This is a genomic window from Sorangium sp. So ce117, assembly GCF_051524395.1.
In the GTDB taxonomy this organism is placed as follows: Bacteria; Myxococcota_A; Polyangia; order Polyangiales; family Polyangiaceae; genus Sorangium; species Sorangium cellulosum_B.
In genome coordinates, this window is record NZ_CP150309.1 from 5,269,630 (window position 1) to 5,327,300 (window position 57,671).

Here is a 57,671-nt window from a genome sequence, read left to right on the forward strand (position 1 = left end):
AAGCGCCAATTTCGCCGGGCCCGGCCTCGCGCGCGGCGGCTCAGTCCGCCGTCATGAAATGAGATTCGTCGGAGGCATCTGGCGATCTGCCCCGGTCTGCTCTAGTGTAGGTTCAACTACAACCGTAGGTGCCCCGTCAGAGGCGACGCGCCGTGATGTGCGACCGCCCGGGGCCGACGAGTGGAGGGACGATGCTGGAGCTGTTCCGGTCGCCGCGCCGGGCGATGGTGTGGTTTGTCGAGGCCAGCCTGCTCTCGCTCCTGGTGTGCTGCGCGCCGGGCGTGCTCGTGGGCTGGGAGCACATGCTCGATGGGGAGCGCTTCGGACGGACAGCGAGCATCTCGTTGGTTGCGCTGGTGTCGCTCTACTATCACGGCCTCTACGGGCCCGAGCCGCCCAGGGCACGGGCGCTGGTCCTGACGACGTTCCGGGCGCTCGGCCTGGCGGCGGCTGTGCTGTGGCTCGCGTTCTGGCTCGTGCCGGACGCGGAGATCAGCGACCGGGTGATCCTGACGTCGCTCGGGGCGGCGGCGCTCGTGCTCCCCGCGTGGCGCGCGGCGTGTGATCGGGTGATGAGGAGCGAGAGCTTCTCCAAGCGCGCGGTCGTGCTGGGTTCAGGCGAGCTCGCCCGCTCGTGCGCGGCCCTCATCCGGAAGGATGGACAGGTCCTCGGGCTGCGCCTCGCCGGCCGGCTCGTCCGAGACGAGGAGCCGATCGACGAGGCCGAGATCGCGGGGAGGTACCGTGACCTCCGCCGCCTCGTCGAGCAGCGCGGCGTCGCGGCGGTGATCGTGGCGACGTCCGATCGCCGCGCCGCCTTCCCGCTGGAAGAGCTGCTCGATCTGAAGCTCCGCGGCGTCGAGATCGAGGAGGGCATGGATTTCTACGAGCGCGTGACCGGCAAGATCTGCGTGCGCGAGCTGAAGCCGAGCCAGATCATCTTCTCTCACGGGTTCAGCGTGCGGCGGCGGACGCGGATCGCGAAGCGGATCTTCGACGTCGCGTGCGCGACCGCCGGGCTCGTCCTCGCGCTTCCGCTGATGGCGCTCACGGCCGCCCTCGTGAAGCTCGACTCCAGGGGGCCAGCGCTCTATTCGCAGATCCGGACAGGCGCTCTCGGGAAGCCGTTCAGGATCCACAAGTTCCGCTCGATGAGGACCGACGCCGAGAAGGACGGGGCGGCGTGGGCGACGGAGAACGATCCGCGCGTGACCCGCGTGGGGCGGTTCATCCGGAAGACGCGGCTCGACGAGCTGCCGCAGCTCTGGAATGTGCTCGTCGGCGAGATGAGCATGGTGGGTCCGCGGCCCGAGCGCCCCGAGTTCATCGACGCTCTGGAGAAGCAAATCCCCTTCTTCCGGCAGCGGCTCTTCGTGAAGCCGGGAGTGACGGGGCACGCACAGGTGCGCTGCCGTTACGGCGCGTCCGCCGAGGACGCGCTGGAGAAGCTCCAGTATGATCTCTATTATATGAAGAGCTTCTCGCTCTGGTTCGATATCTCCATCCTCATCGACACCGTGAAGGTCGTGCTCTGGCGCATCGGCGCACGGTGAATCGTCCGGCCGCCGCTCCGTGCAATGGCTGCGCTCTTTACCGCCGGGCTCGGTGGCGCGCCCTCTGCAGAGCACGCGCCAGAGATCGGCGGGCGTCGGTCTCCGGGGGGTTCGGCGATGAAGACGTGGATGAGGGCGAGCGTCGTGAGCTCGGTGCTTCTGGTCCAGGGCTGCGCGGAGCTCGACCCGGCGCCGGGAGAGAGCGTCGCCGTCGCGGCGAGCAGCCTGAACGTCTCGGCCTTCCGCTTCATGGAAGGCGGAGAGCTGCCGTATGTGCTCGGCTTCTCGCCCGAGACCGGCCAGATCCTCGGCGGCGCGCACCAGCTCCTCATCCCTCGAACCGGCGGCCGCGAGGCGCTCGACGGCGCCAACCTGCCCTCGCACCTGCACCCCGAGCTCCGGGGCTCCCTGCTCCAGCTCAACTCGACGCTCCGGGAAGGCGAGGCGCAGTCGACCGCGTTCGCCTCGAACTGGTGGCCGCAGCGGCAGAACGGCATCGCCGATCGCTGGAACTCGGCCAACAAGAACTACTCCGACCGGATCTCCGACCCGGACAACATCTCTCCCGTCGAGAAATACGATGTCCTGTTCCACTCGGGGCAGATGGAGACGCTCGGGGCCATCGCCTCGTGGAGCATGGATGACCTCAGGAGGCCCCCCTACCTGCGCAATCCTCCGTATATCCAGCCGACGGTGGTCGTGGCCGGCCCGGCCACGCGCTGGGAGCTACAGCATCACGGGCTCTACCAGGGTGTCTACCCGGAGTACTGGTGGGGGCACTGCAACGGGTGGTCGGCCTACGTCGCCGCCGAGGGGGCCGGGCCGCGCCGCGACGTCCGGGTGAAGCTCTCCGGCGCGAAGGTGACCGAGTGCGCCGCGGCGGAGACCGGCTGCGTCCTGTTCCGCATGGCGGACATCGAGGCGCTGATGAGCGAGCTCTACTTCAGCGACTCGGTGACCTTCTCGGGGCGCCGCTGCGAGACGCGGGCGGATCGGACGATGCGCGACGTCTACGGCAGGCCCGTCGACCCCGCCTGCCGCGACCTGAACCCGGCCACGATGCACGTCGCCATGACCGGGCTGCTCGGGGTCGGAGCAAAGCCGCTCCACGGCGACTCGACCCAGCGACAGAAGCTCATGTTCATCGTCGACCACACCTGGGACGTCGAGGTGTGGAGCTTCCCCGTGAAGCAGTTCTCGATCGATGTCATCGAGGAGGTGGACGTCCGGCAGGCCGCGCGGCTCCTGTGCGGCGGCGCGTATGCGGGCGCCGACTGCTACAATTACAGGTTCAACCCGGGCGCGACGCGCTTCGTCCGCGTCGCCGCGCGCTTCTGGATGATCTCCGACTCGGTCACCGGCGAGACGCTGCTCACGCCGCCCGAGCAGCGCACCGTGCCGCTCTCCGTGTCGGAGCTGCACTACGTGCTCGAGCTCGACGAGAACCTCACCATCCTGGGCGGCGAGTGGATCAAGAACCCCTCGATCGTGAACGGGGTCAACGGCAAGGAGCTCCACCCGGATTATCTCTGGATCCCGGTGCGGGCCCAGGGCACGGGCGAAGACGCCGACGATCTCGGGGGCGCCGAGGACAACCCCTACATCTCGTACGCCAAGGTCAAGGCGCTGCTCACGCTCTCGCAGCGCAGCGACTGAGGCGCGATGCCGTGCGCGCCGCGCCTGAAGCGCCCGGCCTGTCAGAAGTGCGACGGCGGCGCGGCGGCGCGGCGGCAATTCAAGAAGCGTTGGCGGGGTGGACGGGACTCGAACCCGCGGCCTCCGGCGTGACAGGCCGGCGTTATAACCAACTTAACTACCACCCCAGACATCAGGGATACGACCGCTCAGCGAGCGCCGAGCCAGCTCGGCTTTGCTTCCCATGAGCAAGCTCGCCATGAGCCAACCTCCTCGCCTGGCGTGCACCGAGCGATGCAAGCCAACCAAGGGAGGCTCAGGCGAGCATCGACTCAGATGACAGGGAAGAAAGCTGGCGGGGTGGACGGGACTCGAACCCGCGGCCTCCGGCGTGACAGGCCGGCGTTATAACCAACTTAACTACCACCCCAGACTGACATCACTACAGATCACCCAGGCCCCTGAACCCAGGAAGTGGGCGGGACAGGGGTCGAACCTGCGACCATCGGCTTGTAAGGCCGACGCTCTGCCGCTGAGCTACCCGCCCCGTCGGAGAGGTGCGCGACTGTACTCGCCGAACGGAGTCCGTCAAGATTTATTTCTCGCGGCCTCCGTCCCTGGCAGATCGAGCCCGCGCCTGCCCCTGGATCTCCGTGGCTTTCGCCACGCGCCGCCCGCCGTCACGCGGGCCCGCCCCCGGCCTCCGCCCTCGCGATCCGTGCCGCGCCGCGCCCGCGCCTCGCGTCGCTCGTTTGCTGTGATGGCAAGCGCTGTCACGAACGCGCTGGGCAGACGTGCGAACAGAGCTGTTGGACCGTGTGACAACCTGACTCATCGACACACTTCCAGCGTAAAATTCCCATGTGTCCGCGCTACGCTGTGCGTCAGCGGCGCCAGCGGCGTGTACGCGTAGTGGAGGAGCAAGCAACGTATGGCGGAGAAGATCGGCATCCTCGTCGGCTGGGAACAGTCGTTCCCTCAGGCCTTCCTCGAGAGGTGCAACAAGGTGCCGGGCGTCCGGGCGGAGATCGCGAAGCTCGGCGGGACGCCCGAGCGGTTCGAGAGCCCGTACCGGGTGCTCATCGACCGGATCAGCCAGGAGGTGAAGCACTACCGCTTCTACCTGAAGGCCGCCGCGCTCGGCGGGGCGTTCGTGATCAACGACCCGTTCTGGTGGAGCGCCGACGACAAGTTCTTCGGCTACTCGCTGGCGTCGCAGATCGGCATCGCGACGCCGCGCACCGTCATGCTGCCCCAGCGCGACTACATCCCGGCGATCGTCAAGGAGCGCAGCCTCCGCAACCTCGAGTATCCGCTCAACTGGGAGGCGATCATCGACTACGTGCGCTTCCCGGCCATCCTCAAGCCCGCGGACGGCGGCGGGTGGAAGGACGTGTCGGTGGTGCGGAGCCAGGAGGAGCTGCTCGCCGCCTACAACGCCTCGGGGCAGAACGTCATGACCCTGCAGGAGTTCATCGACTTCGACGACTACGTCCGCTGCATCTGCGTCGGGAAGGATCGCGTCCTCCCGATCCAGTACGACCCCAGGGCGATCGGCCCCACGGGGCTCCGCGGCTGCTACGTGCAGCACGACAGCGAGCGGTGGCTCCCGAAGGCGCTGCACGACCGCGTCATCGAGGACGCGATCAAGATCAACAAGGCGCTCGGCTACGACATGAACTCGATCGAGTTCGCGATCCGCGACGGCGTCCCGTACGCGATCGATTTCACGAACCCGGCGCCGGACATGCACATCGAGCACCTGCGGGAGCGGTACTTCAACATCGCCGTCGACTGGATGGTCTCGTTCGCCGTGGAGTGCTCGAGGGGCGACCGGCGGACGAGGGACGGCTACGCGTGGTCGAGGCTCGTCCGGCCCTCCGTGGGCAAGGTCCGGCTCGGGGCCTCGTCATGACCGACGTCGAGGGGCTCCTCGACGGCCAGTTCACGCTGGGCATCGAGGAGGAGTTCCAGATCGTCGACGCGGAGACGCGCGAGCTGCGGTCGTACGTGAGCCAGCTGCTCGAGGGGGGGCAGGGCCACGAGCTGCTGCGCGGCCGGGCCCGCCCGGAGATGCACCAGTCGGTCGTGGAGACGGGCACCGGGATCTGCCGGGACATCCGGCAGGCGAGGGGAGAGCTCGTCGAGCTGCGCGGCAGCCTGAACGCGCTCGCGCGGCGAGGGGGGATGCGGATCGTCGCGGCCGGGACGCACCCGTTCAGCGACTGGAAGAAGCAGGACATCACCGACGGCGAGCGCTACCGGTGCATCGTGGAGGACCTGCAGGACGTCGCCCGCGCCAACCTCATCTTCGGGCTGCACGTCCACGTCGGCGTCAAGGACCGCGAGGTGGCGATGGCCCTCGCGAACCAGGTCCGCTACTTCCTGCCGCACATCCTCGCGCTCTCCACGAGCTCGCCGTTCTGGCTCGGCCGCCCCTCGGGGCTGAAGAGCACGCGCAGCGAGATCTTCAAGCGCTTCCCGCGCACCGGGATCCCGGGGCTCTTCGAGTCGTACGGCCACTTCCAGCGCTTCGTCGATCTGCTCGTGAAGACGGGCTGCATCGACAACGCGAAGAAGATCTGGTGGGACGTCCGCCCGCACCCGTTCTTCGACACGGTCGAGGTGAGGATCTGCGACATGACCACGCGCCTCGACGACACCGTGGCGCTGGCCGCGCTCGTCCAGGCCGTCATGGGCAAGCTCTACCTCCTCTACCGGCGCAACCTCGGGTTCCGCGAGTACCGGCAGGAGCTCATCGAGGAGAACAAGTGGCGCGCCGTGCGCTACGGTCTCGACGGGCAGCTCATCGACTTCGGGAAGCAGGAGCAGGTCCCCGTCCGCCACCTCGTCGGCGAGCTCCTCGAGTTCGTGCAGGAGTCGGCGGAGATCTTCGGATCGCAGGGCGAGCTCGAGCGGGTCCGGAGGATCCTCCACGAAGGGACGAGCGCGGATCGCCAGCTCGCGGTCTTCGCCCGGACGAAGAGCTTCCACGCCGTGGTCGACGACCTGATCGAGCAGTCGAGCCTCGGCCTGTAAGGGCTGCCCGGCGGCGGAGGACGCCGTGGGCGCCGTGGGGAGGCCGCGCGCCGGGAGGAGCCCTCCTCCCGGCCGCGGGCGGCTCCCGCGGAGGCGCTCGGCGGGGCAGGGGCGGCGGGGAGGGCAGGATGCATCGAGCGGCGGCCGCCGGCCGAGGCGCGCCTCCGTGCGAGAATTTCTGCTCGCGCTCCGGCTCTGCTACCGTGCGGCCGTGGGAAACGCTCCGCATCGCTGCGTCGCAGCTCTCTCGGTGGGCTGGCTGCTCGCGCTGTCCGTCACCGCGGGCGCCGCGGGTTGCGCGTCGACCGAGTACGTCAACGAAGGTCCTGGGCAGCCGACGCCGCGGGCATCCGGCTCGCTGCCTCCCGGATCGGTGGGCGTCTGCAAGCAGCCGTTCACCAAGCGGCCGCCCATCGTGAGCGAGGAGCTCTGGGCGCACGCGAAGCCGTGCACGTCGCGCACGCCGCCCTCGACCATCCGGCTCGGCTACGCGAAGGACGGCTCCGCGGGCGCCGATCCGGAGACGGAGCAGCTGGTCGAGAAGGTGCTGGCGGCGCTCGCCGAAGGGACGAAGCCCGACGGCGGAAACAACCAGGTCACGGGCGCGATCCGCGCGGTCCGATCCTACGCGGCGAGGAAGGACGATCTGCGCGCCCGGATCGCGCGGGACTCGGCCTCGGATCAGGCGTGCGACGTGACCTACCTGCTCAACACGATGTCCGCCGCGCGGGGCAAGCTGTCCGGAGGCGACGCCTGCACCGCGGAGGTGTTCGACCCGGAGACGCGCGCCGACGCGTGCCTCTTCGACACGAAGCGGCCCGAGGGGCTCTGGCTGTCGAGCGGCTGGTCCTGCATGACGTTCACCGGGGCGCTCGGGAACGAGGCGTCCTGCCATCAGCTCTGCGGTTACGATGACTACTGCGCGCGGCAAGTGTACTGCGCCGCAGGCGACGTCAACCTGCTGCTCTGCGCGCTCGGCGTCTGCCTGCCGGAGCCGTCCGCCGGCATCAAGTGACGGCCGCGCGGAGCTAGTCCGCGCTAGTCCGCGAGGAGCGCGCTCAGCCGCTCGAGGACGCCGCGGAGCAGCTCGCGCGCGCCGCGAAGGAGCGCACGCACGTCGCGAAGCGCGTCGTGGACCTCGCCGGGCACGGGCAGGAGGCCCGCGCGGGCGGCGAGCGCCGCCCCCGAGACGAGCAGCAGGACCACGACCAGGGCCAGGAAGATGCGGCGGGGCCACCGCCGCCGTCGGCGGGGCGCCGGCGTCATCAGGGCCGGAGGCGCGGACTTGACCGGCAGCTTGCGGCTGGAGGGCGGCGGCGGGAAGGAGGACTTGGGCGGCGGCTCGTCGAGAGAGACGGGGAGGATGCCGGCGAACGTGGCCGGCAGCGGCGTGTTCCCGGCGGGCGGCCGCTTGCTGCTGCGCGGCTCGCCTCGCCGCCCGGACGTGGCGCGGAGCTCCCCCCGCGCCGACAAGCGGCTGTCCGCGAGCTGGATCGCCGTCGCGAGCTTCTTGCGGCGCTCGGCGACGGCGTCCCCGAGCGTCTCGCGGACGAAGCGGCCGACGTCGCCCTCCGTGACCGGGGTGCCGAGAGAGATCGCGATCTGGTCGAGCGTTCGCTGGAACGACGCGCAGTCGCTCCAGCGGTCCGCTGGATCCTTGGCCAGCGCGCGCTCGATCGCCAGCGCGAGATCGAAGGGGATGTCCGGCACGAGCTCGCGGATGGGGACGGGGGCGAAGCGAATGATGTTCTCCATCGTCTTCGCGTCCGTCTTGCCGCGGAACGGGTGGTAGCCGCTGAGGGTCGTGTAGAGGAGGACCCCGAGCGAGAAGATGTCGGCGCGCCGATCGACCTTGCCTGACGTGAGCTGCTCCGGCGAGAGGTACGGGATCTTGCCCTTGAGCTGGCCGGCGACGTTCGTCTCGTGCAGGCGGCCCGTGGCCTTGGCGACGCCGAAGTCGACGATCTTCACGATGCCGTCGAACGACACCATCACGTTCTGCGGGGAGATGTCGCGGTGCACGAGGTCGACGAGCCTGCCCTCGTCGTCGCGCAGCTCGTGCGCGGCGTGCAGGCCGGCGCAGATGCTCGAGGCGATGCGCAGGAGGATCGGCAGGGGGACGCCGCCGGTCGTTTTCACCTGCTTGTTCAGCGAGGCGATCGTGTCGCCGTCGACCCACTCCATGACGATGTAGAGCACGCCGTTCTCGTCGCCGAGCTCGACGATCTCGACCGCGTGGGGGTGCCGGATGCGGGACGCGAGCCGCGCCTCGTCGAGGAACATCGCCTCGAAGGCCGGGTCGTCGCCGAACTCCGGCAGCATGGTCTTGATGGCGACGATCTTCTGGAAGCCGCGGGATCCCACGAGGCGCGCCGCCCAGACGGCCGCCATCCCTCCACGGGCGACCGGCATGAGGAGCTCGTAGCGGCCCAGCGTGTCTCCAGGCTTGAGGTCCGACAGGATCTGCACGCGGTGGTCCTACTAGATGGGGAGGCGGAGTTTGGAGGGGTAGGGCTCGAGTGCCACCGTTACGTTCGTGGAGGCCCGTAGCCTCGACGTCTGCCGGAGCGACGCAGCGCCATCGCGCCTGCACGTCACGAAGGAGGTCCCGCAAAGCCAGGGTGCCACGAAGCGTATACTGACCTCAAGCTCGGGGGCGAAGGCGCCTCGGAGGGACGCATCGCAGCGAAGGGTAGGCGAGCGCGGCCCGAAGAGAGGACGCGGCGAGCGCGGCCGGGGCGATCGATGCGGCGCGCGAGGAGATCGGAACGGATGGGAACCGATCGGAACCGATGGGAACCGAGTGCGGCGAAAGGGAATGATTCGTTGCGTGTAAAGACGCGTGTAAAAGTGCGCGCAAAGGTGCGAAAAGTGCGCCAGCTCGCGTTGAAGACGCGGTCGCTGGAGTCGTGATACACGGTGAGCGACCTGCTCGACGAGGCCTCATGGAAGCCAATTTGCGCCCGATCCCGCCGCCTCACGACGAAGACAACGAAGACGTGCACTGGGCGCTGTCGACAGCGACCGCGCTGTGGGGGCGCGGGGAGCGCGACGAGGCCCTGAAATGGCTGCGCCGCGCCGCGGAGCAGGCCTCGGATGCCAACGCCGACCTGCGCGCCCTCGAGCTCTTCAAGGCCGCCGCGGAGGTGGCGCAGAAGATCGCGGCGCCCGAGGCGGATACGGCCACGGCCTCGCAGCCCACGACCGCGAGCGCGCCGCCGAATGCGGCCGCGAGCGCGCCTCCCCAGGCGTCCGGCGCGCCTCCCGCGACGGCGAGCGCGGCGCCGCCTAGGCCGAGCGCGCCGGGGGCATTGGCGCGACCGTCGCACCCGCCGGGCGTGGAGGCAGGACGAGCCGAGCGCGGCGGCGCGGGTACGAGCGCGCCGCCCGCCGCGATGCGGGCGCCTTCGGTCCGCGCGCCCGCCGGCGATGCGCCGACAGCGCCGAGCCCGATCTCGTCCGCGGCGGCGATGTTCCGCGACGGCGCCGTGCCCAGGCCCGCGGCGGGGCCGGGCCGGCCGGCGTCGGTGGTGCCGGGGCGCGCCCCTGCGCCGGTGAGCGCAGCGGCCCTGCGCGACGTGACCCCGACCCAGCTGTCGCCCGCAGCGCGCACGCCAAGCCACGCGCCAGGGCTCCCGGCGCGCCCTGCCGCGGCGACGAAGACCGGCGCCCCGCCGGGTGCGGCCGCCTCGACGGCCGGATCGCCTGGCCGCGCTGTCACGGCGAACGCGCGTGCGATCACCGGCTTCGCGGCGTCGCCCCACGGGAGGGTGTCGTCGACCACCGCGGTGACCGAGGAGGTCCCGGCGGTCAAGCTCCCGGCCGCGGGGGCGCTCGCTGGCCAGGAGCCGGGGCAGGGCGCGTCGGACGCCGCGCGCGAGAGTGCCAGCGGGGAGCAGCTGCCGGCCGACGCGGATCCTCCGGCCGATCAGCGCGCGACGGTGCCGACGCCGACGGCCATGGCCGCGGCGTTGGCGCGGCGGCCGGCGGTCCCGCTCGGCGCGGGCTCATCGCAGGAGGCGACCGAGCGGCGCCCGGGGCTCTGGCCGAGCTCGGACGATGAGGGCACCGCGCGCCGCCCCCTGACCCCGCAGGAGCAGCGGGTGCTGATGGAGCTCCGGATCGAGGATCTGGACGAGGAGACGCCGATGCTCGCCCTGGAGCAGCTGGCGGGCGACGGCAAGCCGCCCGCGGCCGCACCGGAGGCGGGCCACGCGTCCGACGACCGCGCCGACTGGACCGAGGCTGAGCCGGATGAAGCCGACGCCGGCATCGCCTCTGCGGATCATCAGGGCGACCCGACCTTGGCGGGGGAGCCCTCGGACGCGGTGCAGGGGCAGCGCGCGGAGGATGCGGCGTCCTGGTCGCAGGGAGACGCCACGGACGATCGTGGGGGCTCGTCGGAGGACTCGTCGTGGAACGATCCGCCGTACGAAGGGGAATGGCAGGCGCCGCCGCCGCGGCTGCCCGCGTCGCAGATCGAGCCGCTGCCGGCGCTGCGGATCGCGGTGATCGGCATCTCGAGCGCCGGGGAGCTCCGGCTCGTCCCGATGGATGGAAGGAACGCTCCGCCCCGGGGCGCGGCGCTCGGGATCCTCGTCCCGCTGAGCCCCGGGGACGGCGAGACGATCGCGCGGCTGCTCCAGCTGCGCAGCTGAGCTGCCGCGGCGCCGCGGGGACACGTTCGGCAAGAAGTGGGGCATCCCGCGCATCGACGGTAGCCTCGGGGGATGCATGACGAACGGACAGCTCCGAAGCGGATCCGCGTGACAGGACTGCAGGAGGCCCAGCTGCCGGCGCTCGTAGCGCTGGAGCAGGCCTGTACGGCGACGCACCGCGAGGCTGGCCCTGGGGTGGCGGAGATCGAGGCGCGGACGCTCGCCGAACTCGCCGCGCTGACGCGGCGACACGACGTGCGCGTGGCGGAGGCGGACGACGAGGTAGCCGGCTACCTGGCGTGGCGCGACGAGGCGCCCGGGGTCGCGGTCCTGGAGGAGCTCTCGGTGCACCCGGACCACCAGCGAGGCGGCATCGGGACGCGGCTGCTCGCGGACCTCCAGGATCGAGCGCGCGAGCTCGGCATGGAGCAGGTCGTGGTGCGCTCCAGGGAGAAGGCGAGCTGGGCTCAGGCTTTCTACGAGAAGAAGGGCTTCGAGCCGCTCGGCGAGGGCGCGCCCGCGAAGGTCCGCGCGTGGTGGAGCGAGCAGGAGGCCTCCGGGAGCCCGCCGGCCCGAGCCGGCGAGGTCATCCTGTGGGCGGCCATCCCGCCGCAACGCCCTGAAGCGCTGGACGAGGGCGACGGGGGCGACGAGCGCAGCGAGGGCTGAGCCCGGCCGGGCGGACCGTTCGCTCGGGGCCGTCGTGAGCCGGCGGGCGCCCGGGCGAAGGGGCGCGGTTACAGAAGCGCGCGACGGCCCGGCCGGGGTTCGCCTGGCTGCGCCCGCGCCAGCCGTGGGGCCCGGAAAACCGACCGGCTGCGCGAGTTGACATAATGTTTCTTATGCGATCCAAGGCCGGTGCGGCCGGCAGGGGAGCTCGGCTCGATTTCACGAGCAAATCCATGCACCTGAGGGCCGATCGGGCCGCATCCCGCGGCGGTCGCGGTCGCCGCCGTCGCCGCAACCTGGGTCGGCCGCACCGGTCGCCGCCGTCGCCGCAACCTGGGTGGTCGGCCTGCAACCTGGGTCGGTCGGCCTCGCCCACGGACGGTCCGCCGCCACCCCCTGGCTCTGCCCGCCACGAGACCTGGCCGGAGGCACCACTCCGGAGCCCCGCAACGCGCATCAAGGCGTCGTCCGCAACGCCCCGCGTGCCCTTCGGCCCGCCAGCATCGAGCCGCCGCGCCTCAATCTGTGCGTGTGTTCAGCCCTTCGGAACCGGGGGCGTCTCGACGTCGAGGCTCAGCAGCGAGCCGCCGTTCGTCAGGACGAACGCGCGCCGGCCGTACGCCGCCGGCGTCATCGCGATGCCGCCGCCGGTCTCGATGCCGTCGATCACGGCCCCGTCCAGCGGAGAGAACAGGAAGATCCCGTAGCGCGTGGTCGTCACCAGCAGCGCCCCCGAGAACGGCACGGGGGCCGAGATGCCGCCGTCAGGCAGGTCCCGGCGCCAGATCGTACGGCCATCCTCCGGATCGAGCGCCCACAGGCCGGTCATGCCGGAGGACGCAAGCAGCACCTTCCGCGCGGGCACGATCGGACCGCCTCCGCTCCGAGGCTGGTGCGCAGGCTGCTCCCACAGGAGGAGCTCGGTCACGCCGACCGCCGCCTCGTTCATCCAGGCCCGGGTCCCGTTCTCTGCGTCGAGCGCGAAGACCCCGCCCGCGTAACCCGCCACGAAGACCACATCGCCCGAGGCGATCTTCCCGAGGACCGGCGTGGTGTCCGTGTCGAGGTACTTCGGCGTCTGGCCGCCCGCGCTCTGCTCGGCCTCGGCAGCCAGGTCGACGAGCGCCCACTGCTCGGACCCGTCCTTGAGGTCGTAGGCCATCACGACCCCGTCCGAGAACGCGGTGTAGACCTTGTCCCGGCCGAGCGCCGGCCCCGCGTGCCCGGAGATCTCCATCCCGCCCGCCGGCGTCCTGTGCTGGTGCCAGCGCATCGCCCCCGTCGCCGCGTCGAGCGCGATCAGCGTGTCGTTCGAGTTCGTCACGTAGAGCACGCCGTCGCGCAACACCGGCCGCCGCGCGACCCTCGCGTTGGTCATGAAGCGGTAGAGCAGCGCGCCGTCGGACGCGCGCACCTTGTAGAGCGCGCCATCGTCCGAGCCGAAATAGACCGTGTCCGACGCGGCGTCGTAGAGCGGCTCGCACTGCACCGGCCCGAGCGTCTCGAAGCGCCAGAGGACGTCGCTCGTGTCCGCGCGCAGCGCGTACAGCCCGTGATCGCTCGATCCGACGAAGACGCGCCGGTGCGCCACGTCGATCTCGGGGCGGCCGCGCTCGTAGGCCTCGCCGACCTTGCGCGTCTCGGCGGTGAGCTCGCGGCGCATGGTGATGCCGAGGGCGCCGCCCGGGTGGTGCAGCCAGAGCGGCGCGTCGGGCGCCGCAGCGACGCCCAGGTTGCCGCAGCCGCTCAGCGGCGCGAGCCCCAGCCAGACGAGCGCGACGCCCGCTGCGCGGCTATTGCGGCGCATCGCCCGCCTTCTTCTCCGCGTTCTCACGCGCCCGGCGGAGCAGCTGCTCGATCTCCTCCGGCGTCATCGACTGGCCCTTCGGACCGCCGAACGCGGCGCGGGGCGGCACGGCGGCCGGATCGATCTTGCGCAGCATCTCCTCGACGACCGCCTCGAGGAACTGGAACGGGCGGCCCTCCGTCGACGGCGCCTGGAGCTTCTCGTGCGCGCTCTTCAGCAGCTCCTTCGCCTTGTCGGTGTCGCCCTTGGCCAGGTGGAGCCGCGCCTGGTGGTACAGCGCGAGCTCCTTGTAGCCCTTCATGTCGATCGCCTCGAGCTCCTTGAACGACGCGAGCGCGCCGTCGAGATCACCCTTGCCCTCCCGGGCGAAGGCGATGCCCTCGATGGCGCGCCCCTTCACGTCGGGATCGGCCCCGGCCAGCGGCGACGAGACCACGACGCTGTACGCGTCCAGCGCGTGCGCGTAGTCCTTCTTGTCGAGCAGCACCCCGGCCTGCCCGAGCTTCGCCAGCGTCGCCGCCCCGGTGCCGGCGTGCTCGTCGATGACCTTGTTGTACTCGGCGAGCGCGGTGGCCGATCGCTCGTCCGCGGTCTTGAAGGTCCTCGTGACGTCGAGCTCCTTCTCCTCCTCGGTGCGCGTGTCCTCCGCGAGCACCCTGCCCCGGTCCGCGGCGACGGCCGAGACGAGCGCCGACGAAGAGACGGCGTCCTTCTTCTCGGCCCGCGACAGGTAGAACAGCACGCCGCCGGTCGCGACGATCGCCGCCAGCGCGCCCCACTGGAGGATGTGGAAGTTCGCCTTGATCCACCGGCCAGCGCCGCTGCTCATCCGGCTGAGCGCGTCCTCGACCATCTCGCCCGGCAGCAGCTGGACCGGGCGGCGCCCCTCGGCCTGCTCCCTGCGGCGAGCGAGCAGCTCCTTCGCGCGGGCGTTCTTGTCCTTGGGCAGCTCCTCGCCGGTCGCCTTCTTCTTGCGACGGCGCGTGGTGGCCTCGTCGCGGCGGCGGGCCGCGCGGTTCGGCGCCGCCTCGGCCGCCTCTTCGCCCGCCGCCTCCGGCGCGGGAGCCTCCTCCGCCTCGCTGACGCCGAGCGCCTCGGCCACGCGCTGCGCGGCCTCGCCGTCGCCGTCGCCGCCATCGCCGCCGGCGTCCTTCACCGGAGCGCCGCGCGGCGGCCTCGCCGGGGCCGCCTCCGCGGCCCCGTCCTCGTCGCCATCGCTCCGCGTGGCGACATCGCCGTCGCTCCGCGCGGATTTCTCTTCGGCCTGCTCTCGGTCCTTGTCCGACACGCGGCGGACTCTAGTCTCGCGGCCTGCGGCGTCAATCTGGCCGGTGAGCGGCGGGCGCTTCGTCGTCCGAGCGCGGCGGCGCCCCGGCCTCCCCGGGCGACCAGGGCGCAGGCGGCGGGGGCGGGATCTCGTCGCTGAGCGGGACGACCGCGCACGCGGACACCTCGACGTTCTGGGTCGCGTACACCACGAAATCGCCGTAATTGCCGGCCTGAGCGCCCGCCGCGGGCGGCAGCGTCGCGAACGCCTCGGTCGGCTCGCTCCCCGGCGGAATCGCGAGCGTGACAGCGCGCTCCGGATCCAGCTCCGGCGCGCTGGCCGGGACGAGCGACGCGCCGTCCCGCTTCGGCGGGCGCCAGCCACGCGTGGGCCTGCCGAACCGCACCTCGCCGGGGCGGCCGTCGTCGGTCCGCGCGCGGCAGAGGACGCGCACGCCCTTGCCGTTGCCGGCCTTCGGGATCACGACGCCGAGGCCCACCCCGCTCTTCGCGAAGCGGCGCAGGCGGCCGAGATCGCGCTCGCGCGGCCCGCCGAGCAGGTCGAGGATGTCGGCCCGGAGCGCGAACCCGAGCCCCCCCGGCAGCGGATCGGGCGTGCCGAGCATGCGCAGGAGCGGCGCCCGGAGCTCGGGGCCGGCGCCGAGCTTCACGAGGGCCTCCGCGATCGCGATCCGCGCGGTCTGGTACGGCTCCTGGCTCAGCCGCTCCGCGAGCGCCGGCCGCGCGGCGTCCTCGCCGATCGCCGCGAGCGCGGCCGCGGCGTACGGGCGGAGCCGCACGTCGCCGAGCGCCGCGATGAGCGGCGGCAGCGCCGCCTTCACCCGGATCTTGGCGAGCGCGTCCACGATCTCGCGCGCCCGCTCGAACGAGGTCACCTCGCCCGCGTCGGCGCCGCCGTCCTGCTCGGGGCCGCGGACCACCTGCCGCAGCCACGCCACGAGCACGTCGTCGCCGCGGCGATCGCCCGACTCCGCCAGCGCGAGCGCCGCGAGGCGCCGCCACTTGCGATCGCGATCGACGACGAGATCGCGGGTGAGCGGCGCGCCCTCGCCGAGCCGCGTGAGCGAGAGCGCCGCCCAGCGCCGCACCTCGTCGTCCTCATCGCGCACGAGCGCGAGGCGCAGCGAGGGCGCCGCCTCGGAGCGGCGCAGATCGAACAGCACCTCGCCCGCCTTGCGCCGGATGGCCACGTCCGCGTCGTCGAGCAGCGCCGCGACCTCGACGACCGCGTCGGCGTCGCCCGCGATGCCGCGGCGGAGCGCGTCGGGCCAGCCCTTGCCCTCCTGCCGGAGGCCGCGGACCTCGTAACGCCCGTGCGACGCCTCGATCGCGCGCAGCTCCGACCGCATCGCGCCGAGCTCCGCCGGGCGCAGCGCGGAGATGTCTTCCTGCTGGCGCGGATCGGTCGCCACGTCGTAGAGCGCGCACGCGCCGATCTTGCGCGCGCAGACGAGCCGCAGCGTGCCCTTGGCGAGCAGCGTCTGCGTGTCCGTCTCGGCGAACGCGAAGCCCGGGAGCGAGGGCGGCCCGCCCGGCGGGGCCGCCTTGCCCTGCTCCGCCGCCTCGTCGCCGGAGGCGAGCAGCGGCCCGAGGTCGGCGCCGCGCACGCGCGCCGGCCTCGGGATGCCGAGCCCCGCGAGCACCGTCGGCAGGAGATCGACGAGCTGCACCGGCGCCCGGACCACGCGCGGCGAGAGCAGGCCGGGGGCGCTCACGACGAGCGGCACGCGCGCCTGCTCCTCGTACACGGTCGTGCCGTGGTAGCGACCGCCGTGCTCGCCGAACTCCTCGCCGTGATCGGCCGTGACGATCACGACGGCGTCCGGGCGCCCCTTGCGGACCTCGTCCACGATCGCGCCCACCCCCGCGTCCGCCACGGCGATCTCCGCGTCGTAGCGGTCGATGTCGCGGTCGCCGAGCGGGTGCTCCGGGTGCGCCTCGTACGGCTCGTGCGGCTCGAAGAGGTGCACCCACATGAACGCGCGCTGCTCCGGCCCGAGCCCGGCGAGGTAGCTCCGCACCTGCTCCAGCCGGAGCTGGGCGCTCGCGAACTCGACCTTCCGGTACTCGAAATCGAGCGCCCGGTCGCGCAGCGCGCCGAAGCGCTCGCCGTCGATGAAGAACACCGCCGGCGGATAGAAGCCCGCCGTTTTGTAGCCGTAGCGGCGGAGGTGCTGCGCGAAGGTCTCGGAGTCGTCCCCGAGCCCTTGCAGCACAAGCGGGCGGATGTACTTGCCCGTCATGAGCGACGACACCGCGTACGACGTGTGCGGCGTCGGCGTGTACGCCGCGTCGAAGCGCACGCCCTCGGCCGCGAGGCGATCGAGGTTCGGGGTGATCTTCCTGTCGTAGCCGTACGCCCCCACGTGGTCGGCGCGCAGGGCGTCGACGCTGATCAGCACGACGTCGCGCCCCCGCAGATCGATGGCGTGCCCGCTCGCGCGCTCGTCGAGCGGCGCGGCGTCGAGCGGCTCGGGCGGCGACAGCACGGCGGCGAGCTCGACCACGTGGCCGAGCAGCGGGCTGTGCGTCGCGTAGATCAGCCGGATGTTGTCCGCCAGCGCGAGCCTGTCCGCGGCGCCGGGCGCGAGCGCCGCGCCGAACGCGAAGAGGACGAGCGCGAGCGCCGCGCGCACCAGCCTGGGCGAGCGCCGCCCGTGCAGGTCCTCCAGGCGCGCCGCGCGCGCAGGCAGCGCCGGCGTCGCGAAGGTCGCCGCCGCGAGGGTGAGCGCCCCGAGCCCCAGGTGGAAGGCGGCGTAGAGGCGCGGCAAGACGCGCACATTCGCGACCTCGAGCAGGACGATCGCGCAGATCGCCGCGAGGAGGAGCCACCTGCCGGAGGCCGCGGCGCGCGCTCGCTTCAGGGCGCGCGCGGCGCGCGGCGCCGCAGCGAACGTCGCCGCGGCGGCGACGAGGGCGAGCGCCGCGATGAAGGGCGCGCGCCGGCCGCCCTCGAGCATGCGCCCCGTCGAGACCCCGAAGGCCACCGCGCCGCCGAACGCGCCCGCGATCAGCGCGGCCGCGGCGCGGAACGCCTTGCGCTCGGCGCGCATGACGATCTCGAGCACCGCGCCGAGGACGGCGGCGCACGGCGCCGCGGCCGAGAGCGCGAGCGGCAGGAGGTCGCGCAGGGCGCGGCCGAGCTCGTAGGGCCCGAGGAGCTCTCGCCACCGCCACACGCCGACGACCAGGAGCTCGGCGAGCGCGAGCGCCGCGATCGCGAGGTAGGCGTCCGCCATGCGCCACCCGATCTCCGTCTCCAGCTTCCTCGGTGGCGCGTCGGAGCTCCCGCTCGGGAAGGTGGCGCGGCTCGGCGCGGGCGCCGGCGTGGACGGGCGCGCCGGCCCGGCCTGCGGGCGCGGCGCCGCCGGGGCCCGGTGGCCGGCCGGCCCCGGCACGACGCCGGCGATCCCCTCCCCGGCGGCCGTCGTGTCAGGCCGGCTCCCCAGGAGGGGCCGCCCGGAGGGCGCGGGCCCCCCAGGAGGCCGGCTGGCGCCCCCATGGCCCCGCGGGCGCATCGGAGCGGCCCCGTTGCGCTCGGTCATGCGTAGGAGACTTCGAGGATCTCGTACGTGCGCGGCCCGGCGGGCATGTTCACGCGGACCTCCTCGCCGACCTCATGGCCGAGCAGCGCGCGCGCGAGCGGCGAGGCGATGGAGATGCGCCCGACCTTGAGATCGGCCTCCTCGGGGCCGACGATCTGGAAGCTCTGCTCCTCGTCCGTGTCGACGTTCGCGAGCTTGACCTTGGCGCCGAACTGGACCTTGCTGCCGCTCAGCTTCGACGGATCGATCACCTCGGCGCGCGAGAGCGTCTGCTCGAGGTAGCTGATGCGGGCGACGATCATGCCCTGCCGCTCCTTGGCGGCGTGGTACTCGGCGTTCTCGGAGAGATCGCCGTGCTCACGGGCCGTCCCGATGTCCTTGACGACCTGCGGCAGGTCGATCTCTTTCAGCCGTCGCATCTCTTCGCGGAGCCGCACTTGCCCCTCGGGCGTCATCGGTACTTTCTCGGACATGGTGGGACGCTTTTAGCATGGCTCCCGGCCGGGAGACGACGTCCCTGGGCGCGCCGATCGCCCGAGGCGCCAGGCGCCCGGACCGCAGCGCGTACCCCCCGCCGCCTTCGCCTAGCCGCGCCAGCGAACGATCTTCCGCGGCGGCCGCCGCGCATGGGCGTCCGCTGACTTGGTCGCGCTCCGGACGAGGGCCGCCGCCGTCCTGGAGAGCTCCTCGGGGTGCGGTCCGCCGTGCGGGACGGCCGCGACGTCCACCGTCGCCGTGGCCGCGCCGGTCGCCTCGGCGACCCGCACCTCGACCGGGACGTCCGCGTCCGGGAGCCGCACGAGGCCCCGGTACACGAACTCCCCTGGCGCATCTCCGGCGTCGGCCTGCTCCAGCACGTAGCGAGCGCCGGAGGACGGCCGCCCGACGGCCTGCGTCACAGCCGCGGCCCCGCGGGGGCGCGGCCCGACGCCGCCTTCTTGGCGGGCGTGCCGCGCGGCCCGCCCATCTCGTCGAGGAACCGGCGCGCGGTCACGGCGAACGGGCCGCCCCAGTCCCGGATGACCGACTCGAACACGGCGCGCGCCTCGTCGGGCTTCTTCATCTTGAGGAGCGTCTCGCCCTTGAGGACGAGCGCCTCCGGATCGAGCCCGGAGCCAGGGAAGGTCCGCAGCGCGTAGTCGATCCGCGCGAGGGCCGCGTCGAACGCGTCTTCCTTGAGGTAGTAGCGCGCGACGTAGAGCTCGTGGCGCACGAGCCGCCCCGTCACGACCTCGAGCATGTAGGCCGCGTCCTCGCGGTACCGGCTGCGCGGGTACTGCCGGAGGAACGTCCGGATCTCCTTGTAGGCCTCGAGCGTGGTCGCCTGATCGCGCTCCTCGGCCGGCGGCAGGAACACCGTGTCGTCGATGTCCAGGTAGAGCGCCTTCGCCATCCGGTACTTCGCGTACTCGACGTTCCGGTCCGTCCGGTGCTCCTGGATGAACGCGCGGTACTCCGAGATCGCCTCCGGGTACTTTCCCTGCTCGAAATCGAGGTCCGCGATCCTGAGATCGGCGAGCCGGGCGTAGCGGCTGTAAGGGAAGAGCCGCTTCACCTCGCCGAAGAGGGCGCGCGCGTCCTCCCAGTCCTTGGCCTGGAAGGCGGCCATCGCCTCGTTGTACGCGGCGCGCGCGTCCTCGGTGTACGTGAGGGTCGCGGTGCGGCCGTCGTTGAGCTCGAAATCGCAGCCCGCGAGCCCGCCGAGGGCAGCGAGGCACCCGGCGAGGGCGAGGACAGCGGCGGAGGGTCTCATCGAGCAGGCCTCGTACCCAATCCGGCGCCGGCGCGCCAGGGCTTCCGCCGCGGGGGCGGGCCTGTGCTCCTTCGCTCCCCGCATCGTAGCGCACGGCTGAGCTGGGGTATGGTCGACCCATGCCCGCTTCCTCTCCGCCGCTCGCCCCAGCGGCCACCGCCCCGCCGGGAGGCGCCGCCGCGCCCACCGTGCTCGTGGTGGACGACGAGCGCAACATCCGCCGCACCCTCGCGCTGGTGCTGCAGGGCGAGGGCTACCAGGTCGCGGAGGCGCCGAGCGCCGAGGCGGCGCTGGAGCTGCTCGCGCACGGCGACAGCCCCGTCGACCTCGCCCTCGTCGACCTGCTCCTGCCCGGCATGAACGGCCTCGACCTCCTCCAGCGCGTGCGCCAGGACGACGCCACCCGCGAGCTCCCGGTGATCGTGATCAGCGGCCACGCGACCGTCAACGACGCGGTGAAGGCGATCAAGCTCGGCGCCAGCGACTTCTTCGAGAAGCCGCTGAACCGCGAGCGCGTCCTCGTGGGCGTGAAGAACGCGCTGCAGAACTCGCGGCTCGCTCGAGAGGTCGAGGATCTCAAGGCGCAGGTGCAGGCGCGCTACGAGATGATCGGCCAGAGCGCGGCGATGCAGCGGCTGTTCAAGGAGATCGACCGCGTCGCGCCCACGAAGGCGAGCGTGCTCATCACGGGCGAGAGCGGCACGGGCAAGGAGCTCGTCAGCCGCGCCATCCACCGGCTGTCGCCGCGGGCGCGGGGCCCCTTCGTCCGGGTCAACTGCGCCGCGATCCCGCGCGAGCTCATCGAGAGCGAGCTGTTCGGCCACGAGCGCGGAGCGTTCACCGGGGCGAGCGGACCGAAGCGGGGCTTCTTCGAGCAGGCCCATGGCGGCACGCTGTTCCTCGACGAGATCGGCGACATGGACCTCGCCGCCCAGGCCAAGGTGCTGCGCGCGCTGCAGTCGGGCGAGATCTGCCGCGTCGGCAGCGAGCACAGCCGGTACGTCGACGTCCGCGTGCTCGCCGCGACGAACAAGGACCTCTCGCGCGAGGTCGCCGCGCTGCGCTTCCGGGAGGACCTCTTCTTCCGCCTCGCCGTGTTCCCCATCAAGAGCCCGGCGCTGCGCGACCGCATGGAGGACCTGCGCGCGCTCGCCGACGCGTTCATGGCGGCGTTCTGCAACGAGAACGGCCTCAAGCAGAAGGCCATCGATCCGGTGGTCTACGCCGCGCTCGAGCGCCGGAGCTGGCCGGGCAACGTCCGCGAACTCAAGAACGTGATCGAGCGCGCCGCGATCCTCTCGGGCGATGTCGTCACGATCGCCGATCTCCCGGAGGATCCGCACGAGAACCCGTTCGAGGACGACGCGCAGGGGGCCGCCGGTGACGGCGCGGCGGCGCCCCCCGCCCCCGGCGCGGCCGAGCCGCCCGCGGGCGCGGCCCGCCACGAGCCGGAGCGCCCTCGCCTCACGCTCCGCGAGTTCCGCGATCGGTCCGAGCGCCGCTACATCGTCGAGGTGCTGGCCAGCCTCGACTGGAACATCTCGCGCGCGGCCGTCCTGCTCGGCGTCGAGCGCACGAACCTCCACAAGAAGATCCGCGCGTACGGCATCAAGCGAGGTGAGGCGCCGTAAGCAAGGCCGGCGCGTCCCGCCTACGCGGCCCCCTCGAGCGCCCTGCGGACGGCGCGGAGGAGCGACTCGGCCGTGAAGGGTTTCCCCAGCACCGCGGCGCCCGGGCGGACGGCGAACGGGCCGTCGAGCGCGTCGCCCGTGTAGCCGGACATGAAGAGCACCTTCATGTCCGGCCTGAGCTTCACGAGGCGAGCGGCGAGCTCGCCGCCGGACATCTCGGGCATCAGCACGTCGGTGAGCAGCAGGTCGACGCGCCCGCGCTGCGCCTCGCAGACGCGCAGCGCCTCGCGCGGCCCGCGCGCCGTCAGCGTCGTGTAGCCGTTCTGCCCCAGGATCCGGCTCGCGAGCGTGACCACCGCGTCCTCGTCGTCGGTGACGAGCACCGTCCCGCCATCGCCCGGGCGCGGCGCGGCGCGGCGCGGATGTCCCGCGCGCGCTCGCCGCGAGGACGCCCCGCGCGCGGAGAGCGGCAGGTAGATCTCGACGCGCGTGCCCTGCCCAGGCTGGGAGGCGAGCTCGATGTGGCCGTGCCACTGCTTGACGATCCCGTACACGGTGGCGAGCCCGAGGCCGGTCCCCTTCCCCCTCGGCTTCGTCGTGAAGAACGGCTCGAAGGCGCGCGTCCGCACGTCGTCGCACATCCCGCTGCCCGTGTCGCTCACGACGAGGCGCGCGTACCGGCCGGGCGGGACCGCCGGGTGCGCGTCGTGCAGGCTCCCCGCAGCGCCGACGCGGACCGCGCGCGTCTCGATCGACAGCCGGCCGCCGCCTTGCATCGCGTCGCGCGCGTTCAGCGCGAGGTTCATCACCACCTGCTCGAGCTGCCCCGCGTCCGCCAGCACCCGGCAGGCCGACGGACCGAGCGCGATCGCGAGATCGATGCTGCCGCCGACGGCGGCGCGGAGCGCGCCGTCCATGCCGCGCACGACGTCCCGCAGATCCAGCACGACCGGCTGCGCGAGCCCCCGCCGGCTCACCGTGAGCAGCTGCCGCGTCAGCGACGCGGCCCGCTGCGCGGCGCGCTTGATCTCGGCGAGATCCTTCTGCACCGGGCTCTGCTCGTCGAGCTCCTCTATCACCAGGCTCGTGTAGTTCAGGATGATCGCGAGCAGGTTGTTGTAGTCGTGGGCGATCCCGCCCGCGAGCCGCCCCACCGCTTCCATCTTCTGCGCCTGGCCGAGCCCTTCCGAGAGCTCGCGCCGGCGATCGTCGGTGCAGCGCGCGGAGGAGAGATCGACGATGGCCCCGACCACGAGCCGCTCGCCGCGCGCTTCCGCGATGGTCTCGGTCCTCATCACCCGGACCGCGGATCCATCGCGGCGGGTGAGGAAGCCCTCGACCGCGCCGGCCGGCGGCGGCGTCGCGCCCGCCGCGCCCCCGCCGAGGTGGAGATCGCCCGTCGCGAGCGCCTCCTCCCGCGAGCCATAGCCCAGCAGCCGGGCGAACACCTCGTTGCAGTCGACGAGGTGGCCGTCGGGCGCGGCGACGTAGAGCCCCGCCGGCGAGCACGCCGCGAGCAGCGGGCTGTGCGCCACCGGATCCCTCGACGATCGTCCGCTGCTCATCGACGCATGGCCGTGGAGAAACGTTCCGTCGGAGCGACATCTCCGACAACCAGAACTGAAGCGCGGACTCTCCGTCTTTGCAACGTCGTTCACACCGGCCGCACCGCGAACGTCGCTGCAGGGGGGCGCGGCGAGCCGCGCAGCGTGGGAGCCGCGCAGCGTGGACGGTGTCTCGTTCTCCCCTTCTCTCTTCTCCCCTTCTCCACTTCTCCCCTTCGCTATTCCCCTTCGTTATTCCCCTTCTCTATTGCATCGAACTGGCCTAGACCGCGCCGGGGCTCGAGCGAGCCCGCTGGAGCGCTCCATGTTCTTCCTCGACAGCTCGAACCCAGCCGAGATCAAGGAGCTCTTCTCCTGGGGCGTCCTCGCCGGCGTGACCACGAACCCGCTTATCCTCGCGCGCGACGCGGGCTGCGTCGATCTCGAGCGGCGCATCCGCGAGGTGCTCGCGGCGTCGGCGGGGCCCGTGTCGGTCGAGCTGACGAGCGAGGACGAGGCGGCGATGCTCGACGAGGCCCGCGGCTATCACGCGTGGGCGCCCGAGCGGATCTGCATCAAGGTGCCGTTCAGCGACGTCGGCCTCAAGGTGACGCACGCCCTCGCGAAGCGCGGCGTGCGCACCAACGTCACGTGCGTGATGAGCTTCAACCAGGCCTACCTCGCGGCGCTCGCAGGCGGCGCGTACGTCTCGATCTTCAGCGGGCGCATCCGCGACATGGGCTACGCCGCGACCCCGGTCATCGAGCGCACGCGCGCGAGGCTCGATCGCGAGCGGCTGGGCGCCGAGATCATCGTCGGCTCGATCCGCCACCTCATGGACGTGAACGAGGCGCTCGACGCCGGCGCGCACATCGTGACCGTGCCTCCCGCCATCTTGCGGAAGATGCTCCACAACCCGAAGACCGAGGAGACGATCCGCGAATTCAACGCCGCCTGGGAGAAGCGTGCTAAGTAGCCGCGCGTGAACGCCGAGCCCGGCCACGCGCGAGGAGACGGGGAAGACTGGGAAGGCCGCGAAGGCCGCGAAGACCGTGGGCCGCGCCCTCTCGGTAACGGGGACACCCCGGGTCGGCGCTCGCCGCCCCGCGCCGCGCCGGAGGCCTTCGCCGGGCGCAAGTACGCGGTCGAAGAGGTGAACCGGGCCCTCGTCTCCGCCGCCGGCCGGCCGCGGACGGTGCTCGACGTCGGCTGCGGGATCGGGCTCAACGGCGCCGCCGTCAAGCGCACGGGCGCGCGCGTGACCGGGATCGAGATCGCGCCCGGCTCGCTCGCGCGCGCCGGCGCGGCGCTCGACGAGGTCCTCGCCGCCGACATCACGAGCGAGGCCGCCGTGCGCGAGGCGCTCGGCGACCGGCGCTTCGACCTGCTCCTGTTCGCCGACGTCCTCGAGCACACCGCCGACCCGCTCGCCGTGCTCTGCCGCTTCCTGCCCCACCTCGAGGAGGACGGCCACGTCATCGTCTCGCTCCCCAACGTCGCGGCCTGGCCGGTGCGCCTCGGCCTGCTCGCCGGCCGGTTCGACTACGAGCCGAGCGGCATCCTGGACGACACGCACCTCCGCTTCTTCACCCGCGCCTCGGCGGTCCGGCTCATCGAGCGCGCCGGGCTCGAGGTGCTCCGCGTCGAGCAGAACCCGATGCTCGTCCGGGCCGCCAAGGGGCTCATCCTCCGCGGCCTCGGCGCAGGAGACGACCCTGGCGATCTCGCCGGCTCGCTCCCCTACAAGGCGTATCACGCGCTCGTCCGCCCGCTGGAGGACGTGGTCGCCGACCGCGCGCCCGGCCTCCTCGCGTTCCAGCACGTGATCGTCGCCAGGAAGCCGCCGCGCCCGCGCCGGATGCGGCTCACCGTCGGCATGCTGACCATGGATGAAGAGGAGAGCGTCGGCGCCATGATCGGCGAGATCAGGAAGGCGGCGCCCGACGCGGAGATCCTCTGCGTCGACAGCTCCACGCGGGACAGGACCGCCGAGATCGCGGCCGGCCTCGGGGCGCGCGTGCTCCGGCAGGTGCCGCCCCGCGGCCACGGGCCGGCCATGGAGCTCCTCATGTACAGCGCCGCCGCCCGGAGCGATCTGCTCATCTACCTCGATTGCGACTTCACCTATCCGGCCGAGAACATCCCCGTGCTCAGGCGCCTCATCGAGGAGGAGGGCGCCGACGTGGTGAACTGCGCGCGCACCCGCACGAGGCCGGCGGCCATGCCGGTCCCGAACTACGTCGCCAACCGCGCTTTTGCCGCCATGACACACGCGATGCATGGCATCCCGACGACCGACGTCCACAGCGGAATGCGCGCCTACCGCTGCTCGGTGATTCGCGCGTTCGATTTCGACGGTGAGGGCGACGCGTTGCCCATCGACACGCTGCTCTTCCCCGCGAAGTGCGGCTATCGCGTGGTGGAGATGCCCATCGAGTACAACGAGCGCGTCGGCACCTCGAAGCTGCGCAAGCTGGCTGGCACGGTGTGGACCATGATTCGCCTGCTGCGCGCGCTCCCCGTCGGCGCCCGGCTCGGCGACCGCTACGAGCGCCGCTAGGCGTCACGCCACGCGGCGACGCGGACGAAGCGCGCCGGGCTCATCGGCGTGTGACGTGAATGTGGCTATAGCGACGCGGCGCGGCGTCACCTCGACCGCGTGGTCATCGCATTTCTGCCGCCTATACTCCGCACCTTGCAACACCAGAGGAGGCAAGAGATGCGGTTTCTGAAGGGTTTTTGCGTATTAGGTGTGTCCGCGCTGATGGGCGCGGCGGCGGGAGCGGGGTGCGGGGGCGACGACGCCGGCGAGACGAGCTCGAGCTCGAGCTCAGCGGGAGGGACCGGCGGCGGGGCTCCAGGCGACTGCTCGCCGACGAACCCGGTCTGCACGGCTGTCGCTTCCGAGTGCATTGCCGTCCACGACAATCAGGGCGCGACGAAGTTCGGTCTGCGGATGGCGCAGCTGACGATCACGAAGCCCGACGTGCTCGCGGTCGGCTATATCGCCCGCCTCGTCGCCGAGGGCCTGACGATGAACCTGCCCGTGTGCAACTTGAATGGCACAGGGACCTTTTCCTGGTTGCTCGAGTTCGACACGGCGACCGGCAAGCTGCGCACCGGCGGCGCGATGCCCACGAGCGACCCGCTCGCGGGCTACTGCTTCGCCAACATGTCTGCAGGCGAGTTCGAGATCGCGCCGAAGGAGCTCGACGCCCCCCTGACCGACGGCGCGTGGAGCGGCGCGTCCGACATCCTGAACGTCCCGATCTTCCTGGACACGGGCGCGGGAGACGCGGCCGCCGAGCCGATCGTCCTGCCCATGCACCAGGTGCAGCTCACCGACGCGAAGGTATCGGCGGACAACAACTGCATCGGACGGTACAACCGCGAGGGGCTCAGCCCGATGGAGGCCTGCCTCCCAGGCCCGGACGGCGATCCCCCTGCGTTCATCAACGGCGGCAAGCTCACCGCGTTCATCACGCTGGAGGAGGTCGACCGGGTGATCATCCCCGGGATCGAGCAGAGCCTCTGTGTCGTGCTCTCGGGCGATATTGGAGAGTACGGCACCGGTGAGACGCCCAATACGTGCAAGCGCGACGAGAGCGGCGGGATCGTGCTGAAGGGCGACTGGTGCAGCGCGACGAACTCGGCCGCGACGGACGAGTGCGCAGACGCCTATGCGCTCGGAGGCGAGTATGCCGCGAGCGCCGTCAAGATTACCGGTCTCTGTCCCCAGTAGCGCTTGCGGGCGGCTCTCCGGGGAGCGTACGATCTGTCGTGGCGTCCTGAAGCCCGCGCCCAGCGGGCGCGGCGCTGCGGGTCGTGCCCCCTCGGAGGGTTCCTTATGCCCCGCGTCATCAAGCATTTCTCCGCCATCCTCGTTCTCCTCGTCATCGCCGGATGTGCCGCTTCGGGAGGCGGGTGCGCCGGCTGTGGAATGACCCCCCTCCCCGCCGGCTTCAAGCCCGCGGACCGCATCGAGAACGCCGGAGCGGCGCGGCTCACGCAGTCGGGCGTCGAGTTCCTCGAGCAGAACCTGGGTGTCCTCGGGCGCGCGCTCCTCGGGGGTGGGGACGGCGGCGTGATCACGTTCTCCGTCCCCCGGTCGACGGGCTCCGTGGCCCTCGGGGCCATCGATTATGCCCTCTGCCCTGACGGAGCCGATCCGTCGGCGACTCCCCCGAAGTGCATCGCCGAGATCGACGCGGGGCGCGCAGCGCTTCAGATCCAGCCCAAGACGCCGCACAACCTGCTCGTCCGGGGCGCTCTGCCGGTGCGCCTGCAGAGCCTGCCCATCTTCCTCGACGGCGGCATCCTGGGGGAGAGCACCCAGTACGTCACCCTCAACGGAAACGACGCGTGCCCGCCCGACGCGCAGACCTTCACGAACATCGATGTCGAGGTCGAGCTGTCGATCGAGATCGACGTCAATCCGCAGCACTCGCGGCAGGGCTACTCGCGCGTCAAGGTCGTCCGGCTCTCGATCGACGAGGACCAGCTCGTGTCGAACCTGCACCTCGACTGCGGAGGCACGTGGGTCGGTGATGCGCTGGATTTCGTGAAGCCGATCATCACGAGCTTCATGGGATCCATGTCGAACGCGCTGAAGGCCCAGCTCGACCAGCAGCTCTGTATGAAGGCGGATCCGACGCAGGACCCGTCCTGCCCCGACGGCACGAACGACATCGGCGGCGTCTGCCGCTACGGCACGCACGCGAACGACGAGTGCGCCTCGATCCTGCTCGGCGTCGAGGGCCACATCGATCTCGGCCGGCTGCTCGCGAGCATCTCCCCGGGCACGCAGGGCGGGTTCGACCTCCTGCTCGCCGGCGGCGGCACGAGCGAGCGGGACGACGGCTCCGATCTCGCGTGGGGCGACCTCAACCCGGTCGGCAACGGGCTCACCCTTGGCCTCTACGGCGGCGCCGAGCCGGTGCCGACTTCGAAATGTGTGCCGCTGTCGAACATGGCGCTCCCGGCGGGCATCCCGATTCCCGATGAGCTCGTCGCCAACACCGTCTCCGACTGGCCAGCGGACCTTCCCGGCCCCCACGTCGGTCTCGCGATCTCCGAGCGCTTCGCGAATTATGCCATGAACGGTCTCTACAACAGCGGCCTGATCTGTCTCGGTATCTCCACGGAGACGGTGCCTCTCCTCAACTCTGGCACGCTGGGGCTGCTGGCCCCCTCCGCAAAGGATCTCGCGCTGCAGCGCGAGTCGCAGCAGGTCGCGGTCGTCATCCGTCCGCAGGCGCCCCCTCGGCTCACCTTTGGCAATGGCACGAACGGAAGCGACGACCCGCTGATCCGCATCCAGCTGGACCGGGCGAGCTTCGATTTCTACGTCTGGTCGCTCGACAGGTTCATCCGGTTCATGACGGCGACGTTCGACGTGGATGTGCCCATGAACCTCTCGGTCACCCCCGAGGGGCTCACGCCGGTGATCGAGGCGCTCAGGGTCGAGAACGGCGAGGTGACGAACAACGGACTGCTCCGGGAGAACCCCAAGTCCATGGCGGACGCGCTGGGCGGCCTCCTCGGCGGTCAGCTCGGGCAGCTGATCGGCGGCGGCATCCCGGCGATCGATCTCGACGGGCCGCTCTCGGCGCTCGGGCTCTCGCTGGTGATCCCGGAGTCGGCCGAGGGCGCGGGCTCCCCCGGCCTGCGAAAGCTCACGAAGGGGCAGGACAACTACCTCGGCATCTTCGCGACGTTCGGAACGACGGCGCAGCAGCGCTCGGCGAGGAGCGACACGCAGGCCGAGCTGAGCCGCAAGGAGGTGCGCGCCGAGGGGCTCCGCCTGCCCACGATGACCCGCGACAACGGGCCGACTGCGCGGCTCGTCATGAGCTCGCCGCTCGACGACGGCACGCGGGCCGTCGAGTACTCGTACCGCATCGACAGCGGCGTGTGGCGCCCGTTCACGCGCGAGCGCATCGTCGAGCTGCGCGACGACTGGCTGCGGCTCCCGGGGCGTCACGTGATCTCGGTGCGATCGCGGATCGCGGGCGCTCCCCTGTCGCTCGATCCCACGCCGGCGACCGTCGAGATGGTGGTCGACGTCGATCCGCCGGTCATCTCCGTCGGCGCCACGGTGGACGGCCGGGCGCCGCTCGAGGTGCGCGATCGGGTCTCGGACGCCGCGCGCGCGAAGGTGCGCGTGCGGCTCGACGACGGCGCGTGGTCCCCGTGGTCGACGGCGGCGGAGACGACGTCGGTGGACGTCGGTGACGCCGTTGACATCGAGGTCGAGGCCGTGGACGAGGAGGGGAACCTCGGCACGGCGCGGCAGGCGATCCTCCGCGGCCGGGTCCCCGTCGACCCGTCGGCCGGCTGCGGCTGCGTCGTGGCCGGCGGCGCCGGCGAGACGCCGTCGGGACTCCGCTGGCTCGGCCTCGCCGTCGCGGCGGCGGCCTTGCGGCTCGCGCGGCGCGGCGACCGGGGCTCGTCGCCTCGGCGCCCCGCGCAGCGCGGCGCGCGGGGCCTGAAGGGCGCGCTCGCGGGGGTCGCCGTCATGGCGCTCCTTGGCTCGCACGCCGGATGCTCGTGCAGCGAAGAGCCGGAGCAGGTGGAGCCGGGGTGCGTCGCGCCCGACTGCATGACGCTGGAGCACGGGCTCATCGGCGCGTACACCTCGGTCGCGGTCGCCGCCGACAAGCGCACGGTCTGGGTCGCCGGCTACGCGGAGGCCGACTGGCGGAACGCGTTCGCGTGGGGCGACCTCGTGGTCGGCACGTGGGACGGCGAGGCGGTCGCGTGGGAGGCGATCGACGGGGTGCCCGCGGAGCCCCCGGTCGACCCGGCCCGGTTCGACGTGAGCGGGTTCCGCGGGGGCCAGACCGAGCCTGGCGACGACGTCGGCCTCTGGACGTCGATCGCGGTGGGGCCGGACGGCGAGCCGGCGGTGGCCTACTACGACCGCACGAACCGCGCGCTCAAGTTCGCGCAGCGGCAGGGCGACGCGTGGGCGGTGAGCTTCGTCCAGCAGGCGCCGAGCAGCGACATCGGCCGTTACGCGAAGCTGCTCTTCGTGAAGGGGTTGCCCGTCATCGCCTACCTCGCGATGGAGCCGGGCGAGGGCGGCGCGGTCACGTCGAGCGTCCGGATCGCGACCGGCGAGAGCCCCACGCCCGGGGAGGGCGCGTGGCGGTTCGAGGACGTGGCGAAGGACGAGGCGACGCCGTGCCGCGCCTTCCTCTGCGGCGCCGGGGCGAAGTGCATCCGGAGCACGGGGCGCTGCGCGACGCCGCTCGCGGCCGGCGACTGCGAGCCGGGGTGCGCCTCCGGGCAGGCGTGCATCGACGACGGCGGCTCACCGGCGTGCGCAGCGACCTCCGACGGCAACCGGCTCGAGACGTACCCCGAGGCGATCGGCGACTACATCGCGATGGCGCCCGACAGTGCGGGCGGGTTCGGCCTGGCGTTCTACGATCGCATCCACGGCGACGTGGTGATCGCGTCGAGGTCGATGGGCGCGTGGGAGACCCGCATCGTGGACGGCGCGGCGCCGGACGGGACGGACACGGGCGACGTGGGCATGGGGACGTCGCTGTTCATCGATCGCGCCGGCGACTGGCACCTCGCCTACGCGGACGGCCGCTCGGAGGGGCTGCGGTACGCGCGGGTGAAGGGAGGCACGGAGGTCGGGCCCTCCGAGGTGGCGGACGACGGGCTCGGGATCGAGGGCGTCCCCTTCGAGGACGGGCAGCACCTCATCGGCGACGACGCGAACGTGTTCGTGACGGCGGCCGGGGAGGTGCGCATCAGCTACCAGGACGCGACGAGCGGGACCTTGCGGCTCGCGATCGGGACGAAGAGCGGCGACGGCCACAGCTGGCTCATCCAGGAGATCGCGCAGGAGGGGTTCGCGGGCGCCTTCTCGCGCATCGTGGAGGCGGACGGGCGGCTGCTCATCGCGAACTGGTGGCGCGTCGGCGGACAGACCACGAAAGGAGACGTGGCGCTCGTCACCCCCTGAAGCGCGCGCCGGAGCGCGAGCGCCTGGGCCGCGAGACGACGGGATCACCGCGTGCGGCGTCCCCCTGGAGCACTCGGCCGACGGATCGCCGTTGAGCAGGCGATCCGCCGACTGGGTATGCTCCTGGGTCGGCGCGGCCAGGGCGCGGGTGCGTCTTCTGCGAGGATCCGCAGGCAGAGCGAAGCGTCACAGGAAAGGCTTGGGACGATGAGAGCGACGGAACGAACGAGCAGCAACGCGGTGAGCAACGCATCCCCTGCGCCGTCCGGTGGAGCGCAGGATCAGGCCGGCGCGCCCGCGCGGCGCGCCGCGCGGCGGCGGATCGACGTCCCGTTCTCGCTGTGGCTGTTCCCCGCCGCGTCGGCCGTCGCGGCGCTGCACCTCGCCGGGTGCTGGCCGCTGTCCTACGCCGAGGATTGCAAGGAAGACTCGAGGTACTGCCCCCCCGAAGCGACGGGCGGCGGCGAAGGCCCTGGTCCCACGTGCGAGCCGGACCCGACCCAGGATGCGAGCACGGTGGTGGACCGGTGCGCGGTGTTCGCGAGCGCGGGCGCGGCGTCCGGAGGAGATGGGACGAAGGCCAGGCCGTACGCGTCGCTCTCGGAGGCGCTCGCGAACGCGAACGGCAAACGGGTGCTGGCGTGCTCGAGCGGAGTATTCGAGGAGAGCGTCACGGTCCGGGCGGCCGTCGAGGTGATCGGCGGCTTCGACTGCGGCGCGGGCTGGACGTGGAGCCCGGCGGCGCGGAGCGCCATCGACGGGCCCGCGAACAAGGTGGCGCTCACGCTGACGGAGGACGCGGGCGGGACACGCGTGCGGAGCTTCACGATCAGCGCGGCCAACGCGACGGCTCCGGGCGGGTCGTCGATCGGCGTGGCGGTCGCGGACATCGACGCGCAGCTCGAGCAGGTCGACGTGATCGCAGGGAACGGGGTGAACGGCGCGAGCGGCGAGACGCCGGAGGTCGTGCAGGATGGCGCGGACGCGCTGGAGGACGTCTCGAGCGCGTGCCTCGTGGCGGTCTACAGCGGCCAGCCCGGCGTAACGACGTGCGCGGATGGCGAGACGAGCGGCGGCGCCGGCGGCCTGGGTGGACAGCCCCCTGTAGATGAAGGGCGCGGGCAGACCGGCAGCGACGGCACGCCTGGTGCAGCCTCCCCGCCCGCATCCGGCATCGGCGGCATCGGACACGGGCAGACGGGAGAGACGGGAGAGACGGTGGAGTGCAGGGACGGCGCGAGCGGCGCGAGGGGCGCCTCTGGCGGCGCTGGGACAGCTGGCGACGGCACCACGCTGACGCTGGCCAGCATCATCGGAGGTGACGGCGGCACAGGCGTCGGCGGGACGCGCGGTCAAGGCGGAGGAGGAGGCGGCGGCGCGAAAGCAGGACGTTTCTGCATGTCCGGCGGGGGTAGCTACATCGACGGCGCGGGCGCCAGCGGCGGCGGCGGCGGGGCCGGCGGCTGCGGTGGAACGGGAGGAGGCGGCGGCAAGGCCGGCGGGTCGAGCATCGGGATCCTCAGCCTGGGGACCAAGCTGGCGCTGACCGATGTGACCATCGCCGTCGGCAAGGCGGGCCATGGAGGTGAGGGCGGAGGTGGAAGCCCCGGCGGCGAGGGCGGCATGGGGGGCAAGGGGGGGAGTCGCGTCTCCGGCGCCGGCTCGCTCGCGGGTTGCATGGGTGGCAAGGGCGGCGCGGGCGGCGATGGCGGCCCTGGCGGCGGCGGCCGAGGCGGCCACGCGGTGGGCATCGCCTACCAGGTCACGCCGAGCCCCGCGGCCACCGAGGTGCCGTTCACGGGAGGCACGGCTGGCAACGGCGGTTCCGCCGGTCTCGGTGGCTCCCCCGGAAGCGACGGCGCGGCCGGGGTGAGCGGCGCCTGCTGGGATTTCGCCACGAACCAGAGCTGCCCGTGATCGGCACCGCCGCGCCGTCAGGCGCTCAGCGACACCGCGCGGATCTCCGCCGTCGCCGGGCCGCTCACGCGCGCGCGCTCCGCGGCCACGAGATCGAGGAGCTCTTGCCGGGTCGCCTGCCCGCTGTCGAGCAGCGCGCGCATCGCGCCGTCGACGCAGCCCTTCACCCGCGCCAGGCGGGGAGCGCTCTCCCCGCCCTCCCGCGCGGTCAGCATGTCGTGAAGCATCCGCCTGAGCCCCGCCATCGCTTCGGTCTTCGAGCGCATCGCCATCACCTCGCCCGATCGGCCTAGCGAAGGCGGCGCGATCCGGCCAAGTTTCAGGCGCGCGGCAGCTTGCCCAGCGCGAGGTCCGCAGCGTCGCGCTCGATCCCCGCGAGCGCGACCCCCGGGCCCTTCCGTGGGACGAGCACCACGCGGCAGCGGCCGCGCGTCGCCGTCTCCAGGTGCGACAGCCCGAAGTCGAGCGCCGCGCCGAAGGCGAAGACGAGCGCGCCCATGCCGAGCAGCTCCGGGGAGCCCGCGCGCGCGCCGTCGACGAGCAGCGACACGCCCAGGTACGTCCCCAGCCCCAGCGCGACGAGCCCCGCGTAGAGGGCGAGCCGCGGGTAGCGCACCTCGCGCGTCGCCCGGAGGAGCGCCTCGACCGGGATGTACGTCTCCCGCTCCTTCAGCGTCCGGCCGAACAGCTCGGTCCGGCTCCGGATGGTCACGCCCTTCGGGCCGACCTCCAGCGCGGCGGGCCGGCGGTACCGCAGAAGGAACCGCCCGGCGAGCCGGAGGACGTGCATCACGAGCAGGATCCCCGTCGCCGCCAGCAGCACGAGCGCCATCGGCCCGCGCGGCGGCGGTGACAGCTCGCCCGCGAGCCGCGCCGTCGCCCCGCCGTCGCGCTCCGGCGCCCATCTCTCGTCCCCGGCGGCCCCGGCGGCCCCGGCGCCCTCCTGCGCGGCCCCGCTGGCGCTCGGCGCGCGGCTCGGCCGCCTGCCGGACGACAGCGCGTCGCGCAGCAGCGAGCGCACGATCGGATCGCGCACGTCGTCCACCAGCGCCGCGGCCTCGGCGCGCGCGTCGGGCGAGGCGCTCCCCCGCAGCGCCGCCGCGGCGATGATCGCGCCCGCCCGGCCGAGCTGCGGCAGAGCGCCCTGGTCAGCGCGCCGGACCAGCGCGGCGATCGACCGCCAGAGGCCCGCGGCCCGCTCGCCCAGCGCGGCGTCCAGCGCGGTCAGCGCGTCGACGGAGGTGTACGTCGCCAGCCAGACGAGCGCCTCGGCGACGCGGCCCTCCGCCTCCGGCCCGTCGGGCGGCGAGAGCGCGACCCCGCGCGCGAGCAGCGTGGCCAGGAGCACACGGGTCGCGCTCCCCGCGCCCTCGCTCGTGCCGCGCTCGAGCGCCCGGACCACGTTGCCGAACCGGGTCTCCGCGTCGGCGATCGACAGGCCCGCCCGGTCGACGAGCTCCGCGAGGCCGCCCTCCAGGGTCGTCCGCCGCTCGTCCGCGGCGGCAAAGGCCGCGGTGTGGACGACGCGCGCGAGGTCGTCGCCGCGGGGGTGTCCGGCAAGCTCATCGAGCACGGCGTACGGAGAGTGTTCGGGCGTCATCGGCGCGGGCTGGTCGGATTAACTGAACGCCGCCGCTTTGGCTAGTGTTCCGCGCGGCCCGGGCCGCGCTCCGCCCCGGCACGGCCCCCTTGGCCCCGGCGCGGCCGCCTTCGCCCAGGCGCAGCCGCTCTCGCCCCATGCGCTACGGCTTCCGCGCGCCGCCCTGCTCCAGGAGCGCCTTCTCCACGAAGCCCATGATCAGCTTGAGCTGCCGGTTCGTGACGTGGAGCTTCGACCAGATGACCTTCCCGTCGGTGTTGAAGGCGATCTCATCCACCACATCGATCCTCGTGATCCCCAGGTCGATGGTCCGGATCGCGTTCAAGGTCTTCGTGAGCTCCTGCGCGTGAACCAGCGCATCTTCAGCAGATTCATCGCCCGCCGTCAGGGCGAGGTCCGCGCCCCCGTCCTTGGTCGGCGTGACGGTGAGGCGCATCCAGGCGAGGCTGCGCGGGACCGCCTGGACCCCGCGGAACGCGTTCGCGGGCGTGAGCATCGAGATGACGATGCCTGCCGCAGAAGATTTGTTGAATCCTTTCATGGACTTCAACTTTGATAGCTGATCTTCTTCAGCAGCGGGAAGGACCACGAGCAGCCGCCGGTCCGGGACCATCGCGAAGATGCGCTTGCTGCGGTCGGCGGTGGCCCGGGCGGCGGGGACGGGGGCGTCTTCGATCCACGCGCCGTTCGACCGCTGCACGATGACGTCGACGGCCGCCCGCATGGTCTCCTCGGGCGCCCGGTAGTCCATGACGGCGACGACCTTGCTGGAGTCGCGGAGCTGCGGCCCGGCGATGAGGAGGTGGTCGATGTCCCGGATCGGGTCGACGGCGGTGTCGCTGAAGAAGGACTGCCACTGGGGGATGGTCGTCAGGATCCGGCCGAACCACGCGCCGAGCTCGTGGTTGCGGAGCCGGTCGCCGGCGATGAGCACCTGGACGTTCGGGTCCTTCGACGCGAGCTTGCCCGGCGCGCCCGCGGCGCTCAGCGGGGTCCGCAGGTTCGGGTGGTCGCCGTCGTTCTCCGTGCCCCCGTCGCCAGACGCGTCCGGTCCTGCGTCGCCCGGCGGCTTCCGGCGCGGCCGTTCGGGCGCGCCCGCGTCCGGTGCCTCCGGCGAGGCGCTCGCCGACGCGGCGGGCGGCGTCGCGGGCGACGGCGTCGCCGGCGCTGCGGCGCCCGCCCCGGAAGGCGCCCCCTCGCCGCCGCTCGCGGAGGGCGCCGCCGCGACCGCGCTGGGGTCATCCGCGAGGAGATCGAGATCGATCGGCACGATCGTCTCGCCGGCGTCGTAGTCGGCCAGCTCACCCCGGAGCGCGAACATCGCGTCGAGCCACGCGAACAGCGGGGTCGGGAGCAGGGGCAGGTGCAGGAGCGCCGCGACGACGGCCGCGGTGACGAGCGCCCGCCTGGATGCGGCGCGAACGAGCGGGACGACCGCGGTGCCACGGCCCACGCGCTGGGCCTCCGTCGTGTTGTTCAAGCCACGCCCCGGGGTCCGTTCCGCCACGGCGGTACCCTAGCAGCAGCCGTCCGAACGGCATCCATGCCCCGGAGCGCGCCCGCGCCGCGCGTCGCGGCTTCGTGGCACGTCGTTCGCTCAAGCGATGGTCATGCGATGCCGCCTGCCCCGGCGTCCGCCGTCGTGAGTTCGAGGGGCGCGCGCTCCGCAGAGAAGTGGATCGACACGTGAGTGACCAGGTACTAAGACCGCCGAGCCGACCCGACCCTACGGGTCGATCATCAGACCGCGAGGATCGGGAAGGCCGGTCCTCGCCCAACGCTGTGGATGCGATGAACCGCTCTCAGGCGCCCGGCCCCCGCGGGCAGAAGGACCCCGCACGATCGCACGGCAGCGGCAATGTCCGCACCGACGACCTGCGGAACCCGCAACCGGCGCCGGGCGCCGGACGCGCCGGCGTCGCGCGCACCTCGCTCGTGTCCAGCGTGCTCGGGTTCGTCGCCGCGGCGGCCTTCGCCGGCACCGCGGCGTGGGCGAGCGGCTGCCAGGGCGAGGCCCCTCCCGGCCCCTCCACCGAAGGCGACTCGCCGCCCGAGCGGACGTCGTCCCTCCCCCGCCCCGCGCCCGCGTCGTCGGCGCGCGCCGCCGCGTCCGCCGAGGCGCCCACGGAGGCCCCGACCGCCGCGCCCTCCGAGGCCCCGGAGCCGCCCGCGCCCGACAAGCCGTACACCGGGCCGCTGCTCGGCTCGATCGTGCCGCAGGCGGCGGTCTATCCGACGATGGAGTTCTCCAAGCAGCGGCTCGGCTACATCCGGCTCGGCGGCAAGGTGCCGGTCGATCCGAAGCCGATCAAGGGCGGGAGCTGCGCCAAGGGCTGGTACCGCCTCCTCGACGGCGGCTACGTCTGCGGGAGGTCGGCCACGACGGACCTGTCGAACCCGCAGGTCCGCCTCGGCATCACGCCGCCGAACCTCGACGAGGTCCTCCCGTACAAGTACGCCTTCAACACGACCCACGGCACGCCGCTCTACCGCTCCGTCCCCTCGAAGGACGAGATGACGCGCTACGAGCCGTACCTCGAGTCCTCGAAGCGCAAGCGGAAGGAAGAGGAGAAGCAGCGCGCCGAGGCGCTCTACGAGGAGACCGAGAAGGAGGTCGCCGCGGCGGCCGCCGCTCGCGCCGCGGCGAGCGCCGAGGCCGCCGCGGGCCCCGCGCCGGTGGCCGCCGTCGCCGCGGATCCGGCTGCAGTCGAGGACAAGGCGGCGGCCGTCGCCGCGGCCGCGTCGCTCGGCATCGCGCCGGCGCCGGTCGAGGAGGAGCCCGAGAAGCCCTGGTGGGAGAACGTCGACGAGAAGGGCAGGCCGCTCAACGTCACGCTCGCCGATCTCGACAAGGACGCCGACTCGACGGTCGCGAAGCGGATGGTCAAGGGCTTCTTCGTCGCGGTCGACAAGACCTTCGGCTGGAACGGCCGCAGCTGGTACAAGACGACCGCGGGCCTCGTCGCGCCGAGCGACCGCATGTACATCATCAAGCCGCCGGCCTCGCAGGGCATCGACTTCCCCGAGGGCGCGAAGTCGGTCGGCTTCATCCTCGCGAAGTCGGCGAGCAAGTACCAGTTCGACGCCGAGAAGAAGTCCGTCTCCGTGGCCGGCTCGCTCGAGCGCTTCGCGGCGTTCGGCCTCACGGGCGAGAGCCACACCCACAAGTCGACGGTGTACCGGAAGACCACCGAGGGCTGGTGGATGAAGGGCGCCGACGGGACGTACACCGATCTCGGCGCCCCGCCGCCGGATCTCGCGCCGGGCGAGAAGTGGATCGACGTGAACCTGTCGCGCAAGACGCTGGTCGCGATCGAGGGCGACAAGCCCGTCTTCGCGGCGCTCGTCTCGCCGGGGAGGCGCTCGAAGGACAAGAAGAAGGACCACCCCACGCCCGCGGGGGTGTTCCGCATCCGCGAGAAGCACATCGCGACCACGATGGACGGCGACGGCACGGTCGCGGGCGATCTGCCGTACAGCATCGAGGACGTGCCGTTCGTCGCGTATTACGACGGCTCGTACGCCCTCCACGGCGCCTTCTGGCACGGAAACTTCGGCCGGGAGATGAGCCACGGCTGCGTGAACCTCTCGCCGCTCGACGCGAAGAAGGTCTTCTTCTGGAGCGAGCCCAGGCTCCCGCGCGGCTGGCACGGGGTCTGGGCCACGCCGGAGAACCGCGGCACGCTCGTGTCCATCCACGAGTGAGCGGGCCGCGCGCGCCGGAGCCGCGCCTCGCCTCGCCTGGACCTGCCTAACGGGCCTGGCCGCCTGGCGTCCTGCCTGGGCCAGTCGCTGGAAATCCGGGCGGGCCGTGCTCGGAACAGCTCGAACGGTCGCTTTGACAGGGCTCCCTCTTGACTCGGGGCTCCCCTTCGCACACTTGTGGAGCCGCCATGGACCAGTTCTCGGCGCACCTCGACCGCGGGTGGGATCTCGTCCAGCGCGGGGACACGCGCGGAGCAGAGGCGTCGGCCCGGCGGGCGCTCGAGCTAGATCCGAACTCGCCGGAGGCTCACAACTTGCTCGGCTTCGTCGCGGCCCTCGAGGGCGAGGGCGAGGAGGCCATCGAGGCGTACCGCCAGGCGATCGCCCTCGATGACACCTACCTGGAGGCGATGCTCAACGCCGCCGAGGTGTACATCCACCCGCTCGGCGATTTCGACCAGGCGATCGAGATGTGCGACCAGGCGCTGGATCTGGCCGAGGTCGACGAGGAGATCATCGACGCGCTCCTCCTGAAGTTCGACGCGCTCCTCGGCAAGGGCGATCTCGACGAGGCGGCCCAGGTCGCGGCGAGGATCCCCGAGGGCCCCTACGACAACCCGAACCACACCTTCCTCGTGGGCCGCGCGTTCTACGAGATCGGCCAGGCCGACAAGGCCGCCGCCCTCATCGAGGAGGCGGCGCTCAAGGATCCGAGGCACGCCGAGGCCCACTACTACCTCGGCCTCATCCGCGACGAGCGGGGTGATGTCCGCGGCGCGACGCAGGCCTTCCTTCGCTCCCGCGAGCTCGACGTCGAGCTGGGCATGCCCCCCTGGGCGCCGAGCCGTGAGGGCTTCGTGACGCTGGCCCAGAAGACGGTCGCCGCGCTCAACCCCGTGCTCCGGCGCTACGTCGAGGGCGCGGAGCTCTACATCTCCGACGTGCCCGGGATGGAGCTCGTCGCCGAGGGCGTCGATCCCCGCGCGCTCGTCCTCCTGGACGGCCTCAACGCCGACGAGCGCGAGCGGGGCCTCCGCGGCAGCGCCGAGGTCCACCCGTGCGCGCGGGTCTTCGTCTACGCCCTCAACGTCGCCCGCCTCGCGGGCAGCATCGAGGCGCTGGAGCGCGAGATCAACCTGGCGCTCGAGCGCGAGATCACCGCGACGTTCCTCGAAGCCGAGCAGAACGAGCGGACCGAGAAAGAGCTCAACTAATCGAGCGAGGCGCTCCTCGCCACGACCGCCGCGCCGCGTGGGCGCGCGGGGCGTCGCTCACTTCCACTTGACGGCGATGATCTCGGTGCTGATGCCGGGTGACGAACGGATGATGACGGAGCTCATCAGCCGATGCACGGCGCCGAGCCCGACGCCGAGCCCCTGACCGGGCATCCTCGGCGTCAGCCGCGCAGAGCTCGACGAGGACGGGCCGCGATCGCTCTTCGGCCCGACGTCCTCGAGCAGCGCCAGCTTCGGGTCAAGGCCGGGGCCGGAGTCGCGCACGATCACCTCGACGCCCCACCGACCGCCGCCCGTCTGCGTGTCGTCGCGGATCGCGCGGATGCTGATGCTCCCGCCGCCGCCGTGGCGCACCGCGTTCGACACGAGCTCGGCGATCGCGATCGCGAGCTCGTGCTGGGCGCGCTCCGAGAGCCCTGCCCAGCGCGCGATGTGCGCGCCCTCGGCCGCGCAGGCGAAGCGATCCTCCTCGCGCGTGACGGGGATGCTGAACGCGGGCGGGGACCGCTGCGTCACGCCGCGCCCCTGTCGCGGACCACGGCGACGACGCACGTGGCGTCGTCGAACGACTTCTTGTGGGCGTCGACGATCCGGCGCGCCATCTCCTCGGGATCGAAGTCGCGGAACGCGCCGAGATCGAAGCCGCTGGAGATCCCGTCGGAGTGGAGCAGGACGACATCGCCAGGCGATATGGGGAAGCGAAAGCTGCGGAGCCGCCGCACGCGCCGCCCGAGGATCCCCGCCGAGCAGAAGCTCGGCATGGCCGTCCGCGTGATCGCCTTCATCGCGATGTTGCCGACGCCCGAGAACTCGAGCTCGCCCACGCTCTCGTCGATGCGCAGGAGCGCAGCCGCGGCCCCGCGCGTCGACGCGAGCTGCTCCCCTGCCCCGGTCAAGAGATCCTCGAGCGGCATCGACGCGTGGTCCTCCACGTAGCGGCAGAACGCGGAGGCCGCTTGCGCGGCGTGGGGACCATGACCGAGCCCGTCGGCGAGGCCGATCAGCACCCAGGGGGACTGTCGGACCACCACCACCTCGTCGCCGGCGATCTCCTCGCCGGCGGCGACGCAGCACGCGGTCCCGATGGCGACCGTCATCCGAGGTACTTCCTGACCGTCACGGTCGTCCCCGCGCCGGGCGCCGTCTTGACGTCGAACGCATCCATGAGCGCCTTCGTGCCGCGGAGGCCCGCGCCCATACCGTGACGCGAGCGGTACTTGCCGCTCAGGATCTCCGGCAGGTTCGTGATCCCAGGCCCGTTGTCCTGCGCGACGATCTCGATCGCGCGCATTGGCGAGGTGAGCGAGCGGACGATGACCTGCCCGCTGCCCGCGTACCTGACGATGTTGCGCCCGAGCTCGGAGATCGCCGTGACGATCTTCGTCTGCAGGACGTCGCTGACGAGGTGCTCGATGCAGAGCTCGCGGCCGGCTGACCGCGCGCGCAGCACGTCCTCCTCGTTGCGCACATCGATGGTGATCTCGCGCGGCGCAGGGGCAGCGTGGTCGAGCTCACCGAGCTCGGAGATGCACCGATCGAGCTGCGCCTGGTCGCGGACGAACAGCTTCACCCCGCGCTTGACCTCGACGAGGAGGCGCCGGAGATCACCCTCGCGCGCGACCAGCGGATCGACCTTCGCCTGCCGGATCCCGCAGTCGATGACGCTCTTCCTCACCGCGGGCGAGAGGAACTGCGCCAGCACCGTCTCGATCTGATCGGTGATCGAGCGGCCGACGATCTGCGGAGACGACGGCACGGGGCCGCGCCCCGACTGAGGCGTACCCGGCAAGCGCGTCGACACCGGTCCGCTGGACCGGCTCGACGGCGGCCCCGTGGCGCCGCCGCTGGAGGGCGGTCCGTCACGAGGAGGGATCTTCATGCGACACCTCGTTCGTGAGCTCCGGCGGCATCATGTCGTCGTCCGCGGACGGCGCGAGCATCTCGACGGCGCGCTCCAGGTTGAGCGCCGTCACCACGCCAGGGATCTCGAGATCCATCTCCACGAGCGCGATCGCGACAGCGGGGCGCAAGCCGCACACCGCCGTCCGGACGCCCATCAGCCGGGCCGTGAGCGCGATGTCACGGATGGCGCGGGTGAGATAGCTATCGAGAATCTCGACACCGGAGAGGTCGACGATGAGGCCGCGGGGCGATCGCGCTTCGATCGACCCGGTCACGTCGTCGCGCAGCTGCTCCACCTGGCCGTCGGTGAGCCCGCCCTGCACCGAGACGATTAAGTTCCCGAAGAGGCCCACGATGGGGACCCTACCCGCTTGCATCAAGTGGACGTCTCCTTCCTCGCGCTCAGCTGCAGCTGTGTCGTGGTCATTGCACCGCTGCCCGACGGATCGAAGGCGGCCCGAGGGCCGCCAGGTGTGAACGGCTGTCCTGTCTGCTTCTCGTTGTCTTTGGCCGCGCCGCGCCGGGTCCCCATGAGGGACGCGGGCGTCGGCTTCTGGCCGGCGAGCGCCATGCTCTCGCGCAGCGCATGCTTGAGGTTGCGCGCGGCGCGCACGGTGCCGAGGTTGATGCCGAGCTCCACCATCGTCTGCGCGACGGCGGGCCTGACCCCGGTGATCCGACACCGCGCGCCGAGCAGCTCGACCGCCTTCATCAGCTTCATGAAATGGTCGGCCGTCCGCGTGTCGATCACCTCGACGCCCGTCACGTCGATGATGACGTAGCGCGACTGGCGGCGGACGATCTCGTCGAGCAGCCGCTCCATGATCTGGGCGCTCCTGCGCGAGTCGACGACGCCGATGATCGGCAGCGCGAGGACGTCGTCCCACAGCTCGAGGATGGGCGTCGAGATCTCGTCGATCGCGTATCGGAGCCGCTCGACGAGCTCGCTCTTGGCGCTCTCGCTCTCCACGAGGTCGCGGTTCTTCGCCTCGAGATCCTCGATGAGGCGCTTCTTCTCGGTCGCGTCGCGGAACACGGCGACGGCGCCGGAGATCGCCCCGTCCTTGCCCCGCATCGGGCTGGCGCTCACCGTCAGGAACAGGCCGGACACCGGGCCGGTCTCGATGCGCGGCTCGGAGAACACCGGCGGCACGCGGACCGACCGCGGCTCGACGTCGTCCCCCTGCGGCCCCGCGGTGGGCGCGAGCGTCGGCATCGCGCCGCCCGCCATGCCGTTGGAGCGGCGGGCGGCCCGCCCGTCCTGGTCGGCGGACTTCCTCGCGAAGAGCTCGACCTGATCGACCGTCTCGCCGCGCAGCGCGCGCGACAGCGGGTGCTCGGACATCGGCCAGGGGGTCGCGCGATCGGGGAAGAACAGCGTGGCGTCGCCGGGCCCCACGTCGTCCCCCGAGGCGAGGTCGAGCGGCGCGCGGCCGAGCATGTGCTCCGCGGCCGGGTTGCGCATCAGGAGCTCGCCCCTGTCGTCAACGACGGCGACGCCGTCCGCCATGCTGTCGAGCACGAGCTTGAAGATGCCAGCCTGTCGCCGCAGCTCCTCGTCCGCTCGGGCCAGCTGCTCGCCGCGCTCGCGCGCCTCGTGCGTCGCCCGGTCGAGCTGCGCGGCCTGCTCCTTCGCCGCGCGCTCGTGCCCCTCGATCTGCTGCTCGAGCGTCGCGACGCGCTCCGTGAGCCTCGCAATCTCTTGCCGCAGAGCTTCTTCGCTCATCGCGAACTCCCCGTCGTAAGCCCGCGCGCGCCGTGCGTGGCGCCAGGCAGCGCGTCCCTCCGGTGCGCGGCGCGGCGAATCCCCTCGCAGGATTGCTCCAGATGCGCGCGCCGGGAGGATGAGCCGCGCGGGCGAAACGAGACGGCCGCGGAGAGCGCGTGGCTCTTCGCCGTCCTGTCCGTCCTTTGCACGCTCGTGACGCTCATTTCTTCTCCTCGCAGGGTGCCCTGTCCCAAGCGGGGACCGTGTCCAGCACCAGTCGAGAAACACAGCTTATCGCCAACCGGGCAACCCACCGTCAAGCTTCGCGTCAGCCATGCGTGTCGCTTGTGGCGACGGCATCCACCGTCGCCCAGCCGAGGTAGCCCGTGCCCGCACAACCGCGCCCGTGCCCCGCGTCACGATCGAGCACGCCAGCAGCAGCTTATGCCGCGCCGCAGCGCAGCCGAGCTCGGTCGGCGCGCACCTCCTGCTTCCGCTCCTCGGATGTGCGGATGGAGAGGGCCGGAGCTCACGTGAGGTTCCCCCCATGCGACGCGCGCCGGTCACCAGCGCGGATTGCGTGATCACCGCCGCGCGCGGGTCGCTCCACCTCAATCGCCGAGGCTCTGACGCTCGCGAGCGCGCCGTCGCTTGGCCTTGCGCTTCGAGTCGGCCGGGCGCTGAGGGTCTGGGCCGCTCTCGCCCGTGGTCGGGGCGCCCGCGTCGAGCCAGCGCCACAGCGCCATCTGGTCCGCGGTCGCCCCGTGACGGATGGCGCGCTTCAAGATCTTCTTGGCGAGCACCAGCTTGCCGCATCGGGCGAGCGCGTGCGCGTAGCTCGCGGCGATGTCGGCCTCGCCCGTCTGCGCCTCGGTGGCCTGCGCCAGGAGCGGCAAGGCGTCGTGCGGGCGGTTCAGCGCGACGTCGTAGAGGTGGCCCAGGTTGTGCGCGTACCAGGGGTTCTCGGGCGCGATGGCCAGCGCGCGCTCGTAGGCGCGCGCGGCGTAGCGGTAGTTGCCGAGCAGCGACTGCGCCAGGCCCAGCACCGCCCAGGCGCCGTCGTCCTCCTCGTGGAACTGCAGCACGCGGCGCGCGAAGAGCGCGGCGCGCCACGGATCGTGCTCGACGCCCATCTCCGCGAGGTGGCGGTGCGCGTAGAGCCACGGCTCGCTCCCGGGCGCCGTCGCGCGGGCCAAGCGCGCGAGCAGCGGGAGCACCCTGTCCGCATCGAGCTTGTCAGCAAGCGCTCGATCGATGTCCCGTCGAAGCCGGTCGATGTCCTCCGCTCCACTGCGCCCCATCCCTTCCGTGATACGACCAGTGGGCGAGCTTGGCTAGCGCGTTGCGCGCCGAGCGGCGACGCCTGGACGACGTCGCACGCAAGCCCCCACCGACGTACCATCGACCTGCGCCGCCAGGCGGTGTCTTGCGCCGCGCGGAACCGCTTGAAACGCCCGCGTGGAGCCCGCTCCGCCGCCATGTGGCAGCGGACAGACGCTCTTGCGTCGGTCCGCGCGACCCGCGCTCAGGCGTCCTCCGCCACCTCTTCGGCGCTTGACGTGCGCTCCCGAGCCTGCTCCGCGCGCGCCTCCTTGCCCGCGATCGTCGCGCCGTTCAGCGTCGCCACGACCCGCGCGAGCTCGGCCTTCGGGACGCTGACGAACGCGTTGCGCTCGCGCACCCGGATGCGCCGGATGTCCCCCTTGGCCATCCCGCCCCGCTCGATGAGCGCGCGCTGGAAATCGGCCGCGCGCGCGCCGTCGCGGCGGCCGAGGTTGATGAAGATCTCGACGAACTCTCCGTCCGCCTCGTCGCGCGAGGGCTCGGCGCGCGGCGCTTCGCCGGCCTCGCCGCTCTCGATCTCGACCGCGGCCTCGCCGGCGGCCGACGGCAGGGCGCCGCTCGCGCGCTCGCGCTCGCCGCCGCGCGACACCGGCGAGCCGGGCGCCGGAGACGGAGGCTCGCCCAGGATCGGCTCGTCGTCGCCCTCCTCCTCGGGCGGCTGCCACATGGTGAAGTCGGCGTGGCGCGAGAACGGCTGTCCCGACGCGCCGCCCTGGGGCCTGCCCGGCGCGGCGCCAGCGGCGCCAGCGGCGCCAGCGCCGCCAGCGCCGCGGCGCGCCGACAGCAGCGTCGCAGCGGGCCGATCGCGCAGGCGCTCCGCCGGGCCGCGGCCCGATCCGCCCTCGGCTCGCGGCGGCTCGATCCGCATCAGCGGCTCCGGCCGCGTGAGCGGCTCGACCGAGACGGGGCCGTCGTCGCGCACCCGCGCCCCCTCGGGCCGGCGCGGCTCTTCCCCCCCGGGCGCGTCCGCGCCGCGAGGGCCTCGCCGCCCCTCGTCCCGGCGGAGGCGCAGCGATCGCCGATCGCGCTCCCGCCCGCGGTCCCGATCGCCCTCGCGCGCCAGCTCGCGTTCGCGTTCACGCTCGCGCTCGCTGCGCTCCGTCTCGGGCGAGCGCGGCTCGGCCGAGTCGGCCGCGCGGGGGATCGCCTCCCGCGCCTCCCGCCCGCGCGCCGCGGGCTCGGGCTTCGTCGACGGATCTGTGCCGCGCCCCTCGCTCTCGCGCGCCGCCGCGCGCTGCGGCTGCTGGGCGCGCCGCGCGGCGCTCGCCTCCTCCTGCGCCGTCGGCCGCGCGCCGAGGTGATCGCGCAGGAGGCCCGCCACGATCGCCTCGGCCTGGTCGTGCGTGAGCAGCCGGCGCGCGAGCGAGAGATCGTCGCGGTGCGTGCCCTTCGACAGGAAGGCCTCGGCGAGCATCGCGACGAGATCGGCCTCGGCGCGCGTCTTGAGCTCCCCCTCCGTGGGGAGCTGCTTCTCGAGCGGGCGGATCTTGTACGTCAGCCGGAGGATGTAGAGCGGCCCGACGTCCTTCGGCGTGATCAGCGCGATCGCCGTGCCGGTGCGGCCCGCGCGGCCGGTACGGCCGGTGCGGTGCACGTACGCCTCGGCGTCCTGCGGGAAGTCGTAGTTGATGACGTGCGTGAGGTGCGAGATGTCGATGCCGCGCGCGGCCACGTCGGTGGCGACGAGGAAGCGCAGGCGCCCCTCGCGCGTCGCGCTCATCACCTTCTCGCGATCGGACTGCGGCAGATCGCCGTTGAGCCAGTCGGCGTCGTAGCCCTGGCGCTTCAGCGCCCCGGCGACCGCCTCGGTCTCGTCCTTGGTGTTGCAGAAGACGACCGCGTTCTCGGGGTTCTCGACCTCGATGATGCGGACGAGGGAGGTCAGCTTGTCGCCCGTGATCAGGTAGACGAAGTGCTGGATCTGGAGCGCGCCGACGGCGTCGCCCGAGAGGGTGATGAACTCGGGCGAGCGCAGCTTGCTGCGCGCGATGCGCTCGATGTCGGGCGGGAGCGTCGCCGAGAACAGCAGCGTCTGCCGCTCCGGCGGCAGCTCGGCGAGGATCGCGGTGAGCTCGCGCTCGAAGCCCATCGAGAGCATCTCGTCGCACTCGTCGAGCACGAGCAGCCGGATGTGCTTGGCGACGATGGTCCCGCGGCGCAGGTGGTCGAGCACGCGGCCCGGCGTGCCGACGATGACCTGCGCGCCCGCGGCGAGCGCGTCGATCTGCCGCTGCATCGGCGCGCCGCCGTAGACGGCGACCACCTTGATGCCCTTGCGCTTGCCGAGGCGCTCGACCTCCGCCGAGACCTGGAGCGCGAGCTCCCGCGTCGGGCACAGCGCGAGCACCTGCGCCTGCGCGAGCGAGCGCTTCACGGCATGATCGACGATCGGGAGCCCGAAGGCCGCCGTCTTGCCGGTGCCGGTGCGCGCCTGCACGACCGCGTCGCGCCCACGCGTCACCGGCTCCCACACGGCGAGCTGCACCGGCGTCGGGTGGACGTAGCCAATCTCCGCGAGGGTCTCGCGCAGCTCGGACGACAGAGGGAGCACATCGAAGGTAGGCGGCGGCTGGGGCTTGTCGCCGGTCTGCGCTTCACCCGCCACTGCGGCAGGGGGAGAAGGAACGGTCATGTCGGTCATATCGTCCTGCGTGATCGCCGCGTCGGGGTATTATCTCGGGGACGCGGGCCCAAGCTGGCCATCGACGATCGCCCGGACCCGCCGCCGCAGCGGAGCCAGATCGCCTGCCTCGCGCCGCGCTGCGTGCTCCTCCGCATAGCGGAGCCGCTCGATGGCGTCGAGAGCGCGCTCGTTGTCCTCCGAGCCCCGGCACGAGGCGGCCACTCCGTCCCGGTAGGTCCACGCCGGAGCGAGCGTGCTCCTGAAGCGGGCGAGGGCGGCGTCCTCCCCGTCGGTCCCGGGGGCGGCCTCCCTGGCGCGCTCGACGGCCCGGACGAGCGCCAGGAGGCCCTCCTCGCAGCTCGCGTAGGGCGACGGCGCGGCCGGCAGAAAGAAGACCTGCCGGATCAGCTGGAGGGTGCACGAGGTGATGATGAGCGCGGCGAAGCTGTAGTACGCGACCAGGGCGATGCGCCGGCCACGGGCGCGAGGCCCGCCGGGGCGGCGCCGCGCTCCAAGAGGGCGCGCTCCCGCCCCGGTCCCCGGCACGGCCGGGGGGTGAGCGATGGGCGCGGGAGCTTGAGCGGGCATGGGAGCTGCGATTCCTAGGGCGGGCAGGGGTGCGCGGCCGCCGACGGTCGGGCTCCGCTTCCACGGTCCCTTCCGTGCGGGCCAGTGCTATCACCTCGCGGCGGGCGCGACGAGATGCTGTTGGACGGGAGCAGCGCGAGGTGACCGACAGGACCGCGGCGCTCCGCATCACCGCCCGCCGATCCGCTGCGGCGCTCTGCGCGATGGCCCTCGTCCTGGGCCCGCCCGGGGCCGCGCTGGCTCAGCCGCTCCAGGACAACGCCTACACCATCGACCTCTTCCAGGGGCCCATCCTGGCGCCGCTGCGCGTGACCGGGATCGCCGGCGCCTACGCCGGCTACGCCGAGGGGATCGCCGGCATGGTCGCCAACGCCGCGGCGCCCGCGCTCCGCGAGCCGTTCAGCATGCGCTGGTTCGAGTGGGACGTGGCCGCCTCGATCTCGCTGCCCATCGAGCTCTTCGAGAACAACGATTTCGACAACAGCGGCGACATCGATCTCGATTACTCGAATTTCGTGTACCTGACCCTCGGCGGCCAGCTCCAGGCCGGCGACTTCGGCGCCGGGGTCAACGCCGAGCTGCAACGGTACTCCCTGACGGACGAGGCCGGCGCCGAGACCACGGTCGTGATCGGCAAGTACCATTTCCTCGGCGGGGTCCGCCTGCTCGGCGACGCGCTCGTGCTGGGCGCCGGCGCGCGCGCGGTGACGCTCAACCTCCAGGCCGAGCAGACCGACCTGACCATGGCGGGCATCTCCCCGGAGCTCGGGGTGCTCGTGCGCCCCGACTGGGCGTCCTACCGGCTCGGCGCCACGTTCCGCTTCCCGGTGAACGGCGGCCGCTTGCTCGGCGAGGGCGTGGTGATGGACGGGCAGGTCCGCCGCGCCGGCGGGCTGATCCTACCGAACGAGGTCGTCCTCCCCTGGGAGCTCGAGGTCGGCCTCGCCGTGCAGGTCGGACCGCGCCCGCTCAACCCGGCGTGGATCGACCCGCACGTCCAGGAGCGGGAGCTGCGCGAGGCGGTCGCGCGCAGGCAGGCCGCGCGGGAAGAGCGGAGGGAGCGCGAGCTCGGCGCCATCGACGACCCGGAGGAGCGCGCGCGGCGCGAGCGCGTCTTCGCGACGGAGAGGGCGCGGGAGCGCGCCGACGACGAGCGCGAGCTCGCCGCGGGGCCGGCCGTGCTCGAGGCGGAGCGGCGCGCGCGGTACTGGAACTGGCCGCGCGAGCACCTGCTCATCACGGCGGAGCTCCTCGTCACGGGCCCGGTGTCGAACGGGGTGAGCCTGGAGCGCTTCCTGGCGCAGAAGCAGCCCGGGAGCGAGCACGGACCGTCGGCGGTGGGCACCTCGGGCGCGCACGTGAGCTTCTCGCCGCGGTTCGGGATCGAGACGGAGCCGATCCCGGGCCGCGTGCACACGCGGTTCGGCAGCTACTACGAGCCGAACCGCTTCGGCCGCCTGGGGAGCGGGCGTGTCGGCCGGCAGCACTTCACGTTCGGCGCGGACGTCCGCGTGCTCTCGACGACCTTCTGGGGCCTGATCCCGGACACCGCCTTGACGCTGCAGGCGTCGATGGATTTCGCGCCTCGCTATGACAGCGTGAGCGCCGGCATCGGCGTCTGGCACTGAGCGCCCCAGCGCCGCTCACGCCGACGATGCGCGGCCGCTCACGCCGACAGCGCGCGACCGCTCACGCCGACAGCGCGCGGCGGTGTTGCTCCGCGAGCAGCACGCGGAGGTGGCTCATCCGGGCGGGGTCGCGCTTGCCGAACTCGTCGAGCGCCGCGGCGACCGCGACCGGAGCGCCGCCGCGGGGCTCCTTCCGGAGCGCCCTCGCCGCCAGCGCGAGCGCGCGGGGGCACAGCACCTCCTCGATGCAGAGCCGCGCGGGCGGCGGCCGCCACGCGGCGTCGCGGTAGCCCCCAGGCGGCGAGGGCTCCGCGAGGAGCGCGAGGCCGTCCGCCTTGGCCTGCAGCGCCGAGAGGATCTCGCGCTCGATCGCGCTGCCCTCCTCGCCATCGCCGCAGCGCTCGATCGTGAAGATCGGCGTCGACGCGCCGCGCCGCGCGACGCCGAGCCAGCCCTTCCGCCAGCGCACCGCCGTGGCCCTGCTGATGGTCGCCTCGCCGCGCGCGACGAGGCCCGTGAAGGCGCTGAGCATCAGCACCTCGAACGGCGAGAACGCGTCGCCGCCCTTCGCCCCCGCGATGCGCGAGAGGTTCGCGGCGACGACGGGGAGCCCCGCCTCGATCGCGTCCGAGGAACAGAAGAGCGTCGAGCCCGGGCTCGTCGGGTGGAACCCCGTCAGGCTAACGCCCTCGCCGGCGCCGTACCACCCGAGGAGCGTGCGCACGGTCCCCCGGCGGGCGCCGTCGGCCGAGCAGTACGCCCACGTGGTGCCCCAGAGATCGAACAGCGACCGCACGATCCACCGCGCGAGCCTCGCGCCGAGCAGGACGCTCGCCGCGAACAGCGCGGCGGCCGCGAGGGAGTCGTCCGCGGCTGCGGCCAGGCCCGAGAGGAGCAGCCCGTAGAGCGCCGTGTACGCGAGCAGCAGCCCGCTCGTGATCGCGCGCAGGAACAGCTCGATCTTCCGCGACGCGCCGCGCGGCTCGGACCGCCGCCACACGGCGCGGTGAGGCGGCTCGCCGCAGCGAGCGCAGAGAGCCGCAGGGCCGCATCGCCGCCGCGTCCCGCAGCCGAGGCAGATGTCGATCGGGGGCAACCGGCTTGGCATCGGTGGTCCAGAATAGTGGCGCATCCTCGGTTCGTCGCCACGACCTGACCCACGGCGCGGGCTCGTCGCGCGCACGGTTTCGCACACGCGCACAGGGCGGGAGCGCGCCCCTGCCCGCTTCGGGCTTGTCGTCGCGCCCTGTCCGGCGCATCGAGTCGCGCATGCCCCATCGCCGGCTCCGCATGGTCGCTGTCAGCCACCTCGCCGTCCTCGCCCTGGGCCAGGGCGTCGCCCTCGCGCAGCCGGCGCCTCCCCAGGGTCGACCGGGCCAGCAGGCTCAGCCGCGGCCGGGCCAGCAGGCGCCCGCGGCGGCCCCGACGACGGCGGCTGCCGCGCCGCCTGCGATGCCGCAGCGCATCGAGGTGAACGACCCGGCGCTCGCGCCGGTCCCCCCGCCCGCGCGCACGCTGGCGAGCTGGAACGACGCGCGCGGGATGATCGAGCAGCGCTCGGTCGACTTCGCCATCGCCGTGCAGGAGGTCGCCCGCGCCGAGGGGGTCGCGCGGCGGGCGCTCGCCGCGGCGCTCCCGAGCCTCGACGCGCGCGGCGACGTGACGCACGAGCTGGCGGGCGGCAGCAGCGTGAGCCCCTCGCTCCCCGCGCCAGGGGAGCCGGGCGCGGGGGCGATCGAGGACGCGCCAACGACCGCGTCGGCGTCGCTCACGCTCCGCCAGCCCATCCTCGCCCCGCGCGCCTGGTACGGCATCGGCACCGCCAGGCGCTCGGTGGACGTCGCCAAGCTGAGCCTGGAGGATCGCCGCCGCGTCACCGTCGGCGCGGTGGCGGACGCCGTCGTCTCGATCGTCACGGCCGAGCGGGTCAGCGAGATCAACCGGGTCGGGCTGCGCAGCGCGCTCGAGCGGCTCGAGCTGACCCGGCGGCGCGAGCGCCTCGGCACCGGCACGAAGCTCGATGTCGTCCGCGCGGAGCAGGATGTCGCCCTCGCCCGCGCGACGCTCGTGTCCGGCGACGAGGCGCTGCGCAAGGCGCGGGAGACGCTCGGGGCCGTGCTGGGCGAGCGCGGCGAGGTCGGCGTCCCGCAGGGCTTCTCGCTGAACGCGATCGCGGCGGAGGTGCAGTCGGAGTGCGCCGAGGCGCGCTCGGATCAGCGCGCGGACGTCCGCGCCGCCCGGGCCGAGCTCGAGATCGCGGAGCGCAACCTCACCGACGCGAAGCTCGCGTTCGCCCCGTACGTCGATCTGTCGAGCACGCTGAGCGCCCGCACCTCGATCGGGGACGAGTCCACCCGAAGGGCGCGGTCCTGGGGGTGGTCCATCAGCGCCGTGCTCACCGTCCCCATCTGGGACGGCGGAGCGCGCTACGGCGATCTCCAGATCAGCAGGGCCGCGGTCGAGCAGCAGCGGGTGCGCCTCGGGGCGGTGGAGCGCACCGCGGGGCTCGAGACGACGCAGGCGGTCCGGGGCGTCGCCGTCGCCGAGCAGTCGCGCGCGGTCGCCGAGCAGTCGCGCGACCTCGCGCGCGAGACCGCGCGCCTCACGCAGGTCGCGTTCGAGGCCGGCACCGCGACGAGCTTCGATCTTGTCGAGTCCGGCCGCAGGCAGCGCGAGGCCGAGCTCGATCTCGCGGTGCGGGAGTTCGAGGTGGTGAAGGCGAAGATCACCGCGCTGCTCGCGTCCGCCTCGTGCAGATGAGCTGCGCGCAGGACGTGCGCCCGCCGAGCGCGGCCGCGGCGCGGCGCGCGACGAGCGCGGCCGCGACCTCGCGCGGGGGTTGTGCCGAGCGACCGCGCGAGTAGGCTACGCGCCGGATGGAGCGGCTAGAGAGCTACGTCGAAGGGCAGTGGCGCGCCGGCCATGGCGCGCCGCACGTGCTCGTCAACCCCGCGACCGAGGAGCCGCTCGCCGAGACGAGCACGGACGGCCTCGACCTCGCGGCCGCGGTGGCGTTCGCGCGCGCCGAGGGCGGGCCCGCGCTGCGCGCGCTCACGTTCGCGGAGCGCGGCGAGCTGCTCCGCGCCATGTCGCGCGCCGCGCACGCCGAGCGCGACGCGCTCATCGACGTCGCCATCCGGAACGGCGGCAACACCCGCGGCGACGCCAAGTTCGACATCGACGGCGCGATCGGCACGCTCGCCTACTACGCCGACCTGGGCGCCCAGCTCGGCGACGCGCGGCTGCTCACGGACGGCGAAGGCGTGCAGCTCGGGCGCTCGCCGCGCTTCTTCGGCCAGCACATCCTCGTCCCGCGCCCCGGCGTCGCGGTGCACATCAACGCCTTCAACTTCCCCGCGTGGGGGCTCGCCGAGAAGGCCGCCTGCGCGCTCCTCGCGGGCATGCCCGTCATCACGAAGCCCGCGACCAGCACCGCGCTCGTCGCGCTCCGGCTGATGAAGATCTTCACCGAGCGCGCCCCGCTGCCGCGCGGCGCGCTCTCCTTCGTCGCCGGCCCGCCGGGCGATCTGCTCGCGCACCTCGGCGGCGAGGACGTGCTCGCCTTCACCGGATCGAGCGCCACCGGCGCCGCGCTCCGGCTCTCGCCCGGCCTCGTGCGGGACGGCGTCCGCGTGAACGTCGAGGCCGACAGCCTGAACGGCGCCGTCCTCGGCCCCGACGCCGTCCCCGGCTCCGAGACGTACGCGATGTTCCTGCGCGACGTCGTGCGCGACATCACCCAGAAGGCCGGCCAGAAGTGCACGGCGATCCGCCGCATCTTCGCGCCCGCGGCCGTCGTCGACGCCGTGCGCGACGACCTCGTCGACCGCCTCCGCGACGCGCGCGTCGGCGATCCCGCGCAGGAGGGCGTCACGGTGGGCCCGCTGACCACGTCCGATCAGCTCCGCGGCGTGCGCGCGGGCATCGAGCGCCTCGCGGCGGGTGCTGCGGTGGCGCTCGGCGGCGCCGGGCCCTTCGAGGCGATCGGGGTGCCCCCGGGCAAGGGGTACTTCGTGCCGCCGACGCTGCTCGTCGCGAGCGGCCCCGACGGCGCGCCCGCCGCGCACGAGCACGAGGTCTTCGGCCCCGTCGCCACGCTCTTCCCGTACGACGGCGGCGCGGCGCACGCCGTGGCGCTCCTGCGCCGGGGCCGCGGGAGCCTGGTTTGCTCCGTCTACAGCGACGACCGCGCCTTCGCGGCGGAGGTGCTGCTCGGCGTCGCGCCGTACCACGGCCGCGTCCTGCTCGGCAGCGAGAAGATCGCCGATCAGGCGCCCGGTCCGGGCACCGTCCTCCCTCAGACGATCCACGGCGGCCCGGGCCGCGCCGGCGGCGGCGAGGAGCTCGGCGGCCTGCGCGGGCTCCACTTCTACTCGCAGCGCACCGCCGTGCAGGGGTCGCGGCCGATCCTGGAGGCGATCCTCGGGGCGAAGGGCGAGCCCCGACCCGCGCCGGCGAAGCCGTAGATCGCGAAGGCCGGGGTAGCTCTTTCCGTGGACTTTATGGTGAAGTCTCGCTCATGAGCGCGGGCCCGCAACTCATCGGCAAGACGATCGCAGGGCGCTTCCGCGTCACCGGGTTCATCGGCGAGGGCGCGATGGCGGCTGTCTACCGCGGCGAGCAGGACGCGGAGCCGCGCGACGTCGCCATCAAGATCATGCACCCGCAGCTGCTCGGCGACGAGACGTTCGTCACCCGCTTCTACCGGGAGGCGAAGGCGGCGTCGCGCCTCCACCACCCGAACACGGTGCAGATCCTCGACTCCGGCGTGGAAGGGCACCTGCCGTACATCGTGATGGAGCTCGTCGCCGGGCAGGACCTGTTCGAGGTCCTGCTCGCCGAGCGCCGCTTCTCCGAGGCCCGCGCCGCGCGGTTCCTGATCGGCATCACCGACGCCCTCGCCGCCGCCCACGCGCGGGGCATCGTGCACCGCGATCTCAAGCCCGAGAACGTGATGGTCATGCGGGATCCGGCGGATCCGTCGGTCGAGCGCGTGAAGGTGCTCGACTTCGGGATCGCGAAGATGGTCGAGAAGAACACCCGCGGCGGCGACGACGGGCCGAACAGCGCGCCCATCAGCGTCTGGGGCTCGGTCACCACGGTCGGCGTGGTCGTCGGCACGCCCGCGTACATGTCCCCGGAGCAGTGCCGCGGCGACGTCATCGACGGGCGCAGCGACGTGTACGCGTGCGGGGTGCTCCTGTTCCTGCTCGTCACGGGCCGGCTCCCCTTCCCGCCCACGGCCGTCGCGTGGGAGGTGGCGATGGATCACCTCCGGAAGCCGCCGCCCGCGCCGAGCCAGTTCCTGCCGCAGATCCACCCTGCCCTCGAGGCGATCATCCTCACCGCGCTCGCGAAATGGCCGAACCAGCGCCAGCAGAGCGCGGCCGAGCTGCGCGACGAGCTCGAGCGGCTCCTCCCCCACCTGTCGGACGCGCTGCTCCCTGCCGCCCGGACGAGCGCGCCCGAGGACGCGCCGACCCTCGAAGTGGCGATGCCGCCGTCGCTCCGGAGCTCCATGACGGCCGCGCCGCCGCTGCGCGAGGGCGATCTGCCGCCGCCGGCGCAGCGGGGCGAGGTGCTGGCGAAGTCCGTGTTCCGCGAGGCGTCGCTGACGGACGGGCCGCCGTCGAGCGCGATCCTGTCGCTCGCCGCGACGCTCCCCGGCATCGCCCTCCCGCGCGAGGCGCCGGCCGGACCGACGTCGGACGACTTCTCGCGCACGCTCCCGGCGGTGCGGCGGCTCGTCGCGCCGACGAGCGATCCGCCGGCGAGCGACGTCGTGATCCACGATCGCAAGGACTTCGGGCCGCTCCTCCCCGCCGCGGGCGCCCGCGCGCCGTCCCCGAGGCCGGAGGCGCCGCGAGGCGCCGGCGCACCCGCCGCCGCGCCGCCGCGGCCGCCCTCGCGGTCCTCGGCCGCGAACGTCATCGAGATCGCGCCGGCGCCGGTCCGGCGCGATCGCCGCCCGCCCGCGCGCCCGACGGACCTGTGGATGGTCAAGCTCGTGGTGCCGCTGGCGCTGGTGATCGGGCTGGCGCTCGGTGTGCTGGCCTTTTTCCTGAGCCGCTGACGCCTCGCTCCTCAGGCGCTGGCCGGCGTGACGGGCGCCTCGAAGGCGGCTCGGAGCGCCTGCGCGCGCAGCTCGACCGCCGCCGACGCGGGCGGCGGGACCGGCGCCTCCGCCTCGGCTGACAGCGCCATCGCGAACGCGTCGATCGCGGCCTCGACGACGCCCTCGATCGGGCGCGCCGCGAGCTCGTCAGGGGCGTCGTGGACCGCCACCATGCCCATCAGGACGGCGCGCACGTGGGCCGCCGCCCTCGGCGACGGCGCGGCGCCCCCTTCGTCGGCGCCGCTCGCGCCGCGCGTGGCGCGAGCCGCCGGCTCCGCGCCGGCCCGCGCCGCCCTCGCGATCTCTGCGGAGAGCGGCCAGCTCAGCCGCGCCACGAGCCGCTCCTGCACGTAGGCGCGGACGCTCGCGTCGGTGCGCTTGCGCTCCTCGGGCAGCGCCGCGATCGGGCGCAGGTCGGACGCGAGCTCCCGGCGCGCCGGCTCGAGCGCCTTGTCGATCGCCGCGGCAAGCGCCCGCCGCTCGCGGCGCAGGTACGCCGCGCTCGCGCGGAGCCGATCCGCCTCGGCGCGCGCCCTCCGCCCGGCCTCGCGGTCCTCGGCCGCGCGCGCCGACGCCGCCTGGGCGAGCTCGGCCGCGATGCGGCCCGCCTTGCGGCGGAGCGCGCGCTCGCGGAGCGCGTCGCTCGCGTCGACGATCTGCTCGGCGAAGAGCGCCTCGACCTCGGCCCACCCCGACGCCGCGAGCGCCGCCTCGTCGCCGAGGCGCCCCTTCAGCGAGAGCCGCGCCGAGAACGCGATCGGCGGCGTGAGCGAGGTGATCGCGCTCGCCGCGAGGCTGTCGCGCACGTGCGCGAGCACCGTCTCCAGGGCGTCGGGCTTGAGCCGGTCGGCCTTGTTCGCGAGGATCTGCACGGGCACGCCGAGCGCGCTGATCTCGGAGAGCACCCGCCGCTCCGACTCCTTCATCGCCTGGGGCGCGTCGAGCAGCCAGATGGCGACGTGGGCCTCGTCGAACGCCCGCCGCGCCTCGGCGATGTGATCGGGGTCGGGCGCGTTGAAGCCGGGCGTGTCGAGGATCTCGACGCGCTTGAGCCGCTCGATGGGCGCGTAGATGAACACCCGCGCCACCTTGTCCCCGGCCGCCGCGAGCGCGCGCAGCGTGTCCTTCAGCGCCGCGTGCGGCACGACGCGGTCCTGGCCGCCGCGCACGACGACGCGCGCGAACGGATCGGGCGCCCAGGCGACCCAGTGGAGCGTCGCGGTCGTCGGCAGGACGCCGGTCGGCGCCACGTCCTCGCCGAGCAGCGCGTTCAGGAACGTGCTCTTGCCCGCGTTGAACTCGCCCACCACGGCCGCGCGGAGCGGCCGCTCCCGCTCCACCGCGAGGGCCTCGATCGCCGCGAGCAGGTCGAGCCGGTCGAGGAGCTTGGCCGTGCGCGCGAGCTCGCGCAGCACGTCGCCCCACGCGGCGGCGGCGCGGGCCCCGGCGGGGCCGCCCGCGGGGGGCACCCACGCCTGCGCGATCGCGCGGCGCATGTCGTCGGCCCACGCGGCGCCCTCGCCGGTCACCGCGTCGAGCGCGTCGAGCGCGCCGCTCCCCTGCCCGGCGGACGCCATCGCCGCGGCGTCGCGCAGCCGGACGAGGTCGGGCGGGAGCGGGGGCGCGGCCGCGCCGCGCGGCTCCTTGTCGTCGTCCTTGGCGTCCTTGTCGCGCGCGACGAGCGCGTCGAGCGCGCCGAGGTCGCGGGTCTCGACGGCCATGCGGAGCAGCGCCGCCGCGGCGGCGCGGTCGCCCGCGGAGAGCCCGCGCGCGAGCGCCTGCCGCGCGTCGTCGCGCCGCCCCTCGGCGAAGGCGAACGCGGCGGCCCAGGTCGGCTCGTCGAGCGCGCCCGCGGCGCGGACGACGCGGCGCACGCGGTCGACGACGAGCACGTCGCGGGAGGCGGCGACCAGGGCGGCGCAGAGCTCGGCCGCGCCGGGGACGTCGAGCACGAGCGCCCGCAGCCCGAGGTCGAGCGCCCGCCCCACCACGGCGGGCGGCAGGGCCGCCGCGGAGGAGCCCGCCGCGGGGAAGCCCGCCGCGGCGCTCGCCTCGGCCAGGGCGAGCCGGGCGAGCACGAGGGCGGCGCGCCCCTCGATCGCGGTGGGCTCGCCGAGGATCTCCGCGGCGGCGCGCGCGCCGTCGAGATCGCCGTACGCGAGCGCGCACTCGGCGCGGCGGAGGGCCACGTCGCGGTCGGGCAC

At 73.1% G+C, this 57,671-nt stretch carries 40 protein-coding genes and 3 tRNA genes (1 of these 43 running past the window's edge); 19 read left to right on the forward strand and 24 right to left on the reverse strand.

Features of this window, described 5'->3' with window-relative positions; translation table 11 throughout:
• Window positions 1-155 precede the first annotated feature (155 nt).
• The gene (locus WMF46_RS19610) at window positions 156-1,553 is read left to right on the forward strand and encodes a sugar transferase (RefSeq protein WP_437987915.1); all 1,398 of its coding nucleotides are present in this window, start codon (window positions 156-158) and stop codon (window positions 1,551-1,553) included.
• A gap of 144 nt (window positions 1,554-1,697) precedes the next feature.
• Window positions 1,698-3,209: a hypothetical protein gene (locus WMF46_RS19615; RefSeq protein ID WP_437987004.1), complete on the forward strand. Its 1,512-nt coding sequence runs from the start codon at window positions 1,698-1,700 to the stop codon at window positions 3,207-3,209.
• A gap of 90 nt (window positions 3,210-3,299) precedes the next feature.
• Here the strand turns inward: WMF46_RS19615 and WMF46_RS19620 are convergent.
• The 3 genes from WMF46_RS19620 to WMF46_RS19630 all read right to left on the reverse strand — a co-directional run bounded on the left by WMF46_RS19620 (window position 3,300) and on the right by WMF46_RS19630 (window position 3,735).
• Window positions 3,300-3,376: transfer RNA gene (locus WMF46_RS19620), tRNA-Asp, on the reverse strand.
• Window positions 3,377-3,541: 165 nt separating this feature from the next.
• Window positions 3,542-3,618, reverse strand: a tRNA-Asp gene (locus tag WMF46_RS19625).
• A gap of 45 nt (window positions 3,619-3,663) precedes the next feature.
• Window positions 3,664-3,735: transfer RNA gene (locus WMF46_RS19630), tRNA-Val, on the reverse strand.
• 384 nt (window positions 3,736-4,119) lie between these two features.
• Here WMF46_RS19630 and WMF46_RS19635 point away from each other — a divergent pair.
• The 3 genes from WMF46_RS19635 (at window position 4,120) to WMF46_RS19645 (ending at window position 7,242) form a co-directional block, all read left to right on the forward strand.
• Window positions 4,120-5,103 (forward strand): ATP-grasp domain-containing protein, encoded by a 984-nt coding sequence (locus tag WMF46_RS19635; protein ID WP_437987005.1) that lies wholly within the window; start codon window positions 4,120-4,122, stop codon window positions 5,101-5,103.
• On the forward strand, window positions 5,100-6,227 hold the full coding sequence (locus tag WMF46_RS19640) for a carboxylate-amine ligase (protein WP_437987006.1): 1,128 nt from the start codon (window positions 5,100-5,102) through the stop codon (window positions 6,225-6,227). Before WMF46_RS19635 ends, WMF46_RS19640 begins: the two co-directional genes overlap by 4 nt.
• Window positions 6,228-6,393: 166 nt before the next feature.
• Complete coding sequence (locus WMF46_RS19645) at window positions 6,394-7,242, forward strand: hypothetical protein (protein WP_437987007.1); 849 nt, start codon at window positions 6,394-6,396, stop codon at window positions 7,240-7,242.
• A 23-nt stretch (window positions 7,243-7,265) separates the two neighbouring features.
• Here WMF46_RS19645 and WMF46_RS19650 read toward each other — a convergent pair whose 3' ends face one another.
• Window positions 7,266-8,696, reverse strand: a complete 1,431-nt coding sequence (locus WMF46_RS19650) for a serine/threonine protein kinase (RefSeq protein WP_437987008.1) — start codon at window positions 8,694-8,696, stop codon at window positions 7,266-7,268.
• Between the two features lie 476 nt (window positions 8,697-9,172).
• Between WMF46_RS19650 and WMF46_RS19655 the strand changes: the two genes are divergently transcribed.
• Together WMF46_RS19655 and WMF46_RS19660 are read left to right on the forward strand one after the other, a co-directional pair.
• Entirely contained in the window at window positions 9,173-10,885 is a 1,713-nt protein-coding gene (locus tag WMF46_RS19655) for a hypothetical protein (protein WP_437987009.1), read from the forward strand.
• Between the two features lie 108 nt (window positions 10,886-10,993).
• On the forward strand, window positions 10,994-11,554 hold the full coding sequence (locus WMF46_RS19660; protein WP_437987010.1) for a GNAT family N-acetyltransferase: 561 nt from the start codon (window positions 10,994-10,996) through the stop codon (window positions 11,552-11,554).
• A gap of 535 nt (window positions 11,555-12,089) precedes the next feature.
• Here the strand turns inward: WMF46_RS19660 and WMF46_RS19665 are convergent.
• From WMF46_RS19665 to WMF46_RS19690, 6 genes are all read right to left on the reverse strand, one after another.
• Complete coding sequence (locus WMF46_RS19665; protein ID WP_437987011.1) at window positions 12,090-13,361, reverse strand: outer membrane protein assembly factor BamB family protein; 1,272 nt, start codon at window positions 13,359-13,361, stop codon at window positions 12,090-12,092.
• On the reverse strand, window positions 13,348-14,649 hold the full coding sequence (locus WMF46_RS19670) for a hypothetical protein (protein ID WP_437987012.1): 1,302 nt from the start codon (window positions 14,647-14,649) through the stop codon (window positions 13,348-13,350). The genes WMF46_RS19665 and WMF46_RS19670 overlap by 14 nt, the downstream gene beginning before the upstream one ends.
• A gap of 31 nt (window positions 14,650-14,680) precedes the next feature.
• Window positions 14,681-18,193: a sulfatase-like hydrolase/transferase gene (locus WMF46_RS19675; protein WP_437987013.1), complete on the reverse strand. Its 3,513-nt coding sequence runs from the start codon at window positions 18,191-18,193 to the stop codon at window positions 14,681-14,683.
• Window positions 18,190-18,666, reverse strand: a complete 477-nt coding sequence (gene greA, locus WMF46_RS19680) for a transcription elongation factor GreA (protein ID WP_437718555.1) — start codon at window positions 18,664-18,666, stop codon at window positions 18,190-18,192. Before greA ends, WMF46_RS19675 begins: the two co-directional genes overlap by 4 nt.
• 111 nt (window positions 18,667-18,777) lie before the next feature.
• Complete coding sequence (locus tag WMF46_RS19685) at window positions 18,778-19,092, reverse strand: hypothetical protein (protein WP_437987014.1); 315 nt, start codon at window positions 19,090-19,092, stop codon at window positions 18,778-18,780.
• Window positions 19,089-19,946 carry an outer membrane protein assembly factor BamD gene (locus tag WMF46_RS19690; protein WP_437987015.1) on the reverse strand — a complete coding sequence of 286 codons (858 nt, stop codon included), beginning with the start codon at window positions 19,944-19,946 and terminating at the stop codon, window positions 19,089-19,091. The genes WMF46_RS19685 and WMF46_RS19690 overlap by 4 nt, the downstream gene beginning before the upstream one ends.
• 119 nt (window positions 19,947-20,065) lie before the next feature.
• Between WMF46_RS19690 and WMF46_RS19695 the strand changes: the two genes are divergently transcribed.
• Window positions 20,066-21,577, forward strand: a complete 1,512-nt coding sequence (locus tag WMF46_RS19695; RefSeq protein WP_437987016.1) for a sigma-54-dependent transcriptional regulator — start codon at window positions 20,066-20,068, stop codon at window positions 21,575-21,577.
• 20 nt (window positions 21,578-21,597) lie between these two features.
• Here WMF46_RS19695 and WMF46_RS19700 read toward each other — a convergent pair whose 3' ends face one another.
• Window positions 21,598-23,142, reverse strand: a complete 1,545-nt coding sequence (locus WMF46_RS19700; protein WP_437987017.1) for an ATP-binding protein — start codon at window positions 23,140-23,142, stop codon at window positions 21,598-21,600.
• Window positions 23,143-23,446: 304 nt separating this feature from the next.
• Between WMF46_RS19700 and WMF46_RS19705 the strand changes: the two genes are divergently transcribed.
• The 5 genes from WMF46_RS19705 (at window position 23,447) to WMF46_RS19725 (ending at window position 33,019) form a co-directional block, all read left to right on the forward strand.
• A complete protein-coding gene (locus tag WMF46_RS19705) occupies window positions 23,447-24,097 on the forward strand; it encodes a transaldolase family protein (RefSeq protein ID WP_437987018.1) in 651 nt (216 codons plus the stop codon).
• A gap of 6 nt (window positions 24,098-24,103) precedes the next feature.
• Window positions 24,104-25,681 carry a methyltransferase domain-containing protein gene (locus WMF46_RS19710; RefSeq protein ID WP_437987019.1) on the forward strand — a complete coding sequence of 526 codons (1,578 nt, stop codon included), beginning with the start codon at window positions 24,104-24,106 and terminating at the stop codon, window positions 25,679-25,681.
• Window positions 25,682-25,873: 192 nt separating this feature from the next.
• Window positions 25,874-26,863 (forward strand): hypothetical protein, encoded by a 990-nt coding sequence (locus WMF46_RS19715; RefSeq protein WP_437987020.1) that lies wholly within the window; start codon window positions 25,874-25,876, stop codon window positions 26,861-26,863.
• Between the two features lie 105 nt (window positions 26,864-26,968).
• The gene (locus tag WMF46_RS19720) at window positions 26,969-31,102 is read left to right on the forward strand and encodes a hypothetical protein (RefSeq protein ID WP_437987021.1); all 4,134 of its coding nucleotides are present in this window, start codon (window positions 26,969-26,971) and stop codon (window positions 31,100-31,102) included.
• Between the two features lie 207 nt (window positions 31,103-31,309).
• Complete coding sequence (locus WMF46_RS19725) at window positions 31,310-33,019, forward strand: hypothetical protein (protein WP_437987022.1); 1,710 nt, start codon at window positions 31,310-31,312, stop codon at window positions 33,017-33,019.
• Window positions 33,020-33,036: 17 nt separating this feature from the next.
• On the opposite strand, the gene WMF46_RS19730 is transcribed toward WMF46_RS19725, so the two are convergent.
• The 3 genes from WMF46_RS19730 to WMF46_RS19740 all read right to left on the reverse strand — a co-directional run bounded on the left by WMF46_RS19730 (window position 33,037) and on the right by WMF46_RS19740 (window position 36,126).
• Complete coding sequence (locus tag WMF46_RS19730; RefSeq protein WP_231864921.1) at window positions 33,037-33,285, reverse strand: hypothetical protein; 249 nt, start codon at window positions 33,283-33,285, stop codon at window positions 33,037-33,039.
• Between the two features lie 53 nt (window positions 33,286-33,338).
• Window positions 33,339-34,619 carry a hypothetical protein gene (locus WMF46_RS19735; protein WP_437987023.1) on the reverse strand — a complete coding sequence of 427 codons (1,281 nt, stop codon included), beginning with the start codon at window positions 34,617-34,619 and terminating at the stop codon, window positions 33,339-33,341.
• Between the two features lie 142 nt (window positions 34,620-34,761).
• Complete coding sequence (locus WMF46_RS19740; protein WP_437987024.1) at window positions 34,762-36,126, reverse strand: hypothetical protein; 1,365 nt, start codon at window positions 36,124-36,126, stop codon at window positions 34,762-34,764.
• A 284-nt stretch (window positions 36,127-36,410) separates the two neighbouring features.
• Between WMF46_RS19740 and WMF46_RS19745 the strand changes: the two genes are divergently transcribed.
• Entirely contained in the window at window positions 36,411-38,324 is a 1,914-nt protein-coding gene (locus WMF46_RS19745) for a L,D-transpeptidase (protein ID WP_437987025.1), read from the forward strand.
• Window positions 38,325-38,512: 188 nt separating this feature from the next.
• Window positions 38,513-39,538, forward strand: a complete 1,026-nt coding sequence (locus WMF46_RS19750; RefSeq protein WP_012236238.1) for a tetratricopeptide repeat protein — start codon at window positions 38,513-38,515, stop codon at window positions 39,536-39,538.
• Window positions 39,539-39,595: 57 nt separating this feature from the next.
• Here WMF46_RS19750 and WMF46_RS19755 read toward each other — a convergent pair whose 3' ends face one another.
• The 8 genes from WMF46_RS19755 to WMF46_RS19790 all read right to left on the reverse strand — a co-directional run bounded on the left by WMF46_RS19755 (window position 39,596) and on the right by WMF46_RS19790 (window position 47,724).
• A complete protein-coding gene (locus WMF46_RS19755) occupies window positions 39,596-40,075 on the reverse strand; it encodes an ATP-binding protein (RefSeq protein WP_437300662.1) in 480 nt (159 codons plus the stop codon).
• Window positions 40,072-40,656 carry a SpoIIE family protein phosphatase gene (locus WMF46_RS19760; protein WP_437910052.1) on the reverse strand — a complete coding sequence of 195 codons (585 nt, stop codon included), beginning with the start codon at window positions 40,654-40,656 and terminating at the stop codon, window positions 40,072-40,074. Before WMF46_RS19760 ends, WMF46_RS19755 begins: the two co-directional genes overlap by 4 nt.
• Window positions 40,653-41,438 (reverse strand): anti-sigma regulatory factor, encoded by a 786-nt coding sequence (locus tag WMF46_RS19765; protein ID WP_437987026.1) that lies wholly within the window; start codon window positions 41,436-41,438, stop codon window positions 40,653-40,655. The genes WMF46_RS19760 and WMF46_RS19765 overlap by 4 nt, the downstream gene beginning before the upstream one ends.
• A complete protein-coding gene (locus WMF46_RS19770) occupies window positions 41,419-41,814 on the reverse strand; it encodes an STAS domain-containing protein (RefSeq protein WP_436618553.1) in 396 nt (131 codons plus the stop codon). Before WMF46_RS19770 ends, WMF46_RS19765 begins: the two co-directional genes overlap by 20 nt.
• A 23-nt stretch (window positions 41,815-41,837) precedes the next feature.
• Window positions 41,838-43,187 (reverse strand): STAS domain-containing protein, encoded by a 1,350-nt coding sequence (locus WMF46_RS19775; protein ID WP_437987027.1) that lies wholly within the window; start codon window positions 43,185-43,187, stop codon window positions 41,838-41,840.
• 593 nt (window positions 43,188-43,780) lie between these two features.
• Window positions 43,781-44,470 (reverse strand): tetratricopeptide repeat protein, encoded by a 690-nt coding sequence (locus WMF46_RS19780; RefSeq protein ID WP_012236244.1) that lies wholly within the window; start codon window positions 44,468-44,470, stop codon window positions 43,781-43,783.
• A 224-nt stretch (window positions 44,471-44,694) separates the two neighbouring features.
• Window positions 44,695-47,145, reverse strand: a complete 2,451-nt coding sequence (locus WMF46_RS19785) for a DEAD/DEAH box helicase (protein WP_437987028.1) — start codon at window positions 47,143-47,145, stop codon at window positions 44,695-44,697.
• Between the two features lie 39 nt (window positions 47,146-47,184).
• Entirely contained in the window at window positions 47,185-47,724 is a 540-nt protein-coding gene (locus WMF46_RS19790; protein ID WP_437987029.1) for a hypothetical protein, read from the reverse strand.
• Window positions 47,725-47,864: 140 nt separating this feature from the next.
• Here WMF46_RS19790 and WMF46_RS19795 point away from each other — a divergent pair, with 140 nt between their 5' ends.
• Entirely contained in the window at window positions 47,865-49,352 is a 1,488-nt protein-coding gene (locus WMF46_RS19795; RefSeq protein ID WP_437987030.1) for a hypothetical protein, read from the forward strand.
• Between the two features lie 61 nt (window positions 49,353-49,413).
• On the opposite strand, the gene WMF46_RS19800 is transcribed toward WMF46_RS19795, so the two are convergent.
• Window positions 49,414-50,352 (reverse strand): hypothetical protein, encoded by a 939-nt coding sequence (locus tag WMF46_RS19800; RefSeq protein ID WP_437987031.1) that lies wholly within the window; start codon window positions 50,350-50,352, stop codon window positions 49,414-49,416.
• A gap of 269 nt (window positions 50,353-50,621) precedes the next feature.
• On the opposite strand from WMF46_RS19800, the gene WMF46_RS19805 reads away from it, so the two are divergent.
• From WMF46_RS19805 to WMF46_RS19815, 3 genes are all read left to right on the forward strand, one after another.
• Window positions 50,622-52,112 carry a TolC family protein gene (locus WMF46_RS19805; RefSeq protein WP_437987032.1) on the forward strand — a complete coding sequence of 497 codons (1,491 nt, stop codon included), beginning with the start codon at window positions 50,622-50,624 and terminating at the stop codon, window positions 52,110-52,112.
• Window positions 52,113-52,228: 116 nt separating this feature from the next.
• Window positions 52,229-53,818 carry a 3,4-dehydroadipyl-CoA semialdehyde dehydrogenase gene (locus WMF46_RS19810; RefSeq protein ID WP_437987033.1) on the forward strand — a complete coding sequence of 530 codons (1,590 nt, stop codon included), beginning with the start codon at window positions 52,229-52,231 and terminating at the stop codon, window positions 53,816-53,818.
• Between the two features lie 53 nt (window positions 53,819-53,871).
• Window positions 53,872-55,425, forward strand: coding sequence for a protein kinase domain-containing protein (locus tag WMF46_RS19815; protein ID WP_437987034.1), 1,554 nt, complete (start codon window positions 53,872-53,874; stop codon window positions 55,423-55,425).
• 11 nt (window positions 55,426-55,436) lie between these two features.
• On the opposite strand, the gene WMF46_RS19820 is transcribed toward WMF46_RS19815, so the two are convergent.
• Window positions 55,437-57,671, reverse strand: partial view of a dynamin family protein gene (locus WMF46_RS19820; RefSeq protein WP_437987035.1) — the 3' portion only. 474 nt of this gene lie beyond the right edge of the window; the window shows 2,235 of its 2,709 coding nt (coding positions 475-2,709); the start codon falls outside the window, past its right edge — the gene reads right to left on this strand; its stop codon occupies window positions 55,437-55,439.

Coding starts and splice junctions, on each gene's coding strand:
- WMF46_RS19690 (WP_437987015.1), bottom strand. CDS start 19,946: ATGAGACCCTCCGCCGCTGTCCTCGCCCTCGCCGGGTGCCTCGCTGCC.
- WMF46_RS19735 (WP_437987023.1), bottom strand. CDS start 34,619: ATGACGCCCGAACACTCTCCGTACGCCGTGCTCGATGAGCTTGCCGGA.
- WMF46_RS19805 (WP_437987032.1), top strand. CDS start 50,622: ATGCCCCATCGCCGGCTCCGCATGGTCGCTGTCAGCCACCTCGCCGTC.
- WMF46_RS19810 (WP_437987033.1), top strand. CDS start 52,229: ATGGAGCGGCTAGAGAGCTACGTCGAAGGGCAGTGGCGCGCCGGCCAT.
- WMF46_RS19790 (WP_437987029.1), bottom strand. CDS start 47,724: ATGCCCGCTCAAGCTCCCGCGCCCATCGCTCACCCCCCGGCCGTGCCG.
- WMF46_RS19780 (WP_012236244.1), bottom strand. CDS start 44,470: ATGGGGCGCAGTGGAGCGGAGGACATCGACCGGCTTCGACGGGACATC.
- WMF46_RS19725 (WP_437987022.1), top strand. CDS start 31,310: ATGAGAGCGACGGAACGAACGAGCAGCAACGCGGTGAGCAACGCATCC.
- WMF46_RS19720 (WP_437987021.1), top strand. CDS start 26,969: ATGCCCCGCGTCATCAAGCATTTCTCCGCCATCCTCGTTCTCCTCGTC.
- WMF46_RS19610 (WP_437987915.1), top strand. CDS start 156: ATGTGCGACCGCCCGGGGCCGACGAGTGGAGGGACGATGCTGGAGCTG.
- WMF46_RS19635 (WP_437987005.1), top strand. CDS start 4,120: ATGGCGGAGAAGATCGGCATCCTCGTCGGCTGGGAACAGTCGTTCCCT.
- WMF46_RS19640 (WP_437987006.1), top strand. CDS start 5,100: ATGACCGACGTCGAGGGGCTCCTCGACGGCCAGTTCACGCTGGGCATC.
- WMF46_RS19750 (WP_012236238.1), top strand. CDS start 38,513: ATGGACCAGTTCTCGGCGCACCTCGACCGCGGGTGGGATCTCGTCCAG.
- WMF46_RS19815 (WP_437987034.1), top strand. CDS start 53,872: ATGAGCGCGGGCCCGCAACTCATCGGCAAGACGATCGCAGGGCGCTTC.
- WMF46_RS19730 (WP_231864921.1), bottom strand. CDS start 33,285: ATGCGCTCGAAGACCGAAGCGATGGCGGGGCTCAGGCGGATGCTTCAC.
- WMF46_RS19675 (WP_437987013.1), bottom strand. CDS start 18,193: ATGACCGAGCGCAACGGGGCCGCTCCGATGCGCCCGCGGGGCCATGGG.
- WMF46_RS19745 (WP_437987025.1), top strand. CDS start 36,411: ATGAACCGCTCTCAGGCGCCCGGCCCCCGCGGGCAGAAGGACCCCGCA.
- WMF46_RS19760 (WP_437910052.1), bottom strand. CDS start 40,656: ATGACGGTCGCCATCGGGACCGCGTGCTGCGTCGCCGCCGGCGAGGAG.
- WMF46_RS19695 (WP_437987016.1), top strand. CDS start 20,066: ATGCCCGCTTCCTCTCCGCCGCTCGCCCCAGCGGCCACCGCCCCGCCG.
- WMF46_RS19700 (WP_437987017.1), bottom strand. CDS start 23,142: ATGAGCAGCGGACGATCGTCGAGGGATCCGGTGGCGCACAGCCCGCTG.
- greA (WP_437718555.1), bottom strand. CDS start 18,666: ATGTCCGAGAAAGTACCGATGACGCCCGAGGGGCAAGTGCGGCTCCGC.
- WMF46_RS19785 (WP_437987028.1), bottom strand. CDS start 47,145: ATGACCGTTCCTTCTCCCCCTGCCGCAGTGGCGGGTGAAGCGCAGACC.
- WMF46_RS19775 (WP_437987027.1), bottom strand. CDS start 43,187: ATGAGCGAAGAAGCTCTGCGGCAAGAGATTGCGAGGCTCACGGAGCGC.
- WMF46_RS19705 (WP_437987018.1), top strand. CDS start 23,447: ATGTTCTTCCTCGACAGCTCGAACCCAGCCGAGATCAAGGAGCTCTTC.
- WMF46_RS19665 (WP_437987011.1), bottom strand. CDS start 13,361: ATGCGCCGCAATAGCCGCGCAGCGGGCGTCGCGCTCGTCTGGCTGGGG.
- WMF46_RS19655 (WP_437987009.1), top strand. CDS start 9,173: ATGGAAGCCAATTTGCGCCCGATCCCGCCGCCTCACGACGAAGACAAC.
- WMF46_RS19765 (WP_437987026.1), bottom strand. CDS start 41,438: ATGAAGATCCCTCCTCGTGACGGACCGCCCTCCAGCGGCGGCGCCACG.